We start from the raw sequence: 44,933 nt of genomic DNA, 5'->3' as shown, positions 1-44,933 counted from the left end.
TGCCGGGTTCGTTACCGTAATCATGATCTTCCAGTCATCCGCATTCAATGTGAGCGGAATGGTTGGCTGACCGTCAATCGTTGGATGTTTCTCATAGTAGGTTCTTAATACGTTTTCGTAATCCTCAAGCGTTCTTACTTCTGGATATCCAAGCTCTTTTAGAACCTTTTGTTGAATCTCAAATCCGCCACCAGCATCAAATGAAACGTTATCTACGCCCATGTTCGTCGGAATTGCATAAATGGCTTGATCTTCGAGACTGTATTTCAAACGATTCATCTGATCGCCATAGATTTTTTTCAGGTTTGGTGCATGTTCTTCGATCAGATCGGTAAGGTCGAGCATAGCACCTGCGTCAACAAGCTTCGATAAGTTCCCTTTAGGAAAGATAATATCTGGGTAATCACCGCTGGCAGCCATCAAAGGTATTTTCTGATCCCCGCCATTATTCACATCGTACTCTGCCTCAATCGTAACACCTGTTCGTTTGGTAATCTCTTGGCCGACTGCATCCTTCATATTGTTCCAGTTTGGACTTGCATCTGCACCAAAGAATGTAAACGTGATTGGACTGGTTGTATCCCCTGTATCCTCTGGTGTTTCTGAAGCAGTAGTACCTCCTCCACAGCCTGCCGTAATGGCAAGAGCACTTGCGAGTAGGAGCATTGCGAATGTTTTTGGTGTTTTGCCCTTCATGTGTAATCCCCCTTATGGATAAAATGAAGCTTTCTATTGTATAACAGGCTGGCCTGCACATACCGGAAAGTGAATGATCTTGATGTAAAACTTTAGTTTTTATTACTTTAAAAGCACTTACTAAATGAGTTGATAATTACCTTTTTAAAATTAATAAACCTGATATATTCCTTTATTTCAGACTTGAAGGGAAAGCCGTTAATGTCTGTCATACCAGTGATGTAAGTGCTTTCATAATTGAATAATAATCGCTCTCTAAGTCCTTGTCAATAGTGAATTCACAAATTTGAAAACGTTTTTCGGAAAACGTTTTAGCACAAAAAGAAGAACCCAGGTTTCTGGGTTCCTCTCTTCAAAAAAATGAATGATAAACGATAAGCAATTATTGAGCTTCACCATTCCACAATTTAACGCGATTTTGGACAAGCTCGGTGTATTGTTGCTCCATTTTTTCTGCTCCGGCCTTGTTCACTTCTGCAATCATCGCATCGTAGATGCCGTCAAACTGATCCGGGGAACTGAGAATAGCCTCCGGGATTCGTTTACGGATAATATCCTGCGTTTTTTGGAAGATAACGTTGTAATCGGAGTCACCTGGCGTTGGCAAATTGTAAGCCGCTCCCCATGGCTTAACCGCGAACTCATCTTCACTTGGGTACAAGTCCTTCCAGGTTGTAACACCATATGCTTGCAGTGTTTCTTTCTCTGGTTCGGAATAAGCTGCTACGATCTGTTCAGGGAAATTCGTGGTGTAATAGTTATCCGTCGAATCTTTAACCCCGTCTCCGTAGTGACCGGACATATTCGTGTAGAGACCAATCCCTGTCTCTTTTTGGAATACGGCAGCATTGTTTGTCTTTTGGTCCAGAACATCGGCAGGAATGACACGCTTGCCATCCTTCACTTCGTAGTGCTGGCCTTCAATTCCCCAGTTCATCAGCACTTGACCTTCTTCAGAAGCCAGGTAATCGAAGAATTTAATCGTACGAACCGGATCCGGATTCGTCGTTGTAATACCTACACCCCAGCCGGATACGAATCCCGTGTCCTGATAGGAATGGTCCTTGATGTCCTCAGACAGGGTCACCGGGAAGTGTGAATATGTTGCTTCAGGCTTGCCTGCTGCTTTCAATGCGTTTTCAGCATCGGAGTAGCCCCAATCCTGGTCAATTACACCAAGTACACGTCCACTTGCGATTTTGGATTTATACTGATCCGTTTTTTGTACGAAGCTGTCCTGATCAAGCAATCCCTCGTTGTACATTTTGTTCAACCAACGGAAGTACTCTTTTTCCTCTGGACGTTTGTAGTGAAGCATTGCTTCGTACGTTTCCGGATTGATGTAATATTCACCGTCATCCGGTGCACCTGTTGCGAGGAAAGCCGGATTCGTTACCGTGATCATGATTCTCCAGTCATCCGCATCAAGTGATAAAGGGATCGTTGGTTGTCCATCAATCGTCGGATGTTTCTCTTTGTATGCCTTCAGCACATTTTCGAAATCCTCAAGTGTGCGCACCTCAGGGTAGCCAAGCTCTTTCAATACACGGTGCTGAATACCGAATCCGCCGCCTGCATCAAAGTACTTTTGGTCTACCGCGTAATACGTTGGCAGCACATAAATGGCCTGATCCTCATTACTGTATTTCAACCGGTCCATGTAATTACCATACAGCTTCTTCAGATTGGGAGCATACTGGTCAATCAGATCTGTCAGATCCAACATTGCTCCTGCATCCACCAGCTTGCTAAGTTCTCCTTTGGGTGACACGATATCGGGATAATCCCCGCTCGCTGCCATTAAGGATATTTTGTCCTGACCACCGCTGACGGCAAATTCACCGTTAAGTGTTACTCCTGTTTTCTCCGTGATAACCTGGCCAACCTCATCCTTCATGCCATTCCAGTTTGGACTGGGATCGACGCTAAAAAAGCTGAATGTGAGCGGAGTCGTTTCACCACTTGTGTCTTTAAACGACGTTTCGCCGCCAGTTCCTCCACCGCCACAACCTGCGAGCAAAGACATCGCAAGTACAGGAGCCAGTGCCCCTTTCATTTTAAAACTTGCCATAATGGTAATCCTCCCTGTTTCATATGTCTGTCTTATCCGGGACTTTTTTGTCCCTGTCTATAGCTTCATGAATGCCGCTCCGCAGCCCTATACGGTGAGGCGCAAACCAATGGGTCACGCCTCGGGCATCTGATGCTTTTTTTAGTTTACGGCTGCTCTTTTTGGCAGCTCTATAATATTAATTATTATGCTTTTACTGCACCCAGTGTCATACCGCCTACAAAGTACTTTTGCAGGAATGGATATACAACCAGGATTGGAACGGTAACAACGATCGTAATGGCCATCTTGATGGACTCTGGTGAAATCTGCGTCATCTGCTGTGCCATGTCATTGGCATTCCGTCCAGCACCAGAACCTTGCTGTGTACTTTGCAGTACTTTCATCAACTCATACTGGAGCGTTGTGAGATGTGCCTTGGAACCGTTGTACAGATACGTATCAAACCATGCGTTCCATTGGCCTACTGCCAGGAACAATGCAATCGTTGCAAGAACCGGTTTACAGAGTGGCAGGATGATTTTGTAATAAATCTTAAAGTCATTGGCACCGTCCAGTTTCGCCGATTCTTGAAGCGCATACGGCAGTCCGTCAATAAAGGAACGAATAACGAATACGTTGAACGCACTGATCATGCCTGGCAATACATACACCCAGAACGTACCGATCAGGTTCAGGTCACGCATCAGGATGTAGACCGGAATCAGACCCCCGGAGAAATACATCGTAAGTGCAAGTGCAGTGGATACGAATTTTCTCAATTTGAAGTCCGGACGAGCCAGTGTAAAGGCAATCATCGAGGAACTGATCAGACCGAGCAGTGTACCTACAATCGTACGCATAATGGAAACCTGCAGACCTTGCAGCAGCCCGTCATATTGGAAGATCGTTTTGTAGTTTTCCAGTGTAAATTCCCGCGGCCACAAGTAAATTCCGCCACGTACCGTATCTGTTGAGTTATTCAAGGAGATCGCAAGCACGTTCAGGAATGGATACAGCGTCACGATCAGTACCAGCGCCATAGCAATGATATTGAATATATCGAACAGTTTATCGCCCCGTGTAGCATTGAATGATTTGTTCGCCATAGTGTTCCCCCCTCCCTACATGATGCTTTCTTTGGTGAATTTCTTAAACAACCCGTTCGCTGTAAACAGAAGGATGATACTGACAACGGAGTTGAATATACCTATTGCTGTACCGTATGAGAATCGTCCCATGTTCAAACCATAATTGAGTGCGTAGAGATCGAGAACTTCCGAGTAGTCTAATACCAGACTGTTTTGCAGCAAGAACTGCTTCTCAAAACCGATACTGATCAAGTGTCCGATGGACATGATGAATAGTACGGAGATTGTCGTCCGAATACCTGGCAGTGTAATGTGCCACATCTGTCTCCAGCGGTTCGCACCGTCCACTCGGGAAGCTTCGTAAAGCTCCTGATCAATACCGGTAATGGCCGCCAGATAGATGATGGCATTCCAGCCGGTTTCCTTCCACATATCTGAAGCGGTTACAATGTACCAGAACAGGTTCCCCTTCGCCATGAACTGGATTGGCTGATCGATAATGTTCAGACCTACCAAAATGTCATTGATGATCCCGCCATCGGTGGAAAGCATCTTGGTAATAATCCCTGCAACTACGACCCAAGATACAAAGTGAGGCAGATATGATACCGTTTGCACTGCACGTTTGAAGAACATGCCTTTGAGTTCATTCAAGAGAATTGCAAAGAAAATCGGCACGACAAAACCGACAACCAGCCCCATTAAGCTCATTGCAAGCGTATTTCGAAGTACCAGATAGAACCGCTCATCGCTAAACAACTCTACAAAGTGTTTAAAACCAACCCATTCTTGGTCGCTGAACGATCTGGCTGGTTTGAAATTTTGGAAAGCCATCGTCCATCCCCATAGCGGCAGATAGTTAAATACAAAAACCCAAACTACGAATGGCAGTGACATGAGATAGAGATACTTCTGCTGCTTGATGCTATCCCAAATTCCGTTCCGCCGTTTGTTCGTTGGCGGCTTGGGGTTACTGCTTCTTTTCGCGGAAGCGGATTTTTTTGTTAGCGTTTCCATCTCCGTTCCCCCTCCTCTGTTTTATAGATCCATCATAACTGATAGAGCGTTTTCAAAATACCATCTGGATTTTAGAGAAAATCATATAAAAATTAGATATCCCCCCACAGAATTCGACATTATCTGCTCAAAATCAGGTATTTTAAAGCCTTTCATCTACAATTTACGCCATAAAAAGGTAGATATAATCTAAAATGCTAAATACCGAAAACGTTTTATAGAAATCGTTTACCTTCATTTTTAGAGAATAGAAAAAGGACCTGGTCAGGTCCTCTCATTCATAATGTGAACTGAATGGTCTGCAGCTTGACGATGCCAAGCAATTCAGCCGTAGATATCGTGGCAACAGGGTCGAATTGATCTCCCAACAAGTACCCGATCATCTCCTGAAACAGGAAGGCCGCTTCAGGACGCTTCATCATGGAAACATTGACAAACGGCAAAGACGATACTAGCAGTTTCCCCCGCCCCACTCTGGCCTCAAAAGCATATGCCAATCGTTTGGCTCTGTGAAAATGATCAATTACTTCAATAGAGGGACGTACTCCATGCAGCGAATCAAGGCATATCGCAGGAGTACCATTCACCAGGTGGTACCAATGCCAATCCGAAGCCTGATCATGTGGGAAACGGCCCAGCAAAGGTACCTTTTCCTGCAAATTCATTCCCATTGTTGCTCCAGACTGTGTTGCAAACATGAGATAATTCCAGAATACAGGCAGATACTTGGTGTCTACAGCATCATATAGTTCATTCGGTTTGGCCTGAAGCCAGACATGGCCACCATTCATCAGATAATCAAGTACATTAGGCGTAAGTGAAGAGATGATTACCAAGTCTATCTGACTTTGGCTGATCAAGTCTTTCCCATCCAGATGGTCCACCTGACGATGGTGGGAATCCAGTAAAAATGGTTGCAGCTCACCCACGCAATTGCAGATCCGATGAGATCGGTCGTGAGGATGATAATGCGGAAAAGACCAACCGTGCCAGACGTTGTCTGCAACGAGCTCCGAATGGCCTGATCTGATCTCAGCTTCAATGACAAAGGCAGCAGCCCCATGCTTAGGTGCCTGTATGGTTAGACGCCCAAGCGAAACAACAGAGCCACAGCTGATATCTCCATGTGCCCATTCACCCTCATCCTCAATGATATGATTACGGATTAGCTTCCAATGGATTGAGGCATCTACAATCGGCTTCTCTCCATAATGAGATATGCTGGCTTCAATATGGATGGGTTCACCAGCATAGTAGGTCCGCTGTCTGCTACCCAGCAAGAGCACAATGCTTTCGTTAAACTGCTTGAATGCTGCTGGTTCCACTATTCCCTTGCTCTCCCAAAACACGTCCAGAACTCCCGTGGTCGCATGTCCTTGTCCAGGAAAGTCCCGGATATCAAGCAGCTGTATGCCCGCTGCATCTGGTGTGCGGCGAACTCGCTCCATTGCTTCCTTTAAGGACCGCATCAGATGTATGCCACTTGCGTGCTGAAAATCTTCCACATCATCTGCCAGGCCTCTGCGTCCAATGGACTCTTCAATGGACTCCAACCAGCTTGGGCGCAGGACGCCTGTGTACTTCTCCCGCTCCTGAGGGCGTACGTACATGGTGAACTGTGCATGTTCATGCCCAACGACCGGATTATTTGTAAGCCGGGTGACATCATGGTAATCCAGCGTGGTGTCCGGTACGGCAGACAGCTCGGATTCCAGTGGAGGATGCCAGTTCAATGACTGAATATAAAAGTCTGCATTTCGGCCTTGAGCCGGCAGCTGACCAAAGCCCGTATTATCCGTATATAACCGTGTGGGGTCAAGTGAACGAGCGAGTTCTACCAAATCATTCAATTCAGGATGTCCGTTAGGCCCAATCAGTTCATTTCCCAACGAAAACATGACAAAGGAAGGATGTGTGTGCAAGGAATGTAATAATCCTTTTAATTCCCGGGTTAAAAATAGCCTGATCTCTGCCGGTGCCTTCACGTCACGATTCTCAAACCACCGTGACCAATGTGGAAGTTCCGCCTGGACAAGCATGCCTTCTTCATCTGCAGCCTCCCAGAACGGCCGTGGCGCACTCCAGCCATGCAGACGTACATGATTGAATCCGTAAGACTTTGCCGTACGGAACTGCTGTACATAATGCTGCTTGTCCCAGACCGGATAACCCGTTAAAGGGAAAATGCAACAATCCACGTATCCGCGCAAAAATACAGGCACACTGTTTAACTCAAGCTTTTTTCCATTCGCTCTGAACGAACGCATGCCGAATGCACGTTCCACCCGATCCAGCTCTCGTCCCTCATCCTGCAAGGAGACAACGACCTGATATAACCTCGGAGATCTATCCGACCACAGGGCAATGTCCTTTTCCTGGCCAAGATCAAGATCCCACTGCTCCGTGCCATAACTCCCTTCAAATTGTTGGTCCTCATTCGGAAGAGACATTGAAGCAATGGTGCGGGTCTGCCTCGGAAGCCAGCTTCCATCAGGGTGCCTAAAATCCACATGAAGTTGACATGTACTGGTTAGGGGTGACTCGCTAGCGCTTACATCATATCGGATCGTTACGATCCCGTTCTCGGCGTCAGGCTGGATATACAATTGCTTGATTCGGGAAGACGGTAGCTGATCCAGATAGGCTCCGCCTGTAATTCCGCCCCACGCTGTAGCCGTATGGATGGAATGAATATGACTTCCAGCCAAAGACAGCTTCATCGTATTGTCCACACGCAATTCCAGCTGGTTTTGCCCTTCGGAATGGATTAGGGATGTAATGTCCCATTCGTGCGCCACAAGCAGACTGTCACGCTGTCCGGCATGATGTCCATTTACCCAGAGATCTGTTGTCCATCTGACTCCCTCAAGTCTCAATACATACTCGCAGTCCGGCTCTGACACTGGAAGATCTACTATGGTCGAGTACCAGGCAGTACCCTCGTATTCACGTATTTTGGTCCATGTATCCATCCTGTGATAATCCGGCTCGTTTCCATACCCCTGCTCTTCCCAGGAACCTGGAACCTGAATCGTTCCCCATACGGATTCATCAGAAATTGGCGGTCTCCCGCCATTGGCAAGGTCTGTTTCGAGACAGAACTTCCAGGTCCCCTTCAGGTCAAACGTATGGCGAACAGCTTGTATATCCGATGGTCTCATCTGATTGTCTCCTTGTCCGGAATTAGATACTTCCAGTTTAAGACGTACCAATGGAAGTCACCATTGTTTATATAAGGAAGACGATGGACTATATCATGATGCAAATAAGACATGAAGCAGTATCGAAAACGTTTTATATCATAAGAAAAGAAAATTAACATATAAAAGCAAAGCTATTTTACCTGGACTATACGCCGTCAGGCTCTTCAGGCTGATCTTTAGATTGGGATCTGGCATGTTTGTACGCGGAAGGAGACTCTCCTACATATTTCTTGAATTTGCCGTGAAAATAATCCACGTTAGCATACCCTACTCTTGCAGCGACCTGATGAACCTTTAACCCTTCATCAAGCAGTTCTTTCGCTTTTTCCATCCGAACCTTGTCCAGGAATGCGTTGAAATACTCCCCTGTGTGGTTCTTGAACAGCTTGCCCAGATAACTGCTGTTATAGTTAAACACCTCAGCTAGAACCTCCAGCTTGAGATTCTCCCCGGGATTACGCCGAATAAAATCGATCATTTGTTTTAGTGCCGTATCTTTACTGCCACCGCCCATACGTTGAATAAGACGGCTTAGATGGCCTTCTGCCATTGCCTTCAGATCAGATACCGTTAATTGATGATATACTTCGTTAATCAAGACAGAATGTTCCTGCATAATCGACTGCATATGCTGGTTCGAGGCAGCCAGTTTGTTGATAGCCATGGAGAATACCTGAGAGAACGCTGTTTTGATTGCCTGCTCTGTCCGGTGGTAAGGGACAATTCGCTCCTCGATCTCACCCAGCACCCGAATTACAGATTCCATACTGCGTATGTCGAGTGCATAATACAGCTTGTCTGCCAGTTCCGATTCTTCAGGCTCGTCGCTTTCATCTTCGCCGATCATGAAAGCAGCTGTTCCTTCAGCGGCAAGCTCTTCATTCCACAACATAATGCGTTGTTCGGTAAATAGAAAACGTTCTGCCAGCAGTCCGTTCGCCTGTTTATAGGATCTGACAATTTCGGAAGTGGTATGGGCCGGTTCACCTGCTGCCCCGTACATCGTAATGTTCCATTCACCGAGGAGCCGCTTCAGCTCATCATATAAATGCTCGGCAGATGAAGCTGATGTGATTGGATCCTTGCACAATAAGGCAAGACCCGAATGATAAGAGAAGACGATTCCCCGATCCTTTTGATCAAAGGCCTCTGCCAGTTTGCGTTTAACTACACCTCCACGCTGCACATCAGGTGCGGTATGCATCTCTAACAGCACAACCTGATATTGCGGCCACTTCAACCCAAGGGCATCCTCTTCGATGGGACCGACGCCTTCCAGATTATCAAACAGAAGTGCCTCGATCTGATGCTCCCGATATGCCGTATCTTCACCTGCATGACGTGCCAGTGCTTCCTGCTCACGTGTAAGCACTGCAGCAATACGCTGAAGCTCACCGATGATCTCCTCTTCATCCACAGGCTTGAGCAAGTACCCATCCACACCGAAGCTGATTGCTTTCTTGGCATAATCAAAATCGGCATACCCACTCAGAATGAGAAAATGTGATCCCGGATGTTGTTTCCGCACCTCTTCGATTACGTCCAATCCAGTCATGCCCGGCATACGGATATCGATAATGGTCAGATCCGGTTTAAGCTCATCAAATCGAGTAATGGCCTCCCGTCCACTGGCTGCGGTAGCAATCACCTCAAATCCATACTCGGCCCAATCTATGATCGTTGTCAGTCCTTCGCGTATGCTCGGTTCGTCATCCACCAAAAATACTTTATACATGCGGTTCCCCTCCTGAAGGTAATTCAAAAACAATCTCTGTTCCTTCCCCATACACACTCGTAATCTGTAATCCGTACGGTTCACCGTATGTCAGCGTTAACCGTTGATGCACATTGCGCAGCCCAATCCGGCTCTTCTCTTGCTCCTCCGGTCCGCGGATAAATTGCATAACCTCTGCAAGACGCTCCGGTGTAATACCGGCACCATCATCATTGACGCGAACCTGTACCACATCATTGACCAGACGAATATCTACATTGACATGGACCGTTCCCTCTTTATTCTCCAATCCATGCACAATGGCGTTCTCCACCAGAGGTTGAACGATCAAAGGCGGAATGTATATTTTCTCTGCTCCGGGATCGATATGAATCTGAAAGGCAAGCCGATCCCCGTAGCGGAATTTCTGTATCTCCAGGTAGGAGCTAACCATCTCGAGCTCGGCCTGGAGGGTCGTTTTGCCACTCCCGATTTCAAGGCTCTTGCGCATCAGTTTGCCGAGCAGTCTGACGATATTCGCAATCTCGGCCTCCCCTTTGATATGAGCTTTCATGCGAATGGACTCCAGGGCGTTAAACAAAAAGTGAGGATTAATCTGACTCGCCATCATTTTCAGTTTAATCTCTTTCTGCGCGATTTCCAATTGGTTGTTCTGCTCGGTCGTTTCAACGACCTGAGTCATTAGTTCGTTTATGCTTTTAACCATGTAATTGAATTGTCTCGATAATTGTCCAATTTCATCGTCTCCGTCGATTCTGGACGTCACATTCAGATCCCCAAGGGCCAGCTTGTTCAGATGCTTGCTAAGACGAAGCAGCCTGTTCGAAGTAAGGAATGAAATAATATATACAAGTAAGAGGGCAATGATTAAGACAAGGGAGATAAAGAGCATACCGATCAGACTGATCTTATTGGCATCCTTGACGATATCTTTGGTCTCGAAGACAGAGATCACCTTCAAGCTGTTCATACTCGACACAGGGCGCAGCTCATCAATAACAATATTGGACGGCTCTCCCTGAAAATCAGCTTCCAGGGTTCCCTTGGCCTGATTCTGTAAATCGACGCCAAAATCCAGCTCGTCCAGCGTTTTGCCCACCAGATCCGTATTTTTGGCAGCCACAACATAACCCTGCTCATCTGCAATCAGTGTTTCAAAGGGTTCCTGTCGAAGCAATTCGTTGAGCTCATCCTGATTGATTTCAATCAGCAGTACGCCCTCGGTGCGATATTCAGGGAAAGGCACTTTGCGCACCAGGCTGAGTTTGTGAACCGGATTATCTTCCTTGTCCGGAATGTAGAACCATCCCGTGTTCGTCGATAACAGCGCTTTTTGATACCAATAGCTTTGCTTCGTCTGCTCGTTCAACGGGATAAACTCCAGATTATTGATCAGGGTGGGGTTATCGGAATAAAAACGAATGCCTGCCACCTCACGGTATTGTCGCTTGTATTCCTGGAAATCCTTATAGGCCAAATAAGCAGAAGTGAGTTCCATTACGCTGGAATAGCGTTTGTTCACAATCTCCTTCAGTTCGTTATTGAACATCAGAATATCGGAAATATCCGTCGGCACACGCAGTAATGTGGCTGTCTGGCTCTTGATCTTGTCCACGTTGTTGATTGTCTGCCCGATCGCATTATCCAGTGCCTGCTGCCGGAAATATCCGGTCACGGCAAGACCTATGATCAGAACCGGAATCATGACGACAAGTACATAGGAAATCAGCAGTTTATGCTTCAATTTGAGATTGTTCGATACACGTATAAACCTTCTTAACATATCTGCACCTTCCGTTGTCTATATAAGCGCTTACATATAAATGGCAAGATCAATCAGTTCCTGCATTTCCACTTATCATACCATACAACCCGTATAACCTCTTATATTTCCAGGTTTGTGATCTCGGCAATTATTCCCTTAGATTAGCATACATTCCCGCTCAATTGCAGTGACCAATTGATGTATTCGTGTTACAAAAACAATAAAAAGGCCGCCATGGGCATGGCGGCCGGGCTTGCAGATATGCTGCATCGCGAATAGATGGCGATATGAACGCAAGACCCTTTTGCTGAAGCTATTGATCAATTAAGGACGGGGTGTCTCTACCCCATTCAGAATCAGTTTAGGATGAATATCCGCGCTCAACGAAGCCGATACAGCGCAGTATTTTTCTTCAGCCATTTGGATGGCTTTCCAGATACGATAATCCGGGATATCTCCGTCGACTTTGAAGATCAGGTCAATGGATGTAAAACCTCTGGGCATCCCTTCACTGCGTGTACCCTGAGCTTCAATCTCAATTCCGGTGATTTTGTCCAGGAAGGCATCCAAAATCATCGTAATATCGATCCCCATGCACCCTCCAAGACCTGCAAGCAACAGTTCCATCGGTGTAGCACCCTTGCTGTCACCACCATAAGCAGCCGTGGCATCCATGCCTACAGCATAACCAGAGGGTCCTTCGGAAGTAAACGCGCGTTTGCCTTTCCATACGGTTGTTACATTCATGTTGTTATCCTTCTTTCTTAGAATAGTTTACAATCTGCACATATCTCTGAAGACTTAGAATTCAGTAATTTGCTGCAAAAATCTTCGTGTTCGTTCCTGTTCCGGATGTTCAAAAAATGCCTGTGGACTGGCTTCTTCCACGATCGAACCATCTGCCATAAATACGATCTTATTGGCCACATTCCGGGCAAATTTCAATTCATGCGTGACCACCAGCATCGTCATGCCTTCCTGTGCCAGCTCCTTCATGACCGAAAGAACCTCGCCTACAAGTTCCGGGTCAAGGGCTGAAGTCGGCTCATCGAACAGCATCACTTTCGGTTCCATGGCAAGTGCACGAGCGATCGCAACTCTCTGCTGTTGTCCACCTGACAAGCGGGATGGGTAAGCATCCTCCTTGTCCGACAATCCTACACGATCCAGCAGAATACGTCCGCGTTCGGCCGCTTCGTCGCGCTTGATTTTCTTAACCGTCACGAGGCCTTCCATCACATTTCCCAGTACTGTTTTGTGAGGGTACAGGTTGAATTGCTGAAACACCATACCAGTCTGACGGCGGATCTCAAGCACTCGTGAGCGCTGAACTCGCAGCGGATCATTGCTGTCCACGATAATGCCGTTCACTTCGATCTTTCCGCCGGACAGTTCTTCAAGTCCATTCAAACAGCGAAGCAGCGTGCTTTTGCCGGAACCACTTGGTCCTAGCAGGACTACGATATCTTTTTCATTCACGTGCAGGTCAATATTCGTAAGTACTTCATGATTTCCAAAATGTTTCTTCAGTCCAGTTGTTGTAATCATCGGTTCTCTCCCTCCATCAGTAAGCCCGGGCCAACCGGCGCTCCACTTGTTCCAGAATGGCCGAGAAGCCGATACTCATAATCCAGTACATCACACCGATGGCCAGATAAAACGGCATATTCAACGCATATTGGGATACCAGTAACTGTGCTGAACGCAGCAGCTCCGTTACACCGATGGTTGCCACCAGTGATGTTTCCTTCAGCATACCAATAAAGGTGTTGCCCATCGGTGGAATGGCAATGCGTACTGCCTGAGGGAATACAATCCGTCTCATCGTCTGAAAAGGAGTCATTCCCGTTGCATAAGCCGCTTCTGTCTGCCCCTTCGGCACAGCCTGAATGGCGCCCCTGAATGTCTCAGACAGGAACGCACCTGCATTCAAACTCAGCCCCAGACAGGCTGCCGTTAGCGATCCCAAGGTTACGCCATAATCGACCAATCCATAATAGATTACGAATAATTGCACCAACAGCGGGGTTCCCCGCATGATGGATACGTAAAACCGTGCGATCATCCGAAGCCAGAGTGGGCCTTTCAGTCGGACAACAGCTACAATCACACCGATCAAAAATGCGAAAAACATTGAAATTATGGTCACATAAAGCGTGTAATAAGCCCCCTTCAAAAAGAAGGGGATATTTTCAAATACCAGTTCCATGGATCAAACTTCCCTTCGCCTTGCCGGTCATTATTGCGCAGGCTCTTCACCAAACCATTTTTTGAAAATGGTATTGTACGTGCCATCATCCTTCATGCCTTGAAGAGCTTCGTTCAGCGCTGCTACAAGTTCCGGATTATTTTTCCGAACAGCAATACCGGCTTGGTCACTCTTGATCGGTTCGCCTACAGCCTTAATCTTGAATCCGTTGGAATCAATAATGGGTTTAAGCGCGTAGAGGTTGTTGATTGTTGCATCAATGCGTCCTGCATCCAGATCTTTAAGTGATGTGATGACATCGTCATACGTCTTAATGGTGAAGTCTCCCACTTTCGGCAGCACTTCATTACGCAGATAAGTTTCATCATTTGTGCCCAGACCTACACCAATCGTTTTTCCTTTGAAATCTTCGAGTTTGGTAATATCGTTATTATCGTTTTTCACAATGATTTTGACTTGATTGGTAATATAGCCTTCACTGAAATCCAGCGCCTGTTTCCGCTCATCGGTAATCGTCATCTGGCTGATAATGGCGTCAATCTTTTTCGATTGCAGGCTTGGTGTCAGGCCAGAGAACTCTTGGGAGACAAATTCAACTTCAACCCCGAGGCGCTTGGCAACCTCACGTGCGATATCTGCATCAAAACCATCCATCTCCTTGTTGTCATTCAGGAAGTTGTATGGACGGTATGTACCCATCATACCTACTTTCATGGTGCCCGCTGACTTGATCTGTTCCAGTTCATTACTTGCTTGTGCTCCATTACTGCTGCCATTGTCGGTTGTTTTGCTTCCGCATGCACTTACAACCAGTACAACCATAAGCAGAATTGCCGTCAGCATCCAACTTTTGCGCATTTTTTTGCCGTTACTTGGTGTCCCATTATTCATCATGTTAACTTCCTCTCATTCATGTGGTTAATAGTTGTATCCATTATTCCCTGCTTCTGTCTCAATCATGTAAAAAAGCCCTCGGTACAGGCACATCATTACGTGCCCAGCAAACCGTAAAATTCAAAGCTGGATGCTTCCGCAGCAAGCGATTCAGCTGTCTTAGCCGATATGCCCTCATGCAGCTCCGCAGAGCCAAACAGCCAGCGGGAGATCATGCCTTCGATCATGCTCACCAATAGAGCAGCCCGTACAGGCACATCCATCGAAGGTGGCAGCATGCCAAGTTCAATGGCACGTTCCATGTTATGGCGGAACGCTGACTCCACAGCACCGCGTGTCTCCTCAACCAGACGACGTACCGATTCTTCGGTCACGATACCTTTCAGCAGCAGCTCCATAAAGTAACGGTTGTCTGCGGCAAAAGAGAACAAGTTGATGAACAATCGCTCTGACGCCTTGACCATATCCTCAACCGATCCTGCATCCTTGCGATAACCCTGACCGATAGCTTCTAGCAGTTTCTCTCTGCCTGTTAATACAATCTCTTCAGCGATGGCTTCCTTACTCTTGAAATGCCAATAAAACGTCCCTTGAGCTACACCAGCTTCACGAACAATATCCGATATCTTGGTTTGGTGATACCCATGAGTCGCAAATCGCTGCATCGCAATACGTATAATCTGATCCCGGCGTTCTTCTCCGGGTTCCTTATCATTTACTTTGGACATTTCAATACCCTCCCGATTGATCAGTCAGTCAGTTAAGTATATCCTATGGGATAACTAGGTTTTTGTCAATATGGTTTTAAACAATCAATTCAATGCATAAGTTGAAGTTGGACACGTTTCTGATCATAATAGATGATAGCCTTGTTCTGCTGAACAAGCATTGTCAGTCAAGCAGAGCAGACCACCTTCTGCATCTGCATTTCAAGGAGGAAGAGCATTGGACATTTTATCATCCATTATTATGGGCATCATCGAAGGTTTGACTGAGTTTTTGCCCGTGTCCTCAACCGGACACATGATTCTGACCGCCCACTTGCTGGGATTATCGGAGGACAACGAGTCAGTCAAAACGTTTGAAGTGGTTGTTCAACTCGGTGCTGTACTTGCTGTCGTTGTGCTCTACTGGAACAAATTCATTGATATGTTCCGCTTCACCGGAGGTAAAAGGAGCTACTCCCAACGTCTGAACCTTGTGCATATCTTTTTGGCGATGGTACCGGCTGTAGTCATTGGGCTTGTTTTCCGCGACTGGATCAAGGCACATCTATTTGGCCCAGAGACCGTATTGTACAGTTTGGTCATCGGTGGGGTCTTGATGATTGTAGCTGAGCGCTGGAGCCGCCGCAGTCACCGAATCACAACACATGATGTGGACGATATTACGTATACACAGGCATTTGTCGTGGGACTTTTTCAGATTTTGGCATTGTGGCCAGGTTTCTCGCGTTCAGGTTCAACGATTTCTGGTGGATTGTTCGCAGGGGTAAGCCGCGTTGCTGCTGCTGAATTTACCTTCCTGGTGTCCGTTCCCATCATGATTGGAGCCACAGGATACGACCTCTACAAGAGCATCGATCATCTGAACGGTAGCGACTTCCCTATCTTTGCGATTGGATTTATCGCTGCATTTATCGTAGCCATGCTTGCCATTAAGACATTCTTGTCCATTTTGAAAAAGCTCAGCCTGACCGTCTTTGCGATCTATCGCTTTGTGCTGGCAGCTGTATTCTTTTTCATTTTGATGATGTAGTTAAAAAAATAATTTAAAAAGGCGACACGCGTTCCAACCGGAACCGGTGTCGCCTTCTTCATATCCTTATACTTTGGATTCCAGCGTCTCCAGGTACTCGGAGATTTGCGTAGGCGTTTTTGCCCATTTGCTATGCAGGTGGGCTATCTTCTTGCCGTTTTGGAACACGAGCAAACTTGGAATGCCGCGTACCGCATTTTCCTCAGCAAGCGGTTGGAATTCCTCCGCATCCATTGCATAGAAGGTTTTGTCCGAGTGCTGATCGATGACTGCACCAATAAAACGGTCGAGGTTTTTGCAGTCAGGACACCAGTTTGTATCGAATTTGATGACGGTCAGCCCGTCTGAATTAATGGTATCACGGTATTGTTGTTCACTTTGAATTCTTTCCATATGTCTTCTCTCCCTTGTACAATTCTTAATGGTTGACCTCTATTGTACCTCTAATAGTTACAATTGCAATAGGCAGACTGGATGTCAACGGTGCTGCTTGTACTGATTGGCCGGATAATGCTCCCTTATTTCTTGTATTTCCGCATCCGTTAGGGGTGCAGATGCCGAAGCCTCAATATTGTGCAGCAGCTGTGTTCTGGAGCTTGCTCCAGGGACGACGGCAGCTACCGCCGGATGGGACAAGGCGTATCGAATCGCAGTTTGCGCCATGCTCCGCTCGTCCGTAACGAAGCGGCTCAAGCCTTCACGAATGGCAAGCAGCTGATCCGGCGTATAATCCAGATAACCCTTCTCTACCTTGGAAGCACCGGAATCTGCGAGTACTCCGCTGGCAACAGGTCCGCGGGCAATGACGCTGATCCCTTTTTGTTCAAGCAAAGGCAGCACTTCCTCCTCAGCCCGGCGATCCACGACGCTGTATTGATTCATAACACTGGCTATGGATGATCTCCTTACATATTCCCGAATTACATTAGGGCGTATGGACGATATGCCATAATACCGAATCAGTCCTTCCTGCTTCAGCTCCTCGAAGGCTTCAATCGTCTCTTCAATTGGATCATCCAATGTACCGCCATGCAGCTGATACAGGTCGATATAATCCGTTTGCAGGCGTCTGAGGCTGTCATGTACAGCTTGCTTGATATACGCTTTGGACGGATCCCATGACCAGCCCTCTTTCCCTGGCAATCGGCGGTTGCCCACCTTCGTTGCCAGGATTACCTGCTCGCGGCGTCCCTGGATTGCTTTTCCCACGATTTCCTCATTACGTCCTGCATCATACAGGTCAGCTGTATCCAGCAGATTGACGCCGCGGTCCAGTGCCTCATGAATCAGATTTATGGCCGGTTCTACTTCGGTTCCGAGCGACATACAGCCCAGTCCTATTTCTCCGACGTACAGTTCAGATGAGCCCAGACGGTTTTTCTTCATGTGTGTACATCCCCTTTCATACGTTCTGCAAGTATCCATTGTATCATTCTTCCTGGTAAAAATCGCATCCGAGGGGGCAATGGGAATAAACACAGAAAAGCCCGGAACTTGAAGTGCTCCGGGCCTAGCTAATGTACTCACAACGTGAGTCTAATTGATGTCTACTCGCTGTACTTTTTTGCTTCCATTTGAAGAATTTGAGCCTTTCATCATGCCGGAAACCGTTGAAAACAGTTTATCTCTGGCCTGCTTGTTCCTCATCAGATAGGTTACGCCAGCACCAATAGCCGTCATTATAATTCCGCTTTTTTTAGACATGTGTTTCTCCTCCTTAAGGGATTGATGTACATCGTGTCTTGCTTGAAATTTACCCTTTGTGAGGAAAACGAAACGGCTATGTCACGCCAGTCATATCTCCTGAAGACGATGCAGGGAACTCTCCTGAATGCGAGCACCCTGATTGATATCATCAAAAAATGACCCCTAAAAATTAGGAGTCACCTTAATTAGCTCTTTGACTTGAGATCAATCCGATGGAGGTGCTACATGGGTCATTTCTTCATGTTTGTACGTCGAACCATCCGCAGTCAGGTAGAAGTGTCCGATGGGATGCAAATTTTCATCCAGCTCGTAAACAAGAGGAATGCCTGTGGGAATGTTGAGAGCCATGACATCAGCTTCCGACATCTCATCCAAATGCATAACGAGTGAACGAAGTGTATTCCCGTGCGCAGAGATCAGTACCCTTTTTCCAGCTGACACCATGGGTTTGATCTCGCTGTTCCAGTACTCCAGCACCCGCTTGGACGTATCCATCAAGTTCTCGGTACGGGGAATGGTACAGCCAAGACGCTTATACTTGTCCACGTCCTGCACATAACGATCATCCGTCTCATCCAGCGGCGGCGGAGATACGCTAACAGAACGTCTCCACTCCATAACCTGGTCTTCTCCGTATTTGACAGCAGTCTGCTGCTTATTCAAACCTTGCAGAGCACCGTAATGACGTTCATTAAGCTTCCATGTCTTTGTGATCGGAATCCACATCCGGTCCATCTCATCAAGCGCAATGTCCAGTGTTCGAATGGAACGTTTGAGTACCGAAGCATAAGCATAGTCAAAATCAAAACCCTGTTCCTTTAAGATTTTGCCAGCTTTGCGGGCTTCACCGTACCCGTCCTTGGTCAGGTCTACATCAGTCCAGCCTGTAAATCGGTTCTCTACATTCCACATACTCTGTCCATGACGAATTAATACCACTCTGTACATTGCCGTACCTCCTTCCTCGAAATCATTACCCACATGTTCGGCGAGATATGCTCAGAAAATGAACTACATTAATAGTATGGAGCCATCATCAGGTAAACGACTACCCCTGTGGAGCTAACATACAGCCAAATCGGCATCGTCCAGCGAGCAATTTTGCGGTGTTTCTTCAATTGGTTTGTCCAGCCCCAGACGAGAGTGAACAAAGCCAGCGGCACAATAATGGCTGCAAGAACACTGTGAGTGATCAAAATAAAGAAATAGATGGAGCGAACAATGCCCTCCCCGCCGTATTTGGACGTTTCCGGAGAGAGATAGTGGAACGACAAATACGTGACAAGAAACAGCAATGTTGTCGAGAACGCAGCAAGAATAAATCGTTTATGAAGCTTTACGTTCTTCTTGATAATAGCAATCAGCGCGGCAAGCAGGAAAATGAAAGTGAAACTGTTAAACACGGCATTGAACCGCGGCAGCACCGTGATATCAAAGGCGACATCCCCTTTGTATCCGATCGAAGGTGCGAAGAACAACAATAAAATAATGACATTGGCAAGAATGGAAATGGTAATAATGATACCTGCAAAATTTTTATTACTTGTCGGGGCGGCCGAATTGGATTGAATATTGGAATCCCCTTTGTTATGTTTGCCCAAAGCAAAATCCTCCTCATATGCTAACTTCTATGTTCTATGTCATTATATCTCGCGGCCTGCCCCCTGTTAAGTGACAACACTCTGAACAAAAAGCACGCATACCCATTTAAAATGCCCTTAACAGCTCGTTTTCATCCAAATGTCAGCAGTCGCCGGTTTACCCAAAACAGAGTTTATGGTATAATTAAATTAAATAATCACATACGCGTTGAAATCGGAGGAGCCTGTCACCAAGGGCCCCTCTTTGTCTTTTTTATGGCATATTAGGGCTGTTATTCTAGCCTTTCTATGCCATTTTTTTGTGTCAGGACAATGGAATCAAGTGCTCTTGGTGAGGAAATCCTATAGACGCTACTGTTGGGGAGGAGTGCACTTATGGAATTTGTTTTGGTACTTGCATTAATTTTGATTTTCACCAAACTTGCTGGGGACCTGTCCGTTAGACTGGGTCAACCATCCGTATTGGGTAAGCTGATTGTAGGTGTTGTTCTTGGACCTGCCATTCTAGGTTGGGTCCAACAAACTGATTTCGTTCATTATATGGCGGAGATTGGTGTACTTCTATTAATGTTCATTGCCGGACTTGAGACGGACCTCGAGCAACTGAAGAAAAACTGGAAGGCAGCTTTCGCTGTTGCCGTCGGAGGTATTATTCTTCCATTTATCGGAGGATACGGTGCTGCTATAGCTTTTGGAATGTCCCAAACTCATGCACTTTTCTTTGGACTTTTATTCTGTGCCACGTCTGTAAGTATTTCCGTCCAGACACTAAAGGACATGGATCAGCTCAGTTCACGTGAGGGTACTACAATTCTCGGTGCAGCTGTAGTCGATGACGTTCTGGTTGTTGTACTGCTTGCTGTCATGATGAGCTTGCTGGGTACGGGTGCAGGTGACACATCAATCAGTCTGCTTATTGGTAAAAAGTTATTATTCTTTGTTATTATTATCGCTGCCGGCTGGTTCCTTGTCCCTCGAATCATGAAGTGGATGGCACCTCTCAAAGTTACAGAGACTGTTATTACTACAGGATTAATCATCTGTTTCGGATTTTCCTATTTCGCAGAATGGATGGGCGTTGCCGGAATTATTGGTGCATTTGCGGCGGGTATTGCCATTTCTCAAACCACTTTCAAACATGAAGTTGAAAGCAAAGTTGAGCCCATTGCCTATAGTATTTTTGTACCGGTATTCTTCGTAAGTATCGGTCTGAATGTTACTTTTGACGGTGTTGGTTCCCAAATCTGGTTTATCATTGCGATCAGTTTAATTGCTATTGTGACGAAGCTGCTGGGCGGTGGAGCCGGCGCACGGCTTACAGGGTTTGATCGCGTTTCGTCCCTGGCCATTGGCTCTGGCATGATTTCTCGGGGTGAGGTTGCACTTATCATTGCCTCAACCGGACTTGCTTCTGGTTTGCTTGACCCCGAATATTTTACCAGCGTTGTCATCATGGTTATCGTAACTACGCTCGTTACTCCTCCTTTGCTCAAAATAACCTTTGCTCGCAAAAAAGGAGAAGCTCGTGTTGAACAAGGGATTGAGGAAGCTCATTTGAATGGATAGTATCACCTTTACCGAATGATGACTATTAATAGATAATTGTTCCTCAATAGAACTTCCGGATGAGACGATACTACAATTTCGAATATTGAAATTGTCCGGGTTTTAACGTTATATTTGTCCTTAGTAAAGAAAATTAGGCCTTGAAGCACACGCCGCTTTGACATATTTTTCACCTTTGATCCAAAAAGGTTGGAAATGTTCAGAGCGGCTTTTTGTATTTCTTTCAAGCTTCTAGAAAAACAAAAAAAGACCACTCCATATACAAGAGGTCTTTATCCTCAACCCGAAAACAGGTTGTCCCATTTTAAGTTAACACACCAACGTAGAAACCGATCGTTATAAACACGACGCACCATATGAATGCCCCGATCCCGGAGATCACTACATATTTTCCGATAGCCATGCGGCTGATGCCGGAGAAGCAGCACATCAGATGGCGAATGCCAGGAATAAAGTAGCCGAGGATAATGGACCAGTACCCATACTTCAGGAACCAGCCCTCCACCCTCCCCAGCCGTTTGGGGTTCACCCCTACCCACTTGCCATACTTTACGACGAGGGGTCTGCCCGCCTTCTTGCCAATCGCGTAGCTGAGCAGTCCTCCCGTAAATGCACCACCAAAGCTGACAATGATCGAAACGGAATAATTCAGGACCGAGATGGAGGCGAGATAACCGACAAAGGTCATCATCACCTCATCCGGAATGGGCATGCCGATGACACCCAGAGCGAGCAATCCGTAGATTGCAAAATATCCATATTGACCAATAAACTCTTTAGCAATTTCCATGACTGACTCGCTCCTTATTTCGGTTCCACGATATCCTTCTCATGAGGCGCCAACACCTGTTTCAGAGATGGGAATCGAATTTGGCTGACCATTAAACCGGATAATACAACGATAACAAGATAGGCTACACCGTGGGTGAAATAAGGACTCCAGAGCGCGAAAAAGGACATCAGTCCGCCTGCAAACGTAATCGGCATTCCGACGAAACCTACACTTGCTGTTTTCTGACAGTTGTAACGGGCCAGACGCAAGGCGCCACATACTGGGAATAACGCCGTCAATGCCATACCAAGCACACTTACTTCGTTCATGGAGTTCAGATACAGAATCAGCACCGGGGCTGTTCCGAAGGAAACGACATCAGCCAGAGAATCCAGCGCCTTGCCGAACTCCCCTTCACAATGCAATTTTCGTGCAGCAAAGCCGTCAAACAGATCAAAGAACATGGCAACCCAAATCATCGTCACGGCCAGTGCAAACTCGCCATGAATGGCCATTATGACGGCGAGCATGCCAGAAGTTAAATTGCCCAATGTTAAAATGGACGGTAAAGATTTCATAAGACTTGACTCCCTTTCGTACTAAGCATTAGGAAAAATAATATAAAAGCGGACTCCGTCCGGCGTGTTCTCCACTCCATAACTGCATCCGTGCAGATCAAGAATCTGCTTCGCGATGGCCAGGCCCAGGCCTGTTCCTCCCATTTTGCGATTACGTGATCGTTCTACCCGATAAAATCTCTCCCAGATATACTGGCGTTCAGCTTCCGAGATCCCTTCGCCTTTATTCTCGATGGAGATTCTTACCTGCCCTTCCAGCCTGCTGATCTCTATCATTATATCGGTCTGCGGCAGCGCATGACGTATAGCATTCATCATCATGTTATAGATCACTTGCTCCAGCTTGCTTCGATCTCCTTCAACGGTCTGCTCTGTGGTGGAGACAAGCACGATTTCGAGCCCTTTTTCCTTCAGCTGCGGGCCGAGACGCCCGGCAATCTCCTCGATCATGTCTCCAAGGACAACTGCACCGGTATTCAGCTTGATCGCCTGTGATTCCAACCGAACGAGATCCAGCATTTCTTCAACCATCGTCTCCATTTTGACCGCTTCATCCGCAATGATCTCAATGTAACGCTCCCGCTTGTTCTCACTGACTCCATCCTTCAGCCCTTCGGAATACCCCTTGATGATACTGATAGGCGTTTTGAGTTCATGCGATGCATCGGCAAAAAATTCACGCTGCCGCTGTTCAATCCGCTGCTTCATCTCCATATCGGTCCGCATTTGACGATTCGCCTGTCTGAGTTCCTCCAGCGTCTGCCCCAATGTGGTGGACAGAGCGTTCAGGCTATCGGACAAACTGCCAATTTCATCATTGCGTTTGATTGGTGATTTCACGGAGAAGTCAAGCGTCGACATCTTTTTGGCCACATGGTTCAAAGCCAGTAAGGGTTTTGTGACAATTCTGGACAATAACAGGGAAAGAAACAGAATCAGCACAAATGCACCCATACCAAAATATGCATAGAACAAACGTGTTGCTTCATTCGCTTCCCTCATCTCCTGCAGAGAAGTCAGGGAAAAAATAAGCTGCTGCTGAGGCCCGTTTTTGTGGACCGGAGCAATGGTAATCACATTCCGAACACCACTCCAGCTATCCGTCCATTCTTCATTAAGCATCTTGCCACTCGCCAAACTGAGCTGGTCTTCCGTTGAGAGAGGGAAGCGGCTGTCCAGGGCCTGCACAAGCAATCCCTGTCTCTGACTCCATGTTCCCAGATTGGGAAGCACCACTTCGGTCAATACGCCAGACCATTCCTGAACCGGCTCAGAGAGCTCCTGAAAGTCCTCCGTACCTCGCGCGGCAGAGTTGTTGTCCTGGATTTTCAACGGATAGACCATCGGTTCGTTCAGCCCGCTGGCCGGACCTGTGACAGTGAGCTCCTGACCATATTTCAGATGAGTGGCAATCCATCCCGCGTTCTCACTATTGATGAACAAGGATAGGGAAACCTTCACCTGACTACCATCCTCGCGGAGCAGAGTAATGTGAAACGGATCGTTGACCAGTTTGCCCGTACTTGTCAAAATCACCAGATGCGACTGATTCTGACGCATGAACTTCCCGGTTTCCTTGGCCAGTTGTATACTATCCCAATGCCCTCTGGAATACTGCTGTTCAAATTTCGCCAGTTTTTTCTTCATGCTGCTGATCTTCTGATGCTGGTAAAAGTCCGGGAACCAGACCAACTGGGCAGTCACTGATGTTCCATATAAGAGGAGCAGAAAACCAGCCATAACCAGAAATAGCTTCATCGTTACGCCATTACGTCTCATGCCTCAGCCTCGAATCGATATCCCGTGCCAATCACTGTCCGGATACACTTGGCTTCATCCCCTAGTTTGCTGCGCAGCTTCTTGATGTGCGTATCCACAACGCGGGAATCACCATCAAAGTCATATCCCCAGACCCGATTAAGGATTGCATCCCGGGATAAAACGATCCCCTGATTGCGTGCCAGGTAGAGCAGCAGCTCATACTCTTTGGGAGCAAGCTCTACCTCCAGCCCATTCATCTCCAGTCGTCTCGCCCAAGGATCAAGCAATGCGTGACCAAACCGGATCACACCCTGTTCTCTGCTGATTGCACCTTCGACTCGCTTCATTAATGTCTCTGCACGCGCAACCAGCACACGAGGGCTGAACGGCTTCGTTACATAGTCATCGACACCAAGGTTAAATCCGTGTATCTTATCATCATCTTCAGACCTTGCGGTCAGCATTATAATAGGTACGGTGGATTGAGACCGAATATGCTCACAGAGCGTCCATCCATCCATTTCAGGCATCAGCACATCGAGAATGACCAGATCCACTTCATGCAGATCCAGCAGTTGGAGTGCTTCAATTCCATGCTCCGCCTCGATTACATTCCATTGTTCCTTTATAAAATAATCGGCCACAATTTCACGAATGCGGCTTTCGTCTTCCACGAGAAGCACTGTTCTCACCATGGCCGACTCTCCTTTTATCTTTCTTCTGTTAACATACCGATTCCATGTGTCGTTCGTGTGTCCATCCATGTTCTGGAATGAACTCCATGTTATATACGATTAATACCCCATATAAGTTACTCAATTCGCAGCAATCCACACAAAAAGGCGGTTGCCAACGAGCCACCTTCGCCCATTGACAACCACCCTTCAGCTGAATCCAAGTTCTCTTTCCCGGTATCGCTTACCGCATCCGCTATTAGCGTTGTTGCTCCAAGCGGTGTGCCGCGTGCAACGTCGGGCCAACAAAACGATTAAGCGGGAATCCGCCAGCAATCGCTTGAGTAATGAAGGCTTTGCCTTCACGTACAGCCTCTTTTACAGACAGACCGCGCGCCAAACCAGCGGTAATCGCTGCAGAGGTTGTACAACCCGCCCCATGCGTATAACCGGAACCAACAACATCGGCTTCATACCATTCGTAGTTTTTGCCATCATAGAGAAGATCCATCGCTTTACCTGGGGTAATGACGCCTCTGTCCTTGATCAGGACATGCTTCGCCCCATGGTTGTGAATTACAGCAGCTGCTGCTTCCATCTGTTCCTTGGAACGGATCGGTCCGCTCTTGGCCAATTGGGAAGCTTCAAACAGGTTTGGAGTAACCAGATCAGCACCCGGCAGCAAAAATTCAATCATTGCTTCCGTATTTTCAGGCTGCAGCACCTCATCTGTACCTTTGCAAACCATTACCGGATCGATTACGATCTGTGGCAGACCGCTGCGGCGAACATGCTTCGCGACCAGTTCAATAATATCTACGGAACCCAGCATTCCCGTCTTCATCGCATCAAAACCAATTCCGTCCAGAACGGTACGAAGCTGTGCTTCCACTACATCCAGAGCCACAGGGAAAACCTGGTGGTCCCATGTTTCAGGCTCCATCGCCACAACCGTCGTCAGAACGGTCATACCGTACACACCAAGCTCCTGGAATGTTTTCAAATCAGCTTGAATTCCTGCGCCGCCGCTTGTATCTGAGCCGGCTATTGTCAATGTTTTTGGAATCGTCATGGTAGTCGCATTCTCCTTCATGTTTCAGTTGACATTATCCTATCCCTTGTACGAGCGGATGTCAATGGCATCTGAAGCCATACGAAGCATGGTTTTCAAGCATTTCAGTTCACGTCTTTTGTCTCCAGCCGAACCATGGACAGGGAAGCGATCCAAAGGCCGATAGCGCCCAGAGTTAATGGAATCACAATAATGGAATTGATGGAAACACTCGGTCCATTCACGCCTGAACACACGACGAGGACCAGGAAAATGGATGACACCATGGTTGCCGTGACCGAGTGCTTTCGCATGCCGAAAAACAGCGGGATCAATGCCATCGCAGCAGCAGACAGCGAACTAATCGTATACTTGATCAGCAATTGAAGTGCTTGATCACCCGTCAGTTCATCCGCAATAAAGGGATAAAAGTGATCTGTTGTCAGCAGGATTGCTCCCATTAGCAAGTTGGTAAACATAATCATGAAAAAGGTAAAGGCAAACACGATAATCAGCTTGGCTCCAATAATTTTGTGACGTTTAATTGGATAGGTGAACATCACATTCATCGTTTTGTTGCTATATTCGCTAATAATCAGCTTCGATAACAAAGCGCCTCCAAAAATAATAAAGGTCGCACGGGCAATTGTATCAATCAACATAAAGGAGAGAGGATACGTGGTGAAGGCATAATCTTCTGCTCCCCAGTCCACCACACCAATCATGATCAGAAACAACAGAATCCCCACATTGGCGATAGCTGCATATCCGAAATTACGAGCAAACCGGTGTTTTCGCATTTCGAGAAAAATAAGTTTAAGCAACGTCCCCATCCCCCTTCACCAGGTTTAGAAAGTGTTCCTCCAGCGAATGGGACCGCTTGATAATCGACTCAATCTCAACACCATGCTGAACCAGAATGCCTGTTAATTGGGATGGAGATACACCTGGGTCATAAATGCGAACTGTACGATCATCAACCAATTTATAATTTTTCAACTCAAGCTGATGCTCAATAACATAAGTCGCCTTGCGGCCATCCATCACCTGCAGCTCGATATATTCGCTCTGAGTTCCACGAATACTCTCCATGGACACTTCCTCGACCAGACGACCGCCACGAATTACCCCTACCGTATCGGCAATTTGCTCAATCTCACCCAGGATATGACTGGAGATCAGGAGAGTAATTCTGTATTCCGTACTGAGGCGTTTGAACAGATCGCGCATTTCTTTAATTCCAACCGGATCAAGCCCGTTGATGGGTTCATCCAGAATGAGGAACTCCGGTGTTGTAATCAGTGCACGTGCAATACCCAGCCTTTGCTTCATTCCCAGAGAGAAGTCCCGTACCGGTTTCTTGCCGGTATCCTTCAGACCTACACTCTCCATCATATCGACGATAACCTTCTTGTTATGAAACCCCATATATTCGCAGTGAAGCTCCAAGTTATCCCTGGCGGACAGTTTATCGTAGAAAAAAGGATATTCAATAATGCTACCTATCCGCTTAAGCACTTCATAAGAGTCAGGGGTAAGTTTCTCCCCGAACATTTCAATCTCCCCAACGGTGGGCTTAACCAGATTGGTCAACATTTTCATTATTGTCGTTTTCCCTGCGCCGTTCGGCCCTAAAAATCCGTATATTTCACCTTGCTTGATATTCATATTGACGTTGGATACGACCTCCGTGCCTGCATAGGTTTTGGTCACACCAATCGTGCGTGCAATATATGTCATCGTTTCCTGTTCTCCTTTACGATCCCTGACGGGTTCTTATATCTGTATTGTAAAGAGAAAAGTCTGCTTTTTTATTAATCAAATCTTACAAAAAACTTAAGTTCCTCACAAAAAGGCAACTAACGAGATTTTAGAGAGATTCTAAATGAAGTTCGCTCATAAGGTACACTGCGCAGATCAATGCGTCCTCCCATCCGCTCGACAAGCCGCTTCGTGATGGTGAGGCCAAGCCCGCTTCCGTGATAGAGACGGTTACGGGAATCCTCCAGCGTATACATGCGTTCAAAAACACGGTCTTGTTCTTTTTCCGGAATGCCTTTACCCTTATCCCAGATTTGCAGCAAGACCTCTCCATGATTCGTTTGTTCAAGCAGCAGGCCCAATACCTTACCGTCCGCCCCATACTGCATTGCATTCGTAATCAGATTATCCAGTACCCGGTCGAGTGCATCCTCATTGCCGGTCACGAAGAGATCACTCTCAGGAATGGACAGTTCCACCTGCAGACCCTGATTCGTTAACATTTCATAAAAGGAGAGCATCTTCACCCGGCACAATTCACTAAGATTTATTCGAGTCAATGCAAGCTCCGTATCCCCTGACTCCAATTTCGCCAGATCAAAGAAGGAATGGATCAGACGCAGCACCTCCTGCGCTTTGTCCTGAATCTTGCTGATCATACCTTCCCGTTCCTGATCGGTTAATGAAGAGCCATGGAGCAGCGTTTCACTATAACCCATCACTACCGTGAGAGGGGTTTTCAAATCGTGGGAGATGTTGGAGAGCATATTGCGGATCTCCTTCTCCTGATTGGCATAACGGGCACCCGTTCGGTGTGCGTAATCCAGCAGTTCGTTGATATCCCCCAGCAGGCGGCGAATCTGTGTATCGCTGCTAAAGACCAGCAAACGCTCATATGTCCCCTCTTCCAGAATGCCTCCGAGCTTCTGATGAATATATGCCAATTGCCGGCTGCGCTTATTCAGCCTCACAGCAAGTAAAATGACAACCATGAGGAGAGCAACGGTTAAGATGGCCAATAGAATGATCACTTGGGCTCCACCTCCAGCTTATAACCGATCCCCCACAACGTTTTGATATACTGCGGTTTTGATGGATCTGTCTCGATCTTTTCGCGCAGCCTCCGCATGTGTACGTTAATGATATTTTCGTCCCCATAATACGGATCGTTCCAGACAGATGCGTAAATCTGTGCCTTTGTAAACACTCTGCCAGGATGCGTAACAAACAACTTTAGAATGCCAAATTCCTTGGATGTCAGTCTTACAGGGATGCCTTCCCGCTCCACTTCATAGGTCTCCATATCCACCACCAGCCCGCCAATTTCGATCCGTTGATCCTTGGCTGTTGCCGAGGTAACCTGTGGTACCGTATAGTTGGCGCGGCGAATTGCCGCCTTGATTCGTGCGGTCAATTCGATGAGGGAGAACGGCTTGCTCAAATAGTCGTCTGCACCGAAACCAAGCCCCAGTGCCTTGTCCACTTCCCCATCCTTTGCAGATAAAATTAAGACGGGGATAAGACTGGCAGCTCTGATGGTCTGCAGCACGTCCATGCCGCTTCGGTGCGGCAGCATGAGGTCCAGAATGACCAGATCAAACGCAGGCTCCGCTTGTTGAAACTTGTGCTCTGCCTCTAATCCGTCATATGCGTACGTGACGCTGTAGCCCTCTTTCTCCAGATATGGTCCAACCATCTCACTAATTGAACGATCGTCTTCCACAAGCAGCAAACGGTGACTCGACACGTGATTTCCCCCAACTTCTTTGTTTTTCTATTATTACCTCACAGTTCACCTGAATTGGCAATGCGGAAGCGCCACTTCTTCGAACATCACTTAAAATATAAAATAGGTACAAAAAAGGCAGGGAAGCCACCTATATTCAAGGTGACCCCTACCTTTTCGATCATTAATCCATCTATGTTGTCTCGCTTCGTATCCAGCAGAGACCAATCGTACCCGCGCCTGCATGAATGCCTACCACAGGGATAAAAGGCATGATTTCCGTCTTCAACCGGGGAAGCAGATCAGCAATTTGTTGCTTGATCGTGATGGCTTCTTCCTGATTATCGGCATGCATGATACACACATGTTTTACTTTCTCCATGTCTACCTTTAGCACCTCTAACATGCGCTGTTTGGCTCGTTTGAAGGTACGAATCTTCTCGTTCACGACGACCTTGCCCTCTTCAAATCGCAAGAGCAGGTGAATTTTCAACAATTGGCTGAGTACTAGCTGTGTGCCTGAGACGCGCCCACTGCGGTGAAGATGCTGCAGACAGGCCGGAATGAGGTAAAAGGACATGTTGTCCATCATCTGTTCGATGTGAAGCTTGATTTCAGCTACCGTACATCCCTGTTTCTGCATTTCCACGCCTTGCAAAATCATCTCCCGCAGCGGGTAGGCTCCCGCTCTGGAATCAATTGCCGTTATCGATACTCCAGCAATCTCTGCCGCCTGCATTGAAGTATGCAGCGTTCCGCTAAGTGCAGTTGAGCAGTGAATGGTAATAATCTCATCATACTGACCTTTTAGCGATTCATATAGTTCGATAAACTCACCTATAGGCGGCTGAGAGCTGCTTGCCCTTGCTGCCTCTGCAAGCTTCTCATAGAACTGTTCGGATGAGATTTCCTCGGTTTCCCGATAGCATTCCTCTCCAAATACAACGCGCAACGGTACAATGTAAACGTGATTTTGCTCTGCAAACAGCGGATCGAGTGTGCTGGTACTGTCGGTAACCCATGCAATTTTTTTCATTCCAACCTTCTCTCTTGCCGGATTGTTGAAGCTGTATCCTCCATCGTCAGGCACATGCCCGGCGGATTATTTTAAATTTGAATAACACAGATTGTAAACGTTTACGTCATTACTCTTTCATTATAAAGGACCTGGTGAACCGATGTCTTGTGGCGCATTATTGAACAGCCCCGTTTCTTCCGGGATATCCCAAAAAAATGTCTTGCCTGTGAAGGAATATATTGGTATGCTGTTGTCCTTCTCTCTTTTTCGCCTTGACTGAAGTGAACGGGACCGCCGTTCAATCCACTTATCGGAGGTGTCACATGCTTTATCTCACTTTGGCTTCCAAAGCCTACGCCCGGAATCTGCAATATCGCGGGGCACACATGGTACATAACCTGGCAAGCGCCATGTTCGGTTACATGTATGCCTGCCTCTGGATCGGCATCGGGGCTGATCACTCTCTCGGGGAATACGGGACACAGGGGATGGTCAGTTACATTGCGTTTACGCAATCCTCTCTCTGGATCTCGGGTTTTCTAACCAATGGACTCGGAATTCCTCTTACAGTCAGGACAGGGCAGATCGCGCTGGATCTGATGAGGCCGGTGCATCTGTTTACTCACCTTATGGCACGCGAATGGGGACAGATTGCCTACCAGTTCGTGTACAAGAGCATTCCAATCTACCTGCTATTCTCTATCGTTTTTTCCCTGCAATGGCCTACGGAGGTCTCAGCCCTGTTATTTGCAGCGCTAAGTCTTGCCGGCGCATCCTACTTATCCATCTGCATGAATTACATCATTGGGGTTACTGCCATCTGGACGACCGAATCATCCTGGCTACACTGGGGCAATCATGCCATGATGAATTTGCTGGCTGGTTTCTTCATTCCACTCGAATGGCTTCCTGACTGGCTCGAACGTCTGGCCTGGTTATCACCCTATCCCTTTCTGCTCTATGTTCCTACCCGAATCTATCTCGGTTTTGAAGATGGCTCCTTGCTCTGGGGAACCTTGCTTTGGTGTGTGCTCATGACCCTGATCTGTCTGGTCATCACCCGTGTGATGCGCCGCAAAGTGGAGGTGCAGGGCGGATGAAGCGAACTTCCTGGTACCAACTATATAAAATACTGATTCGAACGAGCATCCGCAGCCGGATGCAGTACAAGTTCAATTTTATATTGGCATCCGTTCTGGCCGCACTGATTCAGATCTCCGAATTTCTCATGGTTGCGCTGGTGCTGCATCAGTTTGGTGCGATTAAGGGCTGGTCTCTGCATGAGATCGGTTATCTGTTCGCAATCATGACGTTATCCAAAACACTTTACCGTACCTTCGGCAATGAGGTTCATCATCTGGAGAAATATTTAGTCGGCGGCGAACTGGATCAACTGTTAACGAGGCCTATGCCCGTATTACTTGCCCTGCTGCCGCAAAATTTCCGCATCATGGTCGGCGAAGTGCTTCAGGGAGGATTTATTCTCTGCTGGTCTCTGGCAGGCATGATGCACAGCGGGCAGATCGGCTGGACAGTCATCCCTCTCTCTCTGCTGATTATTCTGACTGGAGCCATCATCCTCTTCTCCATTGGACTGGCTACAGCGACGCTGGGATTCTGGACCACACGCATTGAGGAACTGCAGACAATCACAGAAGATGCAGCCCGTACGGCTGCCCAATATCCACTAACGTTATATCCCAAGTGGATGTCCGGCATTCTGCTGACGGTCATTCCGGTTGGATTCGTCAACTACATCCCCTCCCTGTATCTACTGCGGGGTCAAGGCGGAGCTTGGGTGCTTGCCGCGATTGCGGCTGTAGCTGCTTTGTGTCTGGCTGCCAGTCTGCGCTTCTGGAAATACGGTATCACCAAATATCAAAGTACGGGAAGCTAAGGAGGGATCTTACCATGAACATGATTACAGCGAGGCAGCTGCAAAAAGAATTCAAAACGCCTGTCGTTCGGGAGGGCCGGTTCTCCGGACTTCGGACGTTATTTTCACGCGAATACGTGTCCAAAGAGGCTGTACGTGACATCAGTTTTGACATTCCACAAGGGGAGTTCGTTGGATACATCGGGCCGAATGGTGCCGGCAAGTCGACCACTATTAAAATGTTGACGGGCATCCTCCACCCGACCTCGGGGGAAGTCCTGCTAGCTGGGATGAACCCGCATCAGGAAAGGCTGCAAACGGTAAGGCGACTGGGGGTAGTATTTGGTCAACGCAGCCAGCTCTGGTGGGATCTGCCCGTGAAGGATTCGTATGATATTCTGGCTGAAATGTATGGTGTACCTGCTGAACTCAAAAGGAAACGGTTGGCCCAGTTCGCTGAACTGCTGGACCTTGAATCCTTCTGGGCCACGCCTGTCCGTAAACTCTCACTTGGACAGCGGATGCGTGCAGATCTCGCAGCTTCCATGCTGCATGATCCGGAACTGCTTTTTCTCGATGAACCCACCATTGGACTGGATGTGAACGCCAAACGGAACATACGCCAGTTTTTGCGGACTTTAAATGAAGAGTTTGGCAAAACGATTTTGCTGACGACGCATGATATGGATGATATCGAGCAGTTATGCAGCCGGGTGATGGTTATCAATCACGGCCAGCTTACATATGACGGTACGATCTCCTCTCTGCGGGATACAATCGGTCTGCCCACGATTATCCGGGTGACTTACCGAGGGGAGTTTCATATTCCGGATGCCATACCTCCTGCCATACAGATTACAGGTGTGGACGAACTGGTCGTTACTGTTCAAGTGAACCGGAAAGAATGGACTACGATGAATATTCTGAAGCTGCTGGAGCAATGGGGCGAGATTATCGATGTGGAGATGCAGGAACCGGATTTCGAAGATATTATCCACCAGGTATACTGATTGGCCCAATTTGGACAGATCTGGATGAGGGCCTGTTCGGACGCCGTTACATGCAAGAAGGACATGACGTACTGTAGTAACGGAGGTGATGTTCATGCTTGTCACTAAACATGTACTGGCAGCGTCCAGCACATACTCTACTCCCTACTACTTGGTGCGTGGTGCAGCGTCTGGCCCCGTAATGGTTGTCACTTCCGGCGTTCATGGAAACGAAACCGCAAGCATGGCTGCTGCGCAAAAACTCGCCGACGATTGCGCAGCAGGACGACTATCCATTCAGCGCGGTCTTCTCATTATTATTCCACGAGTGAACCAGAAGGCTTATGACAAAAAAATTAGGGGCAATCCCGATCTGAACAGAACATTTCCCCGCCGATTATCTGCCAAAGCGAAGCATCCTCTTGCTTCTGCCGTCTTTCGTCTGGCACGTGAACATGGGCCAGACTGGTGGATCGACCTGCACGAGGCTAACGGATTGTCCCAGCTCAGCTCCCGTGTATTGGGGCAAACCCTGATCACCAATCCCGGAAGCCGTGCCGTTCCGGCATGCAGAAGAATTATTGAACGCATGAATCGTTCCATCGCCATTCGTGATCGGCATTTCAACCTGAAGCAGCATGAGCTTCCCGGATCTGCCCGGACAGCTGCCGCCAGAGTGCTCCAGGCCCGTTCCGTTACCGTTGAAACCTGCTGGAGCCTGAAGCGATCCGTACGGATCAAGTACCAGACGAGAATAGTACACCACTTTTTGCGGGAAGCAGGGTTTATATGAAATAAGTAACCTCCCAATTCCATCGTGATGTGGAAGGGAGGTTATGATATTACTCTTCTTTATGGTTACGGAAGGATTGAATGTAGTTATGGATATCCTTTTCCGATGTCATGAGCAGGGCTTCAAGGAACGTTTGCATACGCTGCAGATTCGTGATGTGACTCTCAATGTCTGTGATTCGGTCACGTACCGGGATTTTCAGCTGCTCACTTTCCATATCCTCCTGGCTAAGCAGCTGCAAGTTTTCCTGGATCTCTTTTAGCGAATATCCCAGTGCCTGTGCATCCTGAATAAATTTGATTTAGACCAGATAATCCTCTGTATATATTCGATATCCGTTAGATGCCCGGCGGGGAGCAGGCAGTATGCCACTGTTCTCGTAATAACGGATGGCTGCCATGCTTATTCCTGTTCGTTTCGCCAATTCGCCTCTCGTCATGGTACCCATAAAGCCTGTCCCACCTTTCCTCTTACTGTTGTTTCATCTGTTTATGACCTATGCTTGTATATTGGGTATCGTACGCTGCCTCCGGGAAGCGGTCTGATGGTCCTTCCAACAGCACCTGCTGCTCTCCTTTGAGATAGCGGTCGAAGAATGCCAGCGTATACGATCTCGTGATATCCACATTATGCTCGGGCGTCATCCCCCTGGCAAACATTCGGGGCGAGATCAACGAGATATCGGTGAAGCTCTGGTGGAAAAAACCATCCACAGTCAGGTAATAGGTATCATTCAAGCTATGTGTCATGACATAATCCAAATCCGGTTCAAATTCCGGATAAAACACGTTGTCTTTTTCGGTGGCGTCCGGTGCAAAACTTTTGGCTGTCTCACCTGACATGATATACATAAACGGTTGTTTTAGAGTAACCTTGGACACTTCACCCCAGAAACCGCCTTCCAGACTAAGCCCTGCGCTAAACCGTTCATCCTGAGCCAGAGCCTCCGCTGTGGTTGCCCCGCCGTAAGAGTGACCAAAAATGCCTACACGATCCAGATCCAGCTTGCCTTCGAGCAGCCCGTTCGGATCATGACTATTCCATAATGTAAGTGTATCCAGCACAAAGCTTTCATCTGCAGCACGAATGCCTACACCTTTGACATTATACTGGTACAGTTCCTCTGACGTCCCGAATTCAGGATTTTCTTCATACGCCACGACATGTCCGTCCGGAAACGTAACTTGTGCTGATGTGTACGGATGGTCTAGCCCCACAACAATGTACCCATGGCTAACCAGTTCTTCAATAGCGGTCATACTTTGAAAACGGGCAGAACGAACCCCTGGCGAGAACAGCAGCACAGGATAACTGCTCTCTGCGGCCGATACCTTTGCACCTGTGACCACATGTGTGGGAATCGTGTCCAGATAGCTAAACACCTGTGGTGGAATACCGAACACGAGGCTGATGGCTTCACCCAGCTCTGCGGGATAATGCTCCAGCGGAAGTCCCTTGGCAGCTTCGTGATCCACTGGATACCAGACATTGATCATAAGTTCTCGCTTGTCTCCTGGCTCAGGCGAATTCGCCTCTTCGCGGGATTCATCCACGAGCTGCTGTTGGAATGTACCTATGGCATACGGGCCGGTTGGCTCAGGCATTGTAAAAGCCGGAAGTAACCAGGTCAGTGCCACTGAACCTGCACTAAGTACCAATACCATGATAGAAGCCAGCGTGGCTTTGATCCATGATCTGTGATTCTCTCGTCGAACAACGATCATAACCAAAAGAACCAGGACCAGAAGATATGTAGGCAGCATTTGCACTCGAAATTGCTCTATTACACCGTGCAGCGCAGTAAACAACACCAAAGCAGATATCATAGCCATCCTCATCCCCCGCCTCGGGCGAACCAGCATCAATATGGCGACCACAACCGTTACAAGTACTAAAATCCATTCCAATATTCTCATCGTTTAACCTCCAACATCTCTGTAATAGAACAAGGATAAACCTTGAAGCATACTTCAAGGTCAAGGTTAAACTTTTTGATCATATCATAACGGGGCTGATCTGATTTCTTCCAGCTCGGGAACGTGCTGGAGATCTTACACGCAAGCGGTATTTAGAATATTTAAGCAGAACATATCAGTAGTCATGAAGCAGCTAATAACAGTCAACATTAGAAAACCCGTCATACGCGGTACAGCAGCCCTGATTGGCTTGTACCTCGTCTGGCGGGTTTTCATGTTCAACTGAGCATTCCTTTTTAATTGCCTGAAGCGCTCTCTACAGTTACCTTGGTTCTTGGCATCGCATGCATGGCTCCAGCGGTTACATGGACCTGTACGACATATACGCCCGTTTCCTCGAACGCATAGTTGGCCTCGTAAATTCCATCCCCTGTGGATTGGGCCGTAATCGCTCCCTGAGCTTCAAGATCCTCAGGATTCATTCCTTGATCTACAGCAGGTGCTGCTGGTTCATCTTTTTCATTCCATACCTGAAATTGCACATGGTCTGCATCATCCACGGGCTGACCTCCCTGCGTCAGTTTAATCTGCAGGGTAACATCATCCTGGATGGACACCTTATCCGGTACCATGAGCTGCACCTTAATCATCTCCAGCGTATCCGTACTCTGGGATTGCTCATCGTTGGAGCAGCCCACAGTCGTAAGGAGCAGAATGATAATTAACGGCATGAACCAACGGACTTGTCCACTCATCCATCATCTGTCCTTTCTTATAAAGAAGATTTTGGTGTTTTGCCAATTCCCCACAACATTACAATAATGATGATAAACGCAATCAGGGCCAGCAATGGAATCGTGATGAAACCAAACCAGTTCAAATAGTCGGTATAGCAAGGAATCTGCCCACAAGCGACGGAGTTGCCAGTAGCCGAATAGATTCGCTGAATCGTAACGTGGTATAACGAGATTCCACCGCCGATGAAACTAAGCGGAAGCACATATTTGGTGATCCCTACATCATCCTTGAAGTAGGCGATCCCAAGCACTATGGTCAGTGGATACATAAAAATACGCTGGAACCAGCATAGATCACAAGGGATATATCCCTTAATCTCACTGAAATATAAACTTCCTCCCGTCGCGATGACGGATACGGCCCAAGCAATAAACAGCCGGGTATCCACGTGTCTCGCCGGTCGCTCAGGTTTTGATGATGCACTCATTCATCTGGCCTCCTCTGCATTTTGAAATATCATAATACCTCATTCATGACGCAAGGGCTATTCAAGCCGTTATGTAGGGTGTTACATGATGATCATTATACCAAATATTTGAATAAATTGGTGAAACACAAAAGAGCTGCCTTGCGGGCAGCCCTCCTGCTTCTTTCTGGTTATTCGTTGGTCGACTTCCTACGATTACATCGATTTGGTCAATGTGATGGAACCATCCTTTTGAGCCCATTTTACGTCCCAGTTCAGAAGTTCAGAAATGAAACGCAGTGGTACTTGGGTACGTCCGTCTTTGTTAACAAACACTGTGGAGCCTACGTTCTTCTTCATACCGTTCACTTCCATGACTTTGTTGTTCACCCAGAATACGAGGGTATCATCACCAGCCATAACCGTAACTTCCTGGGCTTTTTTGTCCCATTTCACCGTTGCACCAATTCCTTCACTCAGGAAGCGAAGTGGAATGTACGTCGTGTTTTTCCAGAGCACCGGAGTAGTGTCCATGTTGGTCGTTTTATCGTTAATTTTCAGCATTTTGCTGTTCAGCTTCATCCAAACAGTGGTCATATCCGGAGCTGGCGTTGGTGTTGGGGCAGGTGTCATCGGCTCCTGAAACTTGTCATTGTTCTGAGTCACGATCGCATTACCCAGGGCTTGACCTACACCAAACATCACTTTGAAACCTTCACGATTCGTTGTATACGAAGCATCATAATTGCCGGCTGCATATTGGTCGAGAACTTTCTGTACTTGCTCTTCGTGTGTAGTCAATGCTTCTTGTCCGGCTGCCTTAGGCAGATTGCCTGCTGTTGCCGAATCCAGGAATGCAGCGAATTCTGTGGTGAAACCATCAATACGCTTCTCTACCGCTGCACGAGCTGCTGCATCATTGTTTTTAACGGCTTTTACATAGTCACTCTGTGCATTAACATGATTGGTTACCCAAATTTTCTCGAAAGCGTTGGCTCCATCATTACCGTAGATCGAAGCAATGGCTGCTTTGAAATCAGCTGTGTTCCCGGCTTCAGCTGTAACCAGAGCATTCGAGGCTGCTGTGCGTCCATCGTATTCCTCTTGCATTTGCAGGGCAGACAGAGCAAAGTGCTCGGAGGCCAGGTGATTCAGAGCGGATCTCAGATCTGCTGCTTTTGTATCGGCTTTGGTGTTCTCGAACTTTTCAGGCATTTGTGTTGTAATTGCCGTGGAGAGTGCCTTACTTACGTCGAACATCTCCTTGAAACCTTCGCGGTACGCCTTGTATGCATCACTATAATCTCCGGCTACATATTCATCAAATACTTTTTGCACGAGATCTTCATGTACCTTCAGTGCTTCTTTGGCTGCCGCTTTTGGCAATTTGCCTTCCGTTGCGGTGTTCAGGAATGTGGAGAACTCATCGACAAATCCGTTGATATGATCCTGTGCTTGTTTGATGCCAGCCTGGTTGCCCACTTTAGTTGCTTTCACCAAGTCGTCGGTGTATTTGTTATGAGCGCGGAAGATGCGTTCGAACTCCTTCGCACCTGCATCACCGTACAGGGAGGCGATGGCCGGCTGCATATCCAGGGCATTTTGGTCGAGTGCTTTGTAAGCTGCATCTGCGTCTTTTGCTCCGTCATATGCTTTAGCCATAGCTGTTACTGCCAGTGCAAAATGTTCCGAAAGTAGGTGATCCAAGTTGGCTCTAAGGTCAGCGGCAGGTGTGTTCACGGAAGCCTTCATCGTAGTCATTGGCGTCTGCTGCGCGGAAGCAGCCCCTGCGATTCCCGGCATCAAGAGCGTCAAGCTTAGCATCGGTGCGATAAACTTCTTCATTTTCATTTTCATTACATATTCACTCCTCAATCTAATTTTGTATGCTTTGTTTCCTCGTCATCGTTTTCAAAGGGTGTAACGCAGGGATCTCGAATCTGGATCACCCCATAGGCAAAAAAAATTCACGGCCTCCGTTTGGGAGAGCCGCGAATCCGCATCACTATTGGTTTTTTCCATACTCAAAATCATTTGAATGTATTGTGATCTATTGTTGAAATTGAGTTATATACACTGTAAGTCAGCTGCTTTATTTCCCTTAATTTCACAAATAAAACCTTACATCCCAGGTTATCCTGAGGTACAATAAAGGAGATGAATTATACACCTTTTGAAGGAGGTTCACTCATGAGTTGGCTGCCTTATATTTTAATTATTGGTATTGCCTTGTTCGGCGGCATTGCAACCCTGATCATCGGAAACTCCAAAGCCAATCAGACCAGCAACCCCGAATATGACCGCCGAACCAAACAAAACTTGAGCCGGTTAACGTATGTATACGTTGGTGCAATCGTGCTTGGCATGGGCGGGCTGATCCTTTACCTTGTAAACTAAACGAACTTCCTAGTTCAATTAAGTACGACTTTAAATCTGTTCAACATCTCAATCGTTCGTTCTACATATAAGATGGCTGGGGAATCCATTCCCCTCTTCCTGATTTAAAACATCCCCCATGTACACCACATATTCCAAAACTCTAATCCGAATCACAATGAATGTCAGTCGAGCCCCACTCTCCTTCCTATTTCTTTTTCTTATAAATACATTTGAAATGTTTACAAGTTGGAGATAATTCAGAATTATTATGGATAACTTCCGGGTTTAATATAAAGCCATAAGGGACAGCGAGCCCTACAAATGACAATCATACACCAAAAGGAGAGTTATACATGATGAAAAAAAACCTGAAGAAATCTGCTGCAGCGATGATGGTACTTGGCATGACATTAACAGGAGCTGCTGGTGTATTCGCCGGTACTCAACTGGAGAAAATCTCTGCTTATCTAAATCATGGCATCAGCTTCAATGTAGATGGAGCAGCTTATACACCAACGGATGGAAATGGAAATAAACTTGCACCGATTACTTACAACAATTCAACCTACCTGCCTGTACGTGCCATTGCAGATGCGCTGCATGTTCCTGTATCCTACGACGGCAAAAAAGGTCAGGTTACCATCGGCGAAGCAGCGAGCAATCCTTCTGCCCTGTCCAATGTAACCTATAGTGCGGCGCAAAAGGAAGCGATTCAAAAAGCATTTGCACAGTTCGATGGTTTTGAAACAGCCTATGCACCTCAGCAAAGTATCCAAGGTGATACGTTTAAAAGCGTTGGCGCCGGGGGCGATGGTGTAAGCTTTATCTTCACTCATATGAAAGTAAGCGTATCTCCACGTGATTACTCGGATGGTTATGACAGCAAAGATGTGAAATTGTCCAATGGCGTTACTGCCAAATGGTACACTCCGGATCAAACGGGCATGCTGACCTTCCCATTGGATGACCGTTATGTAACGCTCAGCTCCCCTGACCATAAGTTGACTCAGGCACAGCTTGCTCAGGTGGCCGTATCCGTCCAAAAGGTAAATAACAACGATCAAGGCATTACCGGGTTTGCCAATGTAAATTACACCAAGGAACAAGCAGCTACCATTCGTAAAGCATTTGCGAAAATTGATGGCTTTGAGACGGCTTACGCGCCTCAGCACATGATTGCCGGAGATGCATTCAAAAGTGTGAGTGCCGGCGGTGATGGCGTAAACTTTGTATTCAAACATATGAATGTGACAGTATCCCCGAAAGACTATTCGTTCAGCTATGATGGCAAAGAAGTCAAACTGTCTAACGGCGTAAATGCCAAGTGGTATACACCAGACAAAACGGATATGCTGACATTCCAACTGGATGATCGCTATGTTACGCTCAGCTCACCAAATAATGCACTGACACACACGCAGCTGGAACAAATGGCCGTATCCGTGCAAAAACTGAAATAAAACGAATCATACCAAAACACACATCACGCTGTCCCCTTCTAACGGGGGCAGATTTGATGTGTGTTTTGTCCTATTCCAGACAATATGACTGTTATGAAAACAAGGCTTTCGTCCAGCTTCAATTCGCTCAAGATGCGGTTATAATGAATGGTATATGCACATTTAACAGAGGCATGAACAGATAGGGAGGGAAAAACAATGAACCAGCGAATAGATCTTTCGCCTGAGGAGCTGCAGCAGCTGGCAGGTGAATTCAGCAAGGCTTCCCAGAATGGTAATGATATTTTGGCACAGCTGAGAACGATGGTGGATCAAGCCGAAGGCCAGTGGGAAGGTGAACGGCAGCGTGAATTCATGCAGCGGATCAACGACAGTATGACGTCAATCAGCAATTATCTGCTCGGGTTGCAGGAAACCAGCACCAGCCTGCAGCAGACGGCAACCCGCTTTCGTGAAACGGATCAGTCACGTTAGGACTGATCCGTTATCCGTTAAGGTTGTATTTTAACTTTGCATATTTCAGCAAAGTTCATATTTTTTTTTTCAATTCAATCCCATTATTTATTATTCATTCAAATTGCCAGCAAATGCTTCTTCTTCCTCATCCACATACCCTCTGAAAATGATCTCTTCGATATCTTCATGATTGAACACATACGTATAATCCGGATTAATATATCCTTCCGGGTACAAACATCCAATGTAATCAAACTGACGAGGCGGTTCTGTCATTAACATCTGCTTGCGTCCATAAATGACGAGCTTTTTGGTGCCTTCCTTCAGCCGGATCACGGAGCCGTTGGGCAGTAAAGTCAATGTATCTTTTTCCATATGGTAAGTAACCTCCTTCAACTATTCTGCGCTTTATGTGCGGTAGTTTCCTTCGGGGCATGCAGTACCCGGCGCAGCCAGTAATACCGATGCACATCCATGATAAAGTGAAATACAACAAAAGCCAGCATAATATAGACACACATCAGGACTACCGCAACCGTCTGCTCCGTGACAAAGGCCAATGATAGATTGGCCACCAGATAACCGGCTCCAGTCAGCATCGTCAGCGTCGCAACAGGCATACGTGAGCCTGCACCCGCTTTTGGTCGATGTGGAGACTGCTGCAGTTTACGCAGATGGAACCTGGCATACTGATACAAGGCAAAACCGTATACTGCAAACGACCCGATCGCATACCATGGGGTTGTCAGTCCAAGCATGCCATAAGCGAACTTTTGCACGATGATCATGAATCCCAGGGAACAGACGATTCCAAATACGCCGCGGAACAAAACATAATTCAGCTGCAGTCTGCGCGGTGCCACAATCAGGGATACTGCCCACACATTCATGACTGCCAGAGGAGGCAGCAGAATATAAGCATATAAGGACTGGAATGGAATACTAAAAACCGGGATCAGCAGGAAGACGTTCAAAAAAAAGAGCACCAGCGTACCTGCACTGAAACGAATCCCATCCGATGCATATACCGCAAGATAATTCTCAAACGCGTCCGGGTGGTAGGAGGTACCTTCTACCCTTTTGGCAGCAGAATGGTTCGTCGATGATGTGGAACGTTTCTGACGTGCCATCTATTTGAACCATCCTGATACGGTAGACCAGGCCTTCTTCGCTCCGTGTTTCACCACGTCTTTCACGGAATCATCCTGCCCGTCGCCATCCAGATCCATGTTCATGGTTACCCCTTCTGCGAGATACGTCAGACCTACGGATACGCCCAAACCAACCGCACCAACGGCCAGTACGGGTGCTGCAGCAGGCAGAATCGCAGCGGTCAGCAGGGTTGCTCCTACTGTCGTTGCCCCACCAACCACAACGTTTCCGATGATATCCCCGGCAATTTTGTCAGTGGATGCGTTCTGGCTGATGTTCTCCTGTGTGTCTGTAAACACATCAATGCCGACGCTGGCCCAGCCCAGTTTATCCGTCAATGCGGACCTGACCGCATAACCGGGCTTGATCATCGAGGCGATTTCCTTAATCTGAGGTGTGGCTGTTCCGTTGGCTATTTTGGCTTCAATGTCACGAACATAATGAATTTTATAGTCACGGGGTCTGCCATTGACTACTGGATTATTTTTGACGGAGTCATAGCTTTCACGAACCAAAATTCGCGGGGTATTCCGATCAAGCTGCTGCTTCACCATATAACCATTTCTGACTCGATACCCCAGTTTAGCAACAGCAGCAGCAGCAGTCAGCGTCCCTACCGTGCTGCCAGGCCCATCGAATGGTGCCAGGAGATTAATGCCCGTCAGCCCAAATGTGCCCCCGGATTGATCCTCCTGCTCCATACGCTCACGAGTGGTTTTCACATATGCAGCCAGCTGCTGCATGCTCTGTCCGGCAGTCTGAAACCGCTGCTGATGCGACTGATACAAGCCGATAATGGTCTGCCTGTTGGCTGACTGCCAAGCCGCTCCCTGAATGGAGCGCTGGAGAACACCATCTACCTGCTGCAGCTGTGCAGTAACCTGTTCAATCTGCTGTGCCAGCGAGTTCAGGTACTCCGATTTCATAATAATCTTGGTCAACTGATTCTCCCCCTTAAGCATACCTGCGTTCTATGGGATTAAACTGCAGGCAAAATGGATAACGAACGCGTCGTTAGCAAAAAAAGGCTCTGGATCAGCTCTTCTTCTGTTATCTTGAATGCTGTAAATAGTTCTTTTCTTTCATTTTCCTTGTCTTCGATAAACAGCCAATTGCCTGCACAACTACCCATAAAATAGATGGTTTGGGGCTTCTTTTGCATCCCGCGGGTGGATACCTCAAACTGCCCTTGTTTCTGGATGTTAACAAACGCTTGGGTCAGTTCGTGAATTGCAGTCGAATGTACATGCAGGTCCTGGCGTAAAGCGCTGGTTACCCTTTCGATGCCTGATTCGTTATCCAGCGTCAGCAACTGCTGCAGTGTGTGCTTCTGAATAGGGGTATGAAGAGATTCCTCGACAGAGTCAGGCAATTCAATCCGATTGCCCATAATACGAAGAAAGTCCTGCAAGCTTTCGAATGAAGTCAGGGTCACCTGATCCCGTTCAGGATCCCAGAGCCATTCAACGATGTTTGTTCCGGAAATGAAGCCATAGGTCAGAGGTGATTCACGTTGTTCTGAGCTTGATGTCTTCAGATGAAGTTTCATCACTGCGCTGCTGAGCTTGCAGCTCTGGAGCAGCTGATGGACTTGCGGATGTATGGTAATGACATGATCTTCAGATTCAATAACGCCGTCCTTGATCAGGTCGGTTTTTATTTTTTCGAATGTAGGCTTGGCCCGCTCACCCTGTAATGCAGCATCGTTCAGATGTGCGAAGAGCACTTCAGCTTCCGGGATATTCACTAACTGAAACAGAAACAGAGCCTCCCGGCCAGAGCAGGTAAACGAAGTATATGTAGGCACAGTCATTCCTCTTTTCCATGATTTATGCATCAAACTCCAAGGGAAGAGCCTATCTTTTTATTGTAAAAGGATAGGCATTCAGGCTCAATGCGCCCCCACTCCTGTTCTTGGGACGTTCAACCTGATTATATTTACCCACTAAGCCGTGTAACGGCACAGGGTTAAAATCATTTCTGAATCTTGAAATTTAAATGAGAAGCAAACAAAAAAAGCAGCAAGGACCGAATATTCCCTGCTGCTTCTAATCGTCTTCAGGTCAGATCGGTTA

At 47.2% G+C, this 44,933-nt stretch carries 47 protein-coding genes (1 of these 47 only partly in view); 9 read left to right on the top strand and 38 right to left on the bottom strand.

Annotated elements, in window-relative coordinates:
- The 12 genes from CHH60_RS25410 to CHH60_RS25355 all read right to left on the bottom strand — a co-directional run.
- The coding region (locus CHH60_RS25410) for an extracellular solute-binding protein (RefSeq protein WP_141236987.1) at positions 1-696 on the bottom strand (696 nt) is incomplete at its 3' end.
- A gap of 382 nt (positions 697-1,078) precedes the next feature.
- The gene (locus tag CHH60_RS25405; RefSeq protein WP_095361740.1) at positions 1,079-2,767 is read right to left on the bottom strand and encodes an ABC transporter substrate-binding protein; all 1,689 of its coding nucleotides are present in this window, start codon (positions 2,765-2,767) and stop codon (positions 1,079-1,081) included.
- A 185-nt stretch (positions 2,768-2,952) separates the two neighbouring features.
- Complete coding sequence (locus CHH60_RS25400) at positions 2,953-3,855, bottom strand: carbohydrate ABC transporter permease (RefSeq protein WP_095292355.1); 903 nt, start codon at positions 3,853-3,855, stop codon at positions 2,953-2,955.
- A 15-nt stretch (positions 3,856-3,870) separates the two neighbouring features.
- Complete coding sequence (locus CHH60_RS25395) at positions 3,871-4,854, bottom strand: ABC transporter permease (protein ID WP_095361739.1); 984 nt, start codon at positions 4,852-4,854, stop codon at positions 3,871-3,873.
- A gap of 278 nt (positions 4,855-5,132) precedes the next feature.
- Positions 5,133-8,015: a glycoside hydrolase family 2 protein gene (locus tag CHH60_RS25390; RefSeq protein WP_095361738.1), complete on the bottom strand. Its 2,883-nt coding sequence runs from the start codon at positions 8,013-8,015 to the stop codon at positions 5,133-5,135.
- A 187-nt stretch (positions 8,016-8,202) separates the two neighbouring features.
- Positions 8,203-9,792, bottom strand: coding sequence for a response regulator transcription factor (locus CHH60_RS25385; protein ID WP_176476206.1), 1,590 nt, complete (start codon positions 9,790-9,792; stop codon positions 8,203-8,205).
- A complete protein-coding gene (locus CHH60_RS25380) occupies positions 9,785-11,575 on the bottom strand; it encodes a sensor histidine kinase (RefSeq protein WP_095361736.1) in 1,791 nt (596 codons plus the stop codon). Before CHH60_RS25380 ends, CHH60_RS25385 begins: the two co-directional genes overlap by 8 nt.
- Positions 11,576-11,881: 306 nt before the next feature.
- Positions 11,882-12,304 (bottom strand): OsmC family protein, encoded by a 423-nt coding sequence (locus CHH60_RS25375; RefSeq protein WP_095361735.1) that lies wholly within the window; start codon positions 12,302-12,304, stop codon positions 11,882-11,884.
- Between the two features lie 54 nt (positions 12,305-12,358).
- Positions 12,359-13,105 carry an amino acid ABC transporter ATP-binding protein gene (locus CHH60_RS25370; protein ID WP_095361734.1) on the bottom strand — a complete coding sequence of 249 codons (747 nt, stop codon included), beginning with the start codon at positions 13,103-13,105 and terminating at the stop codon, positions 12,359-12,361.
- 16 nt (positions 13,106-13,121) lie between these two features.
- Positions 13,122-13,766: an amino acid ABC transporter permease gene (locus CHH60_RS25365; RefSeq protein ID WP_095361733.1), complete on the bottom strand. Its 645-nt coding sequence runs from the start codon at positions 13,764-13,766 to the stop codon at positions 13,122-13,124.
- Positions 13,767-13,796: 30 nt separating this feature from the next.
- On the bottom strand, positions 13,797-14,624 hold the full coding sequence (locus CHH60_RS25360) for a substrate-binding periplasmic protein (RefSeq protein ID WP_371264592.1): 828 nt from the start codon (positions 14,622-14,624) through the stop codon (positions 13,797-13,799).
- 131 nt (positions 14,625-14,755) lie between these two features.
- Positions 14,756-15,388: a TetR/AcrR family transcriptional regulator gene (locus tag CHH60_RS25355; RefSeq protein ID WP_095361732.1), complete on the bottom strand. Its 633-nt coding sequence runs from the start codon at positions 15,386-15,388 to the stop codon at positions 14,756-14,758.
- A gap of 217 nt (positions 15,389-15,605) precedes the next feature.
- On the opposite strand from CHH60_RS25355, the gene bacA reads away from it, so the two are divergent.
- The gene (gene bacA, locus CHH60_RS25350; protein WP_095361731.1) at positions 15,606-16,418 is read left to right on the top strand and encodes an undecaprenyl-diphosphate phosphatase; all 813 of its coding nucleotides are present in this window, start codon (positions 15,606-15,608) and stop codon (positions 16,416-16,418) included.
- A gap of 66 nt (positions 16,419-16,484) precedes the next feature.
- On the opposite strand, the gene CHH60_RS25345 is transcribed toward bacA, so the two are convergent.
- The 5 genes from CHH60_RS25345 to CHH60_RS25330 form a co-directional block, all read right to left on the bottom strand.
- On the bottom strand, positions 16,485-16,811 hold the full coding sequence (locus CHH60_RS25345; protein ID WP_095292336.1) for a thioredoxin family protein: 327 nt from the start codon (positions 16,809-16,811) through the stop codon (positions 16,485-16,487).
- 84 nt (positions 16,812-16,895) lie between these two features.
- Complete coding sequence (locus CHH60_RS25340) at positions 16,896-17,804, bottom strand: aldo/keto reductase (RefSeq protein ID WP_095361730.1); 909 nt, start codon at positions 17,802-17,804, stop codon at positions 16,896-16,898.
- Positions 17,805-17,954: 150 nt separating this feature from the next.
- Positions 17,955-18,122 (bottom strand): hypothetical protein, encoded by a 168-nt coding sequence (locus tag CHH60_RS29990; protein WP_153980001.1) that lies wholly within the window; start codon positions 18,120-18,122, stop codon positions 17,955-17,957.
- A gap of 207 nt (positions 18,123-18,329) precedes the next feature.
- Positions 18,330-19,073 carry a 2,3-diphosphoglycerate-dependent phosphoglycerate mutase gene (gpmA, locus tag CHH60_RS25335; RefSeq protein WP_095361729.1) on the bottom strand — a complete coding sequence of 248 codons (744 nt, stop codon included), beginning with the start codon at positions 19,071-19,073 and terminating at the stop codon, positions 18,330-18,332.
- Between the two features lie 68 nt (positions 19,074-19,141).
- Positions 19,142-19,726, bottom strand: coding sequence for a DUF420 domain-containing protein (locus CHH60_RS25330; RefSeq protein ID WP_176476205.1), 585 nt, complete (start codon positions 19,724-19,726; stop codon positions 19,142-19,144).
- Positions 19,727-20,101: 375 nt separating this feature from the next.
- Between CHH60_RS25330 and CHH60_RS25325 the strand changes: the two genes are divergently transcribed.
- Entirely contained in the window at positions 20,102-21,292 is a 1,191-nt protein-coding gene (locus CHH60_RS25325) for a cation:proton antiporter (protein ID WP_095361728.1), read from the top strand.
- Positions 21,293-21,596: 304 nt separating this feature from the next.
- On the opposite strand, the gene CHH60_RS25320 is transcribed toward CHH60_RS25325, so the two are convergent.
- The 10 genes from CHH60_RS25320 to CHH60_RS25275 all read right to left on the bottom strand — a co-directional run bounded on the left by CHH60_RS25320 (position 21,597) and on the right by CHH60_RS25275 (position 30,651).
- A complete protein-coding gene (locus CHH60_RS25320) occupies positions 21,597-22,082 on the bottom strand; it encodes a DedA family protein (RefSeq protein WP_095292328.1) in 486 nt (161 codons plus the stop codon).
- Positions 22,083-22,096: 14 nt separating this feature from the next.
- Positions 22,097-22,642: a CDP-diacylglycerol--serine O-phosphatidyltransferase gene (pssA, locus tag CHH60_RS25315; RefSeq protein ID WP_095361727.1), complete on the bottom strand. Its 546-nt coding sequence runs from the start codon at positions 22,640-22,642 to the stop codon at positions 22,097-22,099.
- A gap of 21 nt (positions 22,643-22,663) precedes the next feature.
- The gene (locus tag CHH60_RS25310) at positions 22,664-24,421 is read right to left on the bottom strand and encodes a sensor histidine kinase (protein WP_095292325.1); all 1,758 of its coding nucleotides are present in this window, start codon (positions 24,419-24,421) and stop codon (positions 22,664-22,666) included.
- On the bottom strand, positions 24,418-25,098 hold the full coding sequence (locus tag CHH60_RS25305) for a response regulator transcription factor (RefSeq protein WP_095361726.1): 681 nt from the start codon (positions 25,096-25,098) through the stop codon (positions 24,418-24,420). The genes CHH60_RS25310 and CHH60_RS25305 overlap by 4 nt, the downstream gene beginning before the upstream one ends.
- A 238-nt stretch (positions 25,099-25,336) precedes the next feature.
- Positions 25,337-26,149 carry a bifunctional hydroxymethylpyrimidine kinase/phosphomethylpyrimidine kinase gene (thiD, locus tag CHH60_RS25300; RefSeq protein ID WP_095292321.1) on the bottom strand — a complete coding sequence of 271 codons (813 nt, stop codon included), beginning with the start codon at positions 26,147-26,149 and terminating at the stop codon, positions 25,337-25,339.
- Positions 26,150-26,253: 104 nt separating this feature from the next.
- Positions 26,254-26,952, bottom strand: a complete 699-nt coding sequence (locus CHH60_RS25295) for an ABC transporter permease (RefSeq protein ID WP_176476204.1) — start codon at positions 26,950-26,952, stop codon at positions 26,254-26,256.
- A complete protein-coding gene (locus tag CHH60_RS25290) occupies positions 26,945-27,868 on the bottom strand; it encodes an ABC transporter ATP-binding protein (RefSeq protein WP_095361724.1) in 924 nt (307 codons plus the stop codon). The genes CHH60_RS25295 and CHH60_RS25290 overlap by 8 nt, the downstream gene beginning before the upstream one ends.
- A 119-nt stretch (positions 27,869-27,987) precedes the next feature.
- The gene (locus CHH60_RS25285) at positions 27,988-28,881 is read right to left on the bottom strand and encodes a sensor histidine kinase (RefSeq protein ID WP_095361751.1); all 894 of its coding nucleotides are present in this window, start codon (positions 28,879-28,881) and stop codon (positions 27,988-27,990) included.
- A gap of 35 nt (positions 28,882-28,916) precedes the next feature.
- Positions 28,917-29,585, bottom strand: coding sequence for a response regulator transcription factor (locus tag CHH60_RS25280; protein WP_441339414.1), 669 nt, complete (start codon positions 29,583-29,585; stop codon positions 28,917-28,919).
- Between the two features lie 223 nt (positions 29,586-29,808).
- Positions 29,809-30,651, bottom strand: coding sequence for a DegV family protein (locus CHH60_RS25275; protein ID WP_095361722.1), 843 nt, complete (start codon positions 30,649-30,651; stop codon positions 29,809-29,811).
- A gap of 305 nt (positions 30,652-30,956) precedes the next feature.
- Here CHH60_RS25275 and CHH60_RS25270 point away from each other — a divergent pair, with 305 nt between their 5' ends.
- The 4 genes from CHH60_RS25270 to CHH60_RS25255 all read left to right on the top strand — a co-directional run bounded on the left by CHH60_RS25270 (position 30,957) and on the right by CHH60_RS25255 (position 34,291).
- Positions 30,957-31,733: an ABC transporter permease gene (locus CHH60_RS25270; RefSeq protein WP_095361721.1), complete on the top strand. Its 777-nt coding sequence runs from the start codon at positions 30,957-30,959 to the stop codon at positions 31,731-31,733.
- Positions 31,730-32,530 carry an ABC transporter permease gene (locus CHH60_RS25265; protein ID WP_095361720.1) on the top strand — a complete coding sequence of 267 codons (801 nt, stop codon included), beginning with the start codon at positions 31,730-31,732 and terminating at the stop codon, positions 32,528-32,530. Before CHH60_RS25270 ends, CHH60_RS25265 begins: the two co-directional genes overlap by 4 nt.
- Before the next feature lie 20 nt (positions 32,531-32,550).
- Positions 32,551-33,519, top strand: coding sequence for an ABC transporter ATP-binding protein (locus tag CHH60_RS25260; RefSeq protein WP_095361750.1), 969 nt, complete (start codon positions 32,551-32,553; stop codon positions 33,517-33,519).
- 94 nt (positions 33,520-33,613) lie between these two features.
- Complete coding sequence (locus CHH60_RS25255) at positions 33,614-34,291, top strand: succinylglutamate desuccinylase/aspartoacylase family protein (RefSeq protein WP_095361719.1); 678 nt, start codon at positions 33,614-33,616, stop codon at positions 34,289-34,291.
- A 49-nt stretch (positions 34,292-34,340) separates the two neighbouring features.
- On the opposite strand, the gene CHH60_RS30575 is transcribed toward CHH60_RS25255, so the two are convergent.
- The 6 genes from CHH60_RS30575 to CHH60_RS25230 form a co-directional block, all read right to left on the bottom strand.
- Positions 34,341-34,532 carry a hypothetical protein gene (locus CHH60_RS30575; RefSeq protein ID WP_441339413.1) on the bottom strand — a complete coding sequence of 64 codons (192 nt, stop codon included), beginning with the start codon at positions 34,530-34,532 and terminating at the stop codon, positions 34,341-34,343.
- 60 nt (positions 34,533-34,592) lie between these two features.
- Positions 34,593-34,739, bottom strand: a complete 147-nt coding sequence (locus CHH60_RS30570; RefSeq protein WP_369680207.1) for a MerR family DNA-binding transcriptional regulator — start codon at positions 34,737-34,739, stop codon at positions 34,593-34,595.
- A 22-nt stretch (positions 34,740-34,761) separates the two neighbouring features.
- On the bottom strand, positions 34,762-36,207 hold the full coding sequence (locus tag CHH60_RS25245) for an alpha/beta hydrolase family protein (RefSeq protein WP_095361718.1): 1,446 nt from the start codon (positions 36,205-36,207) through the stop codon (positions 34,762-34,764).
- A gap of 296 nt (positions 36,208-36,503) precedes the next feature.
- Complete coding sequence (locus CHH60_RS25240) at positions 36,504-36,962, bottom strand: FixH family protein (protein ID WP_095361717.1); 459 nt, start codon at positions 36,960-36,962, stop codon at positions 36,504-36,506.
- A gap of 17 nt (positions 36,963-36,979) precedes the next feature.
- Positions 36,980-37,432 (bottom strand): disulfide oxidoreductase, encoded by a 453-nt coding sequence (locus CHH60_RS25235; RefSeq protein ID WP_095361716.1) that lies wholly within the window; start codon positions 37,430-37,432, stop codon positions 36,980-36,982.
- Positions 37,433-37,627: 195 nt separating this feature from the next.
- Positions 37,628-39,262: a copper amine oxidase N-terminal domain-containing protein gene (locus CHH60_RS25230; protein WP_095361749.1), complete on the bottom strand. Its 1,635-nt coding sequence runs from the start codon at positions 39,260-39,262 to the stop codon at positions 37,628-37,630.
- A 339-nt stretch (positions 39,263-39,601) separates the two neighbouring features.
- Here CHH60_RS25230 and CHH60_RS25225 point away from each other — a divergent pair, with 339 nt between their 5' ends.
- From CHH60_RS25225 to CHH60_RS25215, 3 genes are all read left to right on the top strand, one after another.
- Positions 39,602-39,808, top strand: coding sequence for a hypothetical protein (locus tag CHH60_RS25225; RefSeq protein WP_095292370.1), 207 nt, complete (start codon positions 39,602-39,604; stop codon positions 39,806-39,808).
- Positions 39,809-40,143: 335 nt separating this feature from the next.
- Positions 40,144-41,250, top strand: coding sequence for a stalk domain-containing protein (locus CHH60_RS25220; RefSeq protein ID WP_255248083.1), 1,107 nt, complete (start codon positions 40,144-40,146; stop codon positions 41,248-41,250).
- A 198-nt stretch (positions 41,251-41,448) separates the two neighbouring features.
- A complete protein-coding gene (locus tag CHH60_RS25215; RefSeq protein ID WP_095292300.1) occupies positions 41,449-41,724 on the top strand; it encodes a WXG100 family type VII secretion target in 276 nt (91 codons plus the stop codon).
- 90 nt (positions 41,725-41,814) lie between these two features.
- Here CHH60_RS25215 and CHH60_RS25210 read toward each other — a convergent pair whose 3' ends face one another.
- The 5 genes from CHH60_RS25210 to CHH60_RS25190 all read right to left on the bottom strand — a co-directional run.
- Positions 41,815-42,081: a DUF4176 domain-containing protein gene (locus tag CHH60_RS25210; protein ID WP_095361715.1), complete on the bottom strand. Its 267-nt coding sequence runs from the start codon at positions 42,079-42,081 to the stop codon at positions 41,815-41,817.
- Positions 42,082-42,098: 17 nt separating this feature from the next.
- Positions 42,099-42,836, bottom strand: coding sequence for a hypothetical protein (locus CHH60_RS25205; protein ID WP_255248082.1), 738 nt, complete (start codon positions 42,834-42,836; stop codon positions 42,099-42,101).
- Positions 42,837-43,799 (bottom strand): hypothetical protein, encoded by a 963-nt coding sequence (locus CHH60_RS30425; RefSeq protein ID WP_255248081.1) that lies wholly within the window; start codon positions 43,797-43,799, stop codon positions 42,837-42,839.
- 38 nt (positions 43,800-43,837) lie between these two features.
- Positions 43,838-44,671 (bottom strand): hypothetical protein, encoded by an 834-nt coding sequence (locus CHH60_RS25195; protein WP_176476203.1) that lies wholly within the window; start codon positions 44,669-44,671, stop codon positions 43,838-43,840.
- A 245-nt stretch (positions 44,672-44,916) separates the two neighbouring features.
- On the bottom strand, positions 44,917-44,933 hold the 3' end of the coding sequence (locus CHH60_RS25190; RefSeq protein ID WP_095361713.1) for a hypothetical protein. Its footprint extends 1,027 nt past the window's final position; 17 of the gene's 1,044 nt are visible here — the last part of the coding sequence; its start codon lies beyond the right edge, outside the window; the stop codon is at positions 44,917-44,919.

The organism is Paenibacillus sp. 7523-1 (assembly GCF_002276415.1).
Classification (GTDB): Bacteria; Bacillota; Bacilli; order Paenibacillales; family Paenibacillaceae; genus Paenibacillus; species Paenibacillus illinoisensis_A.
This window is presented reverse-complemented; position numbering and strand designations above follow the sequence as displayed.

What these genes read in the sequence shown, in the direction of transcription:
- CHH60_RS25360 (WP_371264592.1), bottom strand. Translation starts at nt 14,624, where the DNA reads ATGCGCAAAAGTTGGATGCTGACGGCAATTCTGCTTATGGTTGTACTG.
- CHH60_RS25260 (WP_095361750.1), top strand. Translation starts at nt 32,551, where the DNA reads ATGATTACAGCGAGGCAGCTGCAAAAAGAATTCAAAACGCCTGTCGTT.
- CHH60_RS25320 (WP_095292328.1), bottom strand. Translation starts at nt 22,082, where the DNA reads ATGGAAATTGCTAAAGAGTTTATTGGTCAATATGGATATTTTGCAATC.
- CHH60_RS25385 (WP_176476206.1), bottom strand. Translation starts at nt 9,792, where the DNA reads ATGTATAAAGTATTTTTGGTGGATGACGAACCGAGCATACGCGAAGGA.
- CHH60_RS25290 (WP_095361724.1), bottom strand. Translation starts at nt 27,868, where the DNA reads ATGACATATATTGCACGCACGATTGGTGTGACCAAAACCTATGCAGGC.
- CHH60_RS25255 (WP_095361719.1), top strand. Translation starts at nt 33,614, where the DNA reads ATGCTTGTCACTAAACATGTACTGGCAGCGTCCAGCACATACTCTACT.
- CHH60_RS25215 (WP_095292300.1), top strand. Translation starts at nt 41,449, where the DNA reads ATGAACCAGCGAATAGATCTTTCGCCTGAGGAGCTGCAGCAGCTGGCA.
- CHH60_RS25220 (WP_255248083.1), top strand. Translation starts at nt 40,144, where the DNA reads ATGATGAAAAAAAACCTGAAGAAATCTGCTGCAGCGATGATGGTACTT.
- CHH60_RS25225 (WP_095292370.1), top strand. Translation starts at nt 39,602, where the DNA reads ATGAGTTGGCTGCCTTATATTTTAATTATTGGTATTGCCTTGTTCGGC.
- CHH60_RS25395 (WP_095361739.1), bottom strand. Translation starts at nt 4,854, where the DNA reads ATGGAAACGCTAACAAAAAAATCCGCTTCCGCGAAAAGAAGCAGTAAC.
- CHH60_RS25375 (WP_095361735.1), bottom strand. Translation starts at nt 12,304, where the DNA reads ATGAATGTAACAACCGTATGGAAAGGCAAACGCGCGTTTACTTCCGAA.
- CHH60_RS25355 (WP_095361732.1), bottom strand. Translation starts at nt 15,388, where the DNA reads ATGTCCAAAGTAAATGATAAGGAACCCGGAGAAGAACGCCGGGATCAG.
- CHH60_RS25240 (WP_095361717.1), bottom strand. Translation starts at nt 36,962, where the DNA reads ATGAGTGGACAAGTCCGTTGGTTCATGCCGTTAATTATCATTCTGCTC.
- CHH60_RS25195 (WP_176476203.1), bottom strand. Translation starts at nt 44,671, where the DNA reads ATGACTGTGCCTACATATACTTCGTTTACCTGCTCTGGCCGGGAGGCT.
- CHH60_RS25280 (WP_441339414.1), bottom strand. Translation starts at nt 29,585, where the DNA reads ATGGTTGGACCATATCTGGAGAAAGAGGGCTACAGCGTCACGTACGCA.
- CHH60_RS25365 (WP_095361733.1), bottom strand. Translation starts at nt 13,766, where the DNA reads ATGGAACTGGTATTTGAAAATATCCCCTTCTTTTTGAAGGGGGCTTAT.
- CHH60_RS25390 (WP_095361738.1), bottom strand. Translation starts at nt 8,015, where the DNA reads ATGAGACCATCGGATATACAAGCTGTTCGCCATACGTTTGACCTGAAG.
- CHH60_RS25235 (WP_095361716.1), bottom strand. Translation starts at nt 37,432, where the DNA reads ATGAGTGCATCATCAAAACCTGAGCGACCGGCGAGACACGTGGATACC.
- CHH60_RS30570 (WP_369680207.1), bottom strand. Translation starts at nt 34,739, where the DNA reads ATGGGTACCATGACGAGAGGCGAATTGGCGAAACGAACAGGAATAAGC.
- CHH60_RS25210 (WP_095361715.1), bottom strand. Translation starts at nt 42,081, where the DNA reads ATGGAAAAAGATACATTGACTTTACTGCCCAACGGCTCCGTGATCCGG.
- gpmA (WP_095361729.1), bottom strand. Translation starts at nt 19,073, where the DNA reads ATGTACAGAGTGGTATTAATTCGTCATGGACAGAGTATGTGGAATGTA.
- pssA (WP_095361727.1), bottom strand. Translation starts at nt 22,642, where the DNA reads ATGAAATCTTTACCGTCCATTTTAACATTGGGCAATTTAACTTCTGGC.
- CHH60_RS25275 (WP_095361722.1), bottom strand. Translation starts at nt 30,651, where the DNA reads ATGAAAAAAATTGCATGGGTTACCGACAGTACCAGCACACTCGATCCG.
- CHH60_RS25345 (WP_095292336.1), bottom strand. Translation starts at nt 16,811, where the DNA reads ATGGAAAGAATTCAAAGTGAACAACAATACCGTGATACCATTAATTCA.
- CHH60_RS25325 (WP_095361728.1), top strand. Translation starts at nt 20,102, where the DNA reads ATGGAATTTGTTTTGGTACTTGCATTAATTTTGATTTTCACCAAACTT.
- CHH60_RS25270 (WP_095361721.1), top strand. Translation starts at nt 30,957, where the DNA reads ATGCTTTATCTCACTTTGGCTTCCAAAGCCTACGCCCGGAATCTGCAA.
- CHH60_RS25265 (WP_095361720.1), top strand. Translation starts at nt 31,730, where the DNA reads ATGAAGCGAACTTCCTGGTACCAACTATATAAAATACTGATTCGAACG.
- CHH60_RS25230 (WP_095361749.1), bottom strand. Translation starts at nt 39,262, where the DNA reads ATGAAAATGAAGAAGTTTATCGCACCGATGCTAAGCTTGACGCTCTTG.
- CHH60_RS25205 (WP_255248082.1), bottom strand. Translation starts at nt 42,836, where the DNA reads ATGGCACGTCAGAAACGTTCCACATCATCGACGAACCATTCTGCTGCC.
- CHH60_RS25405 (WP_095361740.1), bottom strand. Translation starts at nt 2,767, where the DNA reads ATGGCAAGTTTTAAAATGAAAGGGGCACTGGCTCCTGTACTTGCGATG.
- CHH60_RS29990 (WP_153980001.1), bottom strand. Translation starts at nt 18,122, where the DNA reads ATGTCTAAAAAAAGCGGAATTATAATGACGGCTATTGGTGCTGGCGTA.
- CHH60_RS25340 (WP_095361730.1), bottom strand. Translation starts at nt 17,804, where the DNA reads ATGAAGAAAAACCGTCTGGGCTCATCTGAACTGTACGTCGGAGAAATA.
- CHH60_RS25370 (WP_095361734.1), bottom strand. Translation starts at nt 13,105, where the DNA reads ATGATTACAACAACTGGACTGAAGAAACATTTTGGAAATCATGAAGTA.
- CHH60_RS25305 (WP_095361726.1), bottom strand. Translation starts at nt 25,098, where the DNA reads ATGGTGAGAACAGTGCTTCTCGTGGAAGACGAAAGCCGCATTCGTGAA.
- thiD (WP_095292321.1), bottom strand. Translation starts at nt 26,149, where the DNA reads ATGACGATTCCAAAAACATTGACAATAGCCGGCTCAGATACAAGCGGC.
- CHH60_RS25245 (WP_095361718.1), bottom strand. Translation starts at nt 36,207, where the DNA reads ATGAGAATATTGGAATGGATTTTAGTACTTGTAACGGTTGTGGTCGCC.
- CHH60_RS25380 (WP_095361736.1), bottom strand. Translation starts at nt 11,575, where the DNA reads ATGTTAAGAAGGTTTATACGTGTATCGAACAATCTCAAATTGAAGCAT.
- CHH60_RS25310 (WP_095292325.1), bottom strand. Translation starts at nt 24,421, where the DNA reads ATGAGACGTAATGGCGTAACGATGAAGCTATTTCTGGTTATGGCTGGT.
- CHH60_RS25285 (WP_095361751.1), bottom strand. Translation starts at nt 28,881, where the DNA reads ATGGTTGTCATTTTACTTGCTGTGAGGCTGAATAAGCGCAGCCGGCAA.
- CHH60_RS25400 (WP_095292355.1), bottom strand. Translation starts at nt 3,855, where the DNA reads ATGGCGAACAAATCATTCAATGCTACACGGGGCGATAAACTGTTCGAT.